53 protein-coding genes and 2 pseudogenes (1 of these 55 running past the window's edge) are annotated in these 57,671 nt (G+C 35.8%); 29 read left to right on the top strand and 26 right to left on the bottom strand.

What is annotated here, in order from left to right:
* The 5 genes from KQI21_RS06985 to nikC all read left to right on the top strand — a co-directional run.
* A protein-coding gene (locus KQI21_RS06985) for an ABC transporter ATP-binding protein (protein ID WP_216483492.1) crosses the window boundary here: on the top strand, positions 1-764 show its 3' portion. It extends 238 nt beyond the left edge of the window; 764 of the gene's 1,002 nt are visible here — the last part of the coding sequence; its start codon lies off the left edge, out of view; it ends in the stop codon at positions 762-764.
* Positions 761-1,795 (top strand): ABC transporter ATP-binding protein, encoded by a 1,035-nt coding sequence (locus tag KQI21_RS06980; protein ID WP_216483491.1) that lies wholly within the window; start codon positions 761-763, stop codon positions 1,793-1,795. The genes KQI21_RS06985 and KQI21_RS06980 overlap by 4 nt, the downstream gene beginning before the upstream one ends.
* A gap of 178 nt (positions 1,796-1,973) precedes the next feature.
* Positions 1,974-3,602 carry an ABC transporter substrate-binding protein gene (locus KQI21_RS06975; protein ID WP_216483489.1) on the top strand — a complete coding sequence of 543 codons (1,629 nt, stop codon included), beginning with the start codon at positions 1,974-1,976 and terminating at the stop codon, positions 3,600-3,602.
* A 117-nt stretch (positions 3,603-3,719) separates the two neighbouring features.
* On the top strand, positions 3,720-4,724 hold the full coding sequence (locus tag KQI21_RS06970) for an ABC transporter permease (RefSeq protein WP_216483487.1): 1,005 nt from the start codon (positions 3,720-3,722) through the stop codon (positions 4,722-4,724).
* A gap of 405 nt (positions 4,725-5,129) precedes the next feature.
* Positions 5,130-6,041 (top strand): nickel transporter permease, encoded by a 912-nt coding sequence (gene nikC, locus KQI21_RS06965; RefSeq protein WP_216483486.1) that lies wholly within the window; start codon positions 5,130-5,132, stop codon positions 6,039-6,041.
* A 418-nt stretch (positions 6,042-6,459) separates the two neighbouring features.
* On the opposite strand, the gene KQI21_RS06960 is transcribed toward nikC, so the two are convergent.
* The 8 genes from KQI21_RS06960 to KQI21_RS06925 are packed head-to-tail and all read right to left on the bottom strand — an operon-like array spanning position 6,460 to position 13,202.
* Positions 6,460-7,410, bottom strand: coding sequence for a sugar kinase (locus KQI21_RS06960; protein WP_216483484.1), 951 nt, complete (start codon positions 7,408-7,410; stop codon positions 6,460-6,462).
* 22 nt (positions 7,411-7,432) lie between these two features.
* Complete coding sequence (rpiA, locus tag KQI21_RS06955) at positions 7,433-8,122, bottom strand: ribose-5-phosphate isomerase RpiA (protein ID WP_216483482.1); 690 nt, start codon at positions 8,120-8,122, stop codon at positions 7,433-7,435.
* 19 nt (positions 8,123-8,141) lie between these two features.
* A complete protein-coding gene (locus tag KQI21_RS06950) occupies positions 8,142-9,416 on the bottom strand; it encodes a TRAP transporter large permease (protein ID WP_216483480.1) in 1,275 nt (424 codons plus the stop codon).
* Complete coding sequence (locus KQI21_RS06945) at positions 9,416-9,904, bottom strand: TRAP transporter small permease (protein WP_216483479.1); 489 nt, start codon at positions 9,902-9,904, stop codon at positions 9,416-9,418. The genes KQI21_RS06950 and KQI21_RS06945 overlap by 1 nt, the downstream gene beginning before the upstream one ends.
* A gap of 9 nt (positions 9,905-9,913) precedes the next feature.
* Positions 9,914-10,939, bottom strand: coding sequence for a TRAP transporter substrate-binding protein (locus tag KQI21_RS06940; protein WP_309245517.1), 1,026 nt, complete (start codon positions 10,937-10,939; stop codon positions 9,914-9,916).
* A 31-nt stretch (positions 10,940-10,970) separates the two neighbouring features.
* Positions 10,971-11,600 carry a bifunctional 4-hydroxy-2-oxoglutarate aldolase/2-dehydro-3-deoxy-phosphogluconate aldolase gene (locus tag KQI21_RS06935; protein ID WP_216483478.1) on the bottom strand — a complete coding sequence of 210 codons (630 nt, stop codon included), beginning with the start codon at positions 11,598-11,600 and terminating at the stop codon, positions 10,971-10,973.
* Between the two features lie 16 nt (positions 11,601-11,616).
* A complete protein-coding gene (gene hxlB, locus KQI21_RS06930) occupies positions 11,617-12,174 on the bottom strand; it encodes a 6-phospho-3-hexuloisomerase (protein ID WP_216483476.1) in 558 nt (185 codons plus the stop codon).
* Between the two features lie 23 nt (positions 12,175-12,197).
* Positions 12,198-13,202, bottom strand: coding sequence for a LacI family DNA-binding transcriptional regulator (locus tag KQI21_RS06925; protein ID WP_216483475.1), 1,005 nt, complete (start codon positions 13,200-13,202; stop codon positions 12,198-12,200).
* A gap of 242 nt (positions 13,203-13,444) precedes the next feature.
* Between KQI21_RS06925 and KQI21_RS06920 the strand changes: the two genes are divergently transcribed.
* The 4 genes from KQI21_RS06920 (at position 13,445) to KQI21_RS06905 (ending at position 17,948) form a co-directional block, all read left to right on the top strand.
* Positions 13,445-13,837, top strand: coding sequence for a hypothetical protein (locus KQI21_RS06920; protein ID WP_216483473.1), 393 nt, complete (start codon positions 13,445-13,447; stop codon positions 13,835-13,837).
* A gap of 560 nt (positions 13,838-14,397) precedes the next feature.
* Positions 14,398-15,051 carry a lysoplasmalogenase gene (locus KQI21_RS06915; RefSeq protein ID WP_216483471.1) on the top strand — a complete coding sequence of 218 codons (654 nt, stop codon included), beginning with the start codon at positions 14,398-14,400 and terminating at the stop codon, positions 15,049-15,051.
* 1,036 nt (positions 15,052-16,087) lie between these two features.
* Positions 16,088-17,002, top strand: a complete 915-nt coding sequence (locus KQI21_RS06910; RefSeq protein WP_216483470.1) for an ABC transporter ATP-binding protein — start codon at positions 16,088-16,090, stop codon at positions 17,000-17,002.
* 1 nt (position 17,003) lies between these two features.
* The gene (locus KQI21_RS06905; RefSeq protein ID WP_309245521.1) at positions 17,004-17,948 is read left to right on the top strand and encodes an ABC transporter permease; all 945 of its coding nucleotides are present in this window, start codon (positions 17,004-17,006) and stop codon (positions 17,946-17,948) included.
* A gap of 285 nt (positions 17,949-18,233) precedes the next feature.
* Here KQI21_RS06905 and KQI21_RS06900 read toward each other — a convergent pair whose 3' ends face one another.
* Positions 18,234-18,443 carry a hypothetical protein gene (locus tag KQI21_RS06900; RefSeq protein WP_216483467.1) on the bottom strand — a complete coding sequence of 70 codons (210 nt, stop codon included), beginning with the start codon at positions 18,441-18,443 and terminating at the stop codon, positions 18,234-18,236.
* A gap of 489 nt (positions 18,444-18,932) precedes the next feature.
* Here KQI21_RS06900 and KQI21_RS06895 point away from each other — a divergent pair, with 489 nt between their 5' ends.
* Both KQI21_RS06895 and KQI21_RS16395 read left to right on the top strand, forming a co-directional pair.
* Positions 18,933-19,199 carry a hypothetical protein gene (locus tag KQI21_RS06895; protein ID WP_216483466.1) on the top strand — a complete coding sequence of 89 codons (267 nt, stop codon included), beginning with the start codon at positions 18,933-18,935 and terminating at the stop codon, positions 19,197-19,199.
* A 491-nt stretch (positions 19,200-19,690) separates the two neighbouring features.
* The gene (locus KQI21_RS16395) at positions 19,691-19,816 is read left to right on the top strand and encodes an undecaprenyl-diphosphate phosphatase (protein ID WP_301281737.1); all 126 of its coding nucleotides are present in this window, start codon (positions 19,691-19,693) and stop codon (positions 19,814-19,816) included.
* 1,053 nt (positions 19,817-20,869) lie between these two features.
* Here KQI21_RS16395 and KQI21_RS06885 read toward each other — a convergent pair.
* The 6 genes from KQI21_RS06885 to KQI21_RS16090 form a co-directional block, all read right to left on the bottom strand.
* Positions 20,870-21,682, bottom strand: a complete 813-nt coding sequence (locus KQI21_RS06885; protein WP_216483464.1) for a hypothetical protein — start codon at positions 21,680-21,682, stop codon at positions 20,870-20,872.
* Positions 21,683-21,686: 4 nt separating this feature from the next.
* A complete protein-coding gene (locus tag KQI21_RS06880) occupies positions 21,687-22,535 on the bottom strand; it encodes an ABC transporter ATP-binding protein (RefSeq protein WP_216483462.1) in 849 nt (282 codons plus the stop codon).
* 22 nt (positions 22,536-22,557) lie between these two features.
* The gene (locus KQI21_RS06875; RefSeq protein ID WP_216483460.1) at positions 22,558-23,385 is read right to left on the bottom strand and encodes a hypothetical protein; all 828 of its coding nucleotides are present in this window, start codon (positions 23,383-23,385) and stop codon (positions 22,558-22,560) included.
* A 79-nt stretch (positions 23,386-23,464) separates the two neighbouring features.
* The gene (locus KQI21_RS06870; protein ID WP_216483458.1) at positions 23,465-23,839 is read right to left on the bottom strand and encodes a hypothetical protein; all 375 of its coding nucleotides are present in this window, start codon (positions 23,837-23,839) and stop codon (positions 23,465-23,467) included.
* A gap of 283 nt (positions 23,840-24,122) precedes the next feature.
* A complete protein-coding gene (locus tag KQI21_RS16095) occupies positions 24,123-24,665 on the bottom strand; it encodes an HTTM domain-containing protein (protein WP_253291349.1) in 543 nt (180 codons plus the stop codon).
* A gap of 265 nt (positions 24,666-24,930) precedes the next feature.
* Positions 24,931-25,182: a DNA cytosine methyltransferase gene (locus KQI21_RS16090; RefSeq protein ID WP_253291348.1), complete on the bottom strand. Its 252-nt coding sequence runs from the start codon at positions 25,180-25,182 to the stop codon at positions 24,931-24,933.
* Between the two features lie 634 nt (positions 25,183-25,816).
* On the opposite strand from KQI21_RS16090, the gene KQI21_RS06860 reads away from it, so the two are divergent.
* From KQI21_RS06860 to KQI21_RS06840, 5 genes are all read left to right on the top strand, one after another.
* On the top strand, positions 25,817-26,299 hold the full coding sequence (locus tag KQI21_RS06860) for a PTS sugar transporter subunit IIA (RefSeq protein WP_216483456.1): 483 nt from the start codon (positions 25,817-25,819) through the stop codon (positions 26,297-26,299).
* A gap of 879 nt (positions 26,300-27,178) precedes the next feature.
* Positions 27,179-28,000, top strand: a complete 822-nt coding sequence (locus tag KQI21_RS06855; protein WP_216483455.1) for a PRD domain-containing protein — start codon at positions 27,179-27,181, stop codon at positions 27,998-28,000.
* A 118-nt stretch (positions 28,001-28,118) separates the two neighbouring features.
* Positions 28,119-29,555, top strand: a complete 1,437-nt coding sequence (nagE, locus tag KQI21_RS06850) for an N-acetylglucosamine-specific PTS transporter subunit IIBC (RefSeq protein WP_216483453.1) — start codon at positions 28,119-28,121, stop codon at positions 29,553-29,555.
* Between the two features lie 254 nt (positions 29,556-29,809).
* On the top strand, positions 29,810-30,232 hold the full coding sequence (locus tag KQI21_RS06845; protein ID WP_216483452.1) for a sporulation protein: 423 nt from the start codon (positions 29,810-29,812) through the stop codon (positions 30,230-30,232).
* Positions 30,233-30,536: 304 nt separating this feature from the next.
* Positions 30,537-31,904: a sodium/glutamate symporter gene (locus tag KQI21_RS06840; RefSeq protein WP_216483450.1), complete on the top strand. Its 1,368-nt coding sequence runs from the start codon at positions 30,537-30,539 to the stop codon at positions 31,902-31,904.
* Between the two features lie 27 nt (positions 31,905-31,931).
* On the opposite strand, the gene KQI21_RS06835 is transcribed toward KQI21_RS06840, so the two are convergent.
* The 3 genes from KQI21_RS06835 to KQI21_RS06825 all read right to left on the bottom strand — a co-directional run bounded on the left by KQI21_RS06835 (position 31,932) and on the right by KQI21_RS06825 (position 34,236).
* Positions 31,932-32,300 (bottom strand): hypothetical protein, encoded by a 369-nt coding sequence (locus tag KQI21_RS06835; protein ID WP_216483448.1) that lies wholly within the window; start codon positions 32,298-32,300, stop codon positions 31,932-31,934.
* 20 nt (positions 32,301-32,320) lie between these two features.
* Complete coding sequence (locus KQI21_RS06830; RefSeq protein WP_216483447.1) at positions 32,321-32,839, bottom strand: acyl-CoA thioesterase; 519 nt, start codon at positions 32,837-32,839, stop codon at positions 32,321-32,323.
* 521 nt (positions 32,840-33,360) lie between these two features.
* The gene (locus KQI21_RS06825) at positions 33,361-34,236 is read right to left on the bottom strand and encodes a LysR family transcriptional regulator (protein WP_216483445.1); all 876 of its coding nucleotides are present in this window, start codon (positions 34,234-34,236) and stop codon (positions 33,361-33,363) included.
* Between the two features lie 1,729 nt (positions 34,237-35,965).
* On the opposite strand from KQI21_RS06825, the gene KQI21_RS06820 reads away from it, so the two are divergent.
* The 5 genes from KQI21_RS06820 (at position 35,966) to KQI21_RS06800 (ending at position 39,871) form a co-directional block, all read left to right on the top strand.
* Positions 35,966-36,613, top strand: a complete 648-nt coding sequence (locus KQI21_RS06820) for a hypothetical protein (RefSeq protein WP_216483443.1) — start codon at positions 35,966-35,968, stop codon at positions 36,611-36,613.
* Entirely contained in the window at positions 36,610-37,353 is a 744-nt protein-coding gene (locus KQI21_RS06815; RefSeq protein WP_216483441.1) for a cytochrome c biogenesis CcdA family protein, read from the top strand. The genes KQI21_RS06820 and KQI21_RS06815 overlap by 4 nt, the downstream gene beginning before the upstream one ends.
* A 12-nt stretch (positions 37,354-37,365) precedes the next feature.
* Positions 37,366-37,974: a redoxin domain-containing protein gene (locus tag KQI21_RS06810; protein ID WP_216483439.1), complete on the top strand. Its 609-nt coding sequence runs from the start codon at positions 37,366-37,368 to the stop codon at positions 37,972-37,974.
* 114 nt (positions 37,975-38,088) lie between these two features.
* On the top strand, positions 38,089-38,775 hold the full coding sequence (locus KQI21_RS06805; RefSeq protein ID WP_216483438.1) for a response regulator transcription factor: 687 nt from the start codon (positions 38,089-38,091) through the stop codon (positions 38,773-38,775).
* Positions 38,759-39,871 (top strand): sensor histidine kinase, encoded by a 1,113-nt coding sequence (locus tag KQI21_RS06800; protein ID WP_253291347.1) that lies wholly within the window; start codon positions 38,759-38,761, stop codon positions 39,869-39,871. Before KQI21_RS06805 ends, KQI21_RS06800 begins: the two co-directional genes overlap by 17 nt.
* 259 nt (positions 39,872-40,130) lie before the next feature.
* Here KQI21_RS06800 and KQI21_RS06795 read toward each other — a convergent pair whose 3' ends face one another.
* Positions 40,131-40,385, bottom strand: coding sequence for a hypothetical protein (locus KQI21_RS06795; RefSeq protein ID WP_216483437.1), 255 nt, complete (start codon positions 40,383-40,385; stop codon positions 40,131-40,133).
* 286 nt (positions 40,386-40,671) lie between these two features.
* A complete protein-coding gene (locus KQI21_RS06790) occupies positions 40,672-41,007 on the bottom strand; it encodes a L,D-transpeptidase (protein ID WP_216483435.1) in 336 nt (111 codons plus the stop codon).
* Positions 41,008-41,083: 76 nt separating this feature from the next.
* Here KQI21_RS06790 and KQI21_RS16085 point away from each other — a divergent pair, with 76 nt between their 5' ends.
* Both KQI21_RS16085 and KQI21_RS06780 read left to right on the top strand, forming a co-directional pair.
* A complete protein-coding gene (locus KQI21_RS16085) occupies positions 41,084-41,314 on the top strand; it encodes an HD domain-containing protein (protein WP_253291346.1) in 231 nt (76 codons plus the stop codon).
* A 538-nt stretch (positions 41,315-41,852) separates the two neighbouring features.
* On the top strand, positions 41,853-42,701 hold the full coding sequence (locus KQI21_RS06780; RefSeq protein WP_216483433.1) for a polysaccharide deacetylase family protein: 849 nt from the start codon (positions 41,853-41,855) through the stop codon (positions 42,699-42,701).
* 398 nt (positions 42,702-43,099) lie between these two features.
* Here the strand turns inward: KQI21_RS06780 and KQI21_RS16080 are convergent, their stop codons facing one another.
* The 4 genes from KQI21_RS16080 to KQI21_RS06765 all read right to left on the bottom strand — a co-directional run bounded on the left by KQI21_RS16080 (position 43,100) and on the right by KQI21_RS06765 (position 47,066).
* Positions 43,100-43,339 (bottom strand): transposase, encoded by a 240-nt coding sequence (locus KQI21_RS16080; RefSeq protein ID WP_253291345.1) that lies wholly within the window; start codon positions 43,337-43,339, stop codon positions 43,100-43,102.
* A 487-nt stretch (positions 43,340-43,826) separates the two neighbouring features.
* Entirely contained in the window at positions 43,827-44,075 is a 249-nt protein-coding gene (locus KQI21_RS16075; RefSeq protein ID WP_253291344.1) for a hypothetical protein, read from the bottom strand.
* A gap of 221 nt (positions 44,076-44,296) precedes the next feature.
* Positions 44,297-45,085, bottom strand: coding sequence for a PHP domain-containing protein (locus tag KQI21_RS06770; protein ID WP_216483431.1), 789 nt, complete (start codon positions 45,083-45,085; stop codon positions 44,297-44,299).
* A gap of 145 nt (positions 45,086-45,230) precedes the next feature.
* Positions 45,231-47,066, bottom strand: coding sequence for a beta-glucoside-specific PTS transporter subunit IIABC (locus tag KQI21_RS06765; RefSeq protein WP_216483428.1), 1,836 nt, complete (start codon positions 47,064-47,066; stop codon positions 45,231-45,233).
* Positions 47,067-47,451: 385 nt separating this feature from the next.
* Here KQI21_RS06765 and KQI21_RS06760 point away from each other — a divergent pair, with 385 nt between their 5' ends.
* The 6 genes from KQI21_RS06760 (at position 47,452) to KQI21_RS06735 (ending at position 56,444) form a co-directional block, all read left to right on the top strand.
* Positions 47,452-48,048 (top strand): hypothetical protein, encoded by a 597-nt coding sequence (locus tag KQI21_RS06760; protein ID WP_216483424.1) that lies wholly within the window; start codon positions 47,452-47,454, stop codon positions 48,046-48,048.
* 473 nt (positions 48,049-48,521) lie between these two features.
* Positions 48,522-49,223 (top strand): response regulator, encoded by a 702-nt coding sequence (locus tag KQI21_RS06755; RefSeq protein ID WP_216483422.1) that lies wholly within the window; start codon positions 48,522-48,524, stop codon positions 49,221-49,223.
* Between the two features lie 2 nt (positions 49,224-49,225).
* Entirely contained in the window at positions 49,226-50,692 is a 1,467-nt protein-coding gene (locus KQI21_RS06750; protein ID WP_216483420.1) for a sensor histidine kinase, read from the top strand.
* Positions 50,682-51,824 carry a WD40 repeat domain-containing protein gene (locus KQI21_RS06745; protein ID WP_216483418.1) on the top strand — a complete coding sequence of 381 codons (1,143 nt, stop codon included), beginning with the start codon at positions 50,682-50,684 and terminating at the stop codon, positions 51,822-51,824. Before KQI21_RS06750 ends, KQI21_RS06745 begins: the two co-directional genes overlap by 11 nt.
* Positions 51,825-53,258: 1,434 nt before the next feature.
* The gene (locus KQI21_RS06740; RefSeq protein WP_216483416.1) at positions 53,259-55,079 is read left to right on the top strand and encodes an acyltransferase family protein; all 1,821 of its coding nucleotides are present in this window, start codon (positions 53,259-53,261) and stop codon (positions 55,077-55,079) included.
* Between the two features lie 381 nt (positions 55,080-55,460).
* A complete protein-coding gene (locus KQI21_RS06735) occupies positions 55,461-56,444 on the top strand; it encodes an LCP family protein (protein ID WP_216483414.1) in 984 nt (327 codons plus the stop codon).
* Between the two features lie 597 nt (positions 56,445-57,041).
* Here KQI21_RS06735 and KQI21_RS16720 read toward each other — a convergent pair.
* Together KQI21_RS16720 and KQI21_RS06730 are read right to left on the bottom strand one after the other, a co-directional pair.
* Positions 57,042-57,247: pseudogene (locus KQI21_RS16720) on the bottom strand (GNAT family N-acetyltransferase); the annotation flags it as partial.
* A gap of 283 nt (positions 57,248-57,530) precedes the next feature.
* Positions 57,531-57,671, bottom strand: a pseudogene (locus KQI21_RS06730) (IS5/IS1182 family transposase); the annotation flags it as partial.

The raw sequence follows: 57,671 nt of genomic DNA, 5'->3' as shown, positions 1-57,671 counted from the left end.
GAACAAAAACGCGAAAGCAGATGCGGAACATTCGTGGTAAAGAAATCTCCATGGTTTTTCAAGATCCAATGACATCGTTAAATCCTGTTTTTACTATTGAGAAGCAAATGATAGAAACGATCAGAGCACACGAGAATGTTACGAAAATGCAAGCCCGAAAAAAGGCAGTTGATTTGCTTCATTTAGTAGGTATTCCTGATCCGGATAAACGATTGAGTAACTATCCGCATGAATTCAGCGGTGGCATGCGGCAACGAATTATGATAGCGATGGCACTTACCTGTAACCCAGCTGTCTTAATCGCTGATGAGCCAACTACTGCATTAGATGTGACGATCCAGGCGCAAATTTTAGAACTATTTAAGGACATGCAACGGAATTTAAATATGGCAATTATTATGATTACACATGATCTTGGAGTTGTTGCTGAAACCTGTGACCGAGTTATGGTGATGTATGCTGGAAAGCCAGTTGAATATACAAAAACTACCCAATTATTTGACGAGATGAAACACCCTTATACGACCGGTTTAATGAATTCCATTCCGACTATAAAGCCGGACAAAACAAAGCTGCAAACGATTATTGGCGGACCACCAGATTTAAAAGCATTACCTCAAGGATGTAGTTTTGCTCCCCGTTGTCAGTACGTAATGGACAGTTGCCGGAAAATAGATCCAATATTGCAGCCTGTCGGTCCTGATCATTTTGTACGTTGTCTTCTCTACAATCAATCGCAATCAGAAAAGGTGATTAATCCATGAGTACATTACTAGAAGTAAACAATTTAAAAAAATATTTCCCATTAAAAAACAGCCAACTACTATCCAGACATAAGTCCGTGTTAAAAGCAGTCGATGGAGTTTCTTTTTCTGTACAAGCCGGAAAAACGCTTGGTCTGGTCGGTGAAAGCGGTTGCGGAAAATCAACTGTAGGCAGATCCATTTTAAAATTGGTGAAGCCTACAGCTGGAAAGATTATCTTTAACGGAGAAAGTATTGAAAGCTATCGCGGTGAGAAACTTCGTAAACTAAGAAAAGATATGCAAATTATTTTTCAAGACCCCTATGCTTCCCTAAACCCACGGAGAACAATTGCCCAAATGATTAACGAACCGATGAAAATTTTTAACCTGCCCAAAGCAAATCGAGAAAAGAAGTTAAAACACTTGTTAGATGTAGTAGGATTACAACTTGAGCATAAGGACCGCTATCCTCATGAATTCAGCGGTGGACAACGCCAGCGGATCGGTATTGCCAGGGCACTTGCATTAGAACCAAAACTCGTTATTTGTGATGAACCCGTATCTGCGCTAGATGTATCCATTCAGGCACAAATTATTAATTTAATGGAAGATTTACAAGCTGAATTTGAACTAACTTATATTTTTATCGCCCATGATTTAAGTGTAGTACACCATATTAGTGATCAAGTTGCTGTCATGTACTTAGGTGAAATTGTGGAAATGGCAGAAGTTAATGAGTTGTATGAAAGCCCTAAGCATCCATATACCCAAGCTCTACTATCAGCAATTCCTGAAGTAAATCCACATCAAAAAAAACAGCGAATCATTTTAAAAGGAGACCTGCCTTCTCCTGCAAACCCGCCTAGCGGTTGTAAATTCCATACTAGATGTCCATTTAAAGAAGAAATTTGCATACGAGAAAAGCCGGTACTCAAGCAGGTTTCAACAGAGGGGCAGTTGGCAGCCTGCCATTTCGTTAAGGAGGTGATGAGAAGAGAAACCGAAACGAATCCAAAACCTGATAAGAAACAAAAGGAAACGCTCGGTTAACGACGTAAGGAGCCGATGTTCACTAATTGTAGGAAGAAGACCGATGTTGACTATAGCTTGAGTGCTTAAGCTAGGCGATGAAGCTATTTTCAAAAAAGATATCTGTCATGGAGAAACGGATATAAATTCCTAACTAGGAAAAACGCATTGTTATTAACAGATTCAAGGGGGAAAAAAGTTGAAAAACCGTTATTTTCTTTTGCTATTTAGTTTATTATTGACACTGTTGCTGTTTCTAAGCGCTTGTAATGGTGAATCAGAAACAAACGAGAATGGAAACACAGAAGGGAAAGAACAAACTGAAAAATCAACCGGTGAGAAAACATTGATTTTTGGTCGCGGCGCTGACTCTATTCAATTAGATCCATCTAAAGTAACTGATGGTGAATCTATCTATGTTACCAATCAAATCTACGATACACTCGTTCGCTACGAAGAGGATAGTACAGAAATAAAACCTGCTTTAGCCACAGAGTGGCAAGCAAGTGAAGATGGGCTGACATGGACATTCCAATTAAGAAATGATGTAAAATTCCATGACGATACGGATTTTAATGCTGAAGCAGTCGTTTACAATTTCGAGCGCTGGGCAACGTCAGCGGAATTTATTTACTATGGATACATGTTTGGGGCATCTGAAGAAGATTTAGGGGGAATTATTGAAAAAGTGGAAGCAACAGGTGACTATGAGGTAAAAGTGACCCTTTCCGAACCAAATGCTCCGTTTCTTCAGACATTAGCGATGCCGCCATTTGGTATTGCCAGTCCTGAAGCTGTCAAAAAACATGGTGAGGAGTATTTTAAAAACCCAGTAGGAACTGGACCGTTTGTGTTTGAAAAATGGCAGCCAGATGAAAGTATTGCCCTTTCCAAAAACCCAGATTACTTTGGAGAGGCAGCTAAGATCGATAAGGTCATATTCCGGACTATTCCTGATAACGGAGCAAGGTTTATGGAATTACAAGCGGGTTCTATTGATATGATGACAGGGTTAAACCCGCAAGATCTTAAGACAGCAGAAGCAGATGAAAATCTCCAAATCATTGAACGACCTTCCATGAATGTAAGCTACTTGGCTATGAATACAAGTAAAGAAGGACCTCTATCTGACAAACTTGTTCGACAAGCGATTAATCTAGCTATCGATAAAGATAGATTAATTGAGCTTTATGAGGGAATTGGTAAACCGGCAAAGAACCCTCTGCCGCCATCATTGTGGGGGCACAATGATGACATTGAAGATTATGGATATGATGTGGAAGCAGCTAAGAAACTACTTGCTGAAGCGGGCTATAAAGATGGCTTTAAGTTGACTCTCTACACATTTGCCAATCCAAGACCATACATGCCACAACCTAAAGTATCGGCGCAGGCAATTCAGGAAATGTTAGCTGAAGTTTCTATTGATGTCGAAATTATTGAAAACGATTGGGATACGCATCTTAATATTACAGAAAACGGGGAACATGACATGGCATTTTTAGGATGGACGGGAGACAATGGTGACCCTGATAATTTCCTGTATGTTCTATTAGATAAGGATAACGCTAAAAAAGGATCCGCCGGAAACATTGCCTTTTATCAAAATGAAGATGTCCATCATTTATTAAAAAAGGCACAAACTGAGATGGATCAAGAAAAACGGATAGCATTTTATTTAGAAGCACAGGAACTTATTCATGAAGATGCTCCTTGGGTTCCAATCGCCCATACCACTCCGCCAATAGCAGCAAATAAAAAGATTGTTGATTTCTTACCGCACTCGACAGGAAGTGAACCTTTTAATCTGTTAGATATAAAAGAGTGAGTTGCTCACGATGTAGTTTAAACAGCTTTCCTTTATAGGAAAAGCTGTTTAAACTGCAGAATAATCACCTGTGTATCAGAATTTATAAACAACCTCTTTAAATGGAGGAAGATGATAATGATAAAATACATGATTCAACGAATTTTTATGCTGATCCCAGTTTTAATTGGTGTATCTATTTTAACGTTTTCACTTATTCATCTAATCCCAGGAGACCCTGCTCGCAGCATGCTCGGAGAAAAAGCAACGGAAGCACAGCTGGAAAATCTACGAGAAGAGCTTGGTTTAAATGATTCCTATGCTGTACAATACGGACGTTTCATTGGCAATATTGTGCAAGGGGATTTAGGACAATCTATTCAATCGAAAGAAAATATTGCCGAACAACTGTTGCTTAAACTGCCTGCTACGATGGAACTTACCTTCTTTGCCATCTTTTTAGCTATTTTAATTGGTGTGTTCGCTGGAGTTATTGCTGCTGTAAAACAATATTCCTGGTTTGATAACCTCAGTATGACCGGAGCTTTATTTGGGGTTTCACTACCTATTTTCTGGCTTGGATTAATGTTGATTTGGCTATTTTCTGTTGTACTAAACATTTTGCCTCCATCCGGACGTTTAACCGCCGGTGTAGAACTAACATCCATTACAAATTTTTATTTACTGGACAGCTTATTAACAGCTAATTGGCCTGCTTTTAAAGATGCTTTCTTGCACCTTTTGATGCCTGGATTGGCGCTTGCTACTATTCCTATGGCTATAATCGCCAGGATGACACGCTCCAGCATGTTGGAAGTTATGAAGCAGGATTATATTCGTACCGCTAATGCCAAAGGTTTGAAAATGCGACTAATTATATTTCAGCATGCTTTAAAAAATGCCTTTTTACCTGTACTTACCGTAATTGGTCTGCAATTTGGCTTGCTGTTAGGTGGTGCCGTATTGACAGAAACAATCTTCTCTTGGCCCGGTATTGGAAGGTATGTATATTTAGCTATTCTTGGCAGGGACTACCCTGTAGTTCAAAGTACAATTTTAATAGTAGCGACCATCTTTGTTTTCGTAAATTTAATTACTGATCTACTTTATAAATATGTTGACCCGAGAATTCGCTTTGATTAGCTATGCAAATAATTGGTTTAACTATCCTTAAAGTACGTGTTTAAAAAAGTAGACCTGTGAAGTTCTAGGGTGACGTATTTTCGAGCAACGTATCTATACAGTTAAATATAGGCAGCTGCTTGAACCAAACTAAGAACAGAGCGCTCGGTTAAGTGACGTACAAACTGAAAAGCTGCTAACGAGATAAAGAAAACGTTCAAGTGGAGGGCTTTGGTGCTAGAGTCAACCAATTTGCACTGACACTTAGAGAACTTAGGAATTTTTCACTACATCGTCTTAACTTCATCGTAAAAATAGGCATCGAACATATGATGAATGCAGTGTACCATAATTTTGTTTTTTTAAAACATCTCTTTAAGGGAGTGAACAAAGCTAACTCTATTTTTTTAGAAAGGATGTGACAGTATGCGCTTTCACTTTAAACCAGCACCTGAACCAAATGATGTTTTCCCCCAACAAACTAGGCAAATGAAGAAAAGAAGTCTCTGGGGCGATGCTTTGTTACGTGTTTTAAAAAGTAAAACATCCTGTATTGGGTTATGTATCATTATCATTCTTACTTTAACAGCTATATTTGCTCCCCTCATAGCCACTCATAGCCCTACTGGACAGGATATTGTTAATCGCTACCAGTCCCCTTCTGCTGAGCATTGGCTTGGTACAGACGAGTTAGGGCGGGATATTTTTTCAAGAATTGTTTACGGAACAAGGATATCTATCCAAATCGGCGTCATTGCTGTTGGGATTGCGATGATCATAGGTGTACTGATCGGCAGTATTGCCGGTTATTTTGGACGGTGGATAGATCAAATTTTTATGAGGATTATTGATATTATGATGGCCTTTCCTAGTATCTTATTAGCCATTGCACTAGTAGCTGTATTAGGACCTAGTTTAACAAATGCGATGATAGCTGTTGGGATTGTAGGAATCCCTCAATTTGCCAGAATTGTTCGATCCGCTGTATTGTCGGTTAAGCAAACGGAATATATCGAAGCCTCAAAGGCAATCGGCGGCAAACATGGACGCATCTTATTTCTACATGTGCTGCCAAATTGTACCGCTCCTATGATTGTACAGGCTACGCTTAGTATCGGGACTGCTATTTTAGATGCTGCCGGATTAAGCTTTTTAGGATTAGGGGCACAACCGCCAACACCGGAATGGGGAGCGATGCTGACAGATGGTAGAGCAGCCATTCAAAATGCCCCTTGGGTAGTTGCCTTTCCTGGTTTAGCTATATTTTTCGTTGTACTTGGCTTTAATTTATTTGGTGATGGCCTTAGAGATGCGCTAGATCCTCGATTAAAGGCATAGAAAAACTATATTTGCCGTTAACATAGCTTGGATTGTTTTTGAAGTGCGAACTTGCTCCTGCACCCATAAAATTAGAAAAACTTGGCTTGTCGCCAAGTCTTTATGGCGAAAGCTATAGTTTTTCTTATACTATAAACCATAAAGTAGTGGAACAAAAGCCAGAAACGCTTGTCTAGCGACGAACCAAATTGGCGAGCTTCTGACAAGATAAAGTGAAACTTCATTCAGTAGGAGTTTTCTTCCATCTCCTACTGAATGTTAGTACCACAAGGGTATGACCTAAAGGCCTCCTGAACGAATCGGGCATTTAGGTACTGTTTATCCCACTTTGACTTTCTTCGTATTCTCCATAATTCTTGAAGCGAGGTCTACAGCACCTTACAGTGCTTAATGAACTTTCACATTTCTTGGTTCTCTTTTACCGGTCAATACGTTTGATTTTGTCAAGCTGTTGAAGCACTTCTTCATAATATGGGAGTCCCTCGTTATCTCCAACAACACGCACCACCATCGAACCTATCGTATTGGCAAAATGTAATATCTTGGTTAAATCCCAATTTTGTTGCAAGCCGTAGAGTACGCCTGCATTAAAGCCATCACCCGCTCCTACGGTATCAACAACTTTTATAGCTGGAACAGGAGCTGTCTCCACAATGTCTCCTTGATAATAACCGACTGATCCTTTATCAGCTTGCTTAACTGCTATAAAAGAAATTCCTAATTCCCTTGTTTTTTTAATAATCGATAACGGGTTTTTTTCACCAATAATTATTTCCATTTCTTCATCACCGGTGAGCAAAATATCGACCTTAGGTAAAAACTGTTCTAATACTTCTTTCGCTTTTTCCTTAGACCACATCCGCAAGCGAATATTTGGATCAAAAGAAACTTTTACATGATGCTTTTTAGCAAGATCAATGGCTTTTTCCATGACAGCAATATTTCGATCATCAATGGCTGGGTATATCCCAGTAAGATGCAGGATTTTTGCTCGTTTGATATAGCTTTCATCTAAATCATCCATCGTCATCGTTACCGTCGGTGATTTATCCCGATAATAAAACGTTCGAGTGCTGCCATCCTCCATTCTTTCTTTAAAATTCAGCGAGGTAGGATAACCATCAACTAAAGCTAATTGCGATATGTCAATACCTTCCCCGCGAATAAAATTACGGATATAGCAGCCAAACTCATCATTTCCAAGCCTGCTAATATATCCTGATTTCAGTCCTAATCGGGAGCAGCCAATAGCTACATTGAGTTCTGCACCACCAACTTGCTTTTCAAATGTATGAACAAACTTCAATGGTCCCGTAGATCCTGGATTAAATACGATCATTGCTTCGCCTATCGTTATAACATCCATCACATTTTGTTCCTCCGAATTTCTGCTAATCTATTGTATGATTTGTGATTACGTCGACAATCCCATTTCCTGCAACTAAAAGCCTATCGGTCATGTGGAGAAATAACCCTGTTTCCACTACACCAACTAATTGTTTCATTTGTTGATGTAATTGCTCCGGCTGAGCTATTGTTTGAAATAAGCAATCCAAAATATAATTACCATTATCAGAAATAAACGGATCACTTCCGTTTTTTCTTAATACAGGTGTACATCCATATGCAGCAATTCTTTCTGCTGTTTTTTCCCAGCCAAATGGTACGACTTCAACCGGTAATGGAAAAGCTCCTAGCTTAGACACTCTCTTTGCAGCATCAACAATAATAATAAGCTGATCAGCTGCTGCTGCTACAATTTTTTCACGTACAAGCGATCCACCGCCTCCTTTAATTAGCTGTAACTGTGAATCCACTTCATTGGCCCCGTCAATGGCAAGATCAATCTTCATCGTTTCGGAAAAATCAGTCAATGGAATACCTTTTTCTTTTGCTAGCTTTTCCGTTTTTATTGATGTAGGAATCCCTTCAATTTCTAACCCTTGACGAATTCGCTTTCCTAATTCATCTAACAGATAGTTCACCGTAGAACCTGTTCCTAACCCAATTGTCATCCCAGAATTAACATAGGCCACGGCAGCTTGTGCAGCTTCGCGTTTATCTCTATTTACATCATTCATTGTTCCACACTCCCACTCCTTAGTTCAACATTGTTGGGATAAAGAAAGCTACCTCAGGTAAAAAGGCTATAAATAATAAAACAAGTATAATAATAAACAAATATGGTAACACAGCAACAAAGGAGCGCTCTACTGATAAATCTCCAATCTTAGCCGATAATAACAGAACAAGACCATATGGCGGAGTTGCTAAACCAATAGCTAGTGTCATGACAACAATTAATCCTAAATGCACAGGGTCCATACCAAACTCAAGTGCTGTCGGCAAAATGATAGGTACAAATAAAATCATAGCAGGGATAGCATCCATAAATGTTCCAATAAATAAAAAGAAAACAATTACAATTAAAATAAACAGCCACTCTGTTCCAACATGATTTGTAAAAAACTCCTGAGCTATACTACCTAATTTATAATAACTCAGTAATTCTCCTAATGCACTTGCTGCAGCTAAAGCGAATAAAGATAGTGAGCTCAAAGCTAGTGTATCAAGTAATATTTTAGGTAAATCCTTTAATTTTAACGTCTTATAAATGAACATACTAATAAGGAATGTGTATAAAGAGGCAACAGCAGCAGCCTCTGTAGCTGTAAATAAACCAAAAACAATTCCTCCAATAATAATAATTGGGGTCAATAAAGCAGGTACAGAATCTAAAAACAATCTAATCAGTTGTTTCCATTCAGGTCGGTTTACTTTTGGAAAATCACGTCTTAGAGCCATAATATATACAAGGATCATCATCCCGATACCAATTAAAATTCCCGGAACAATCCCGCCAAGAAAGAGAGTTCCTATTGAAGCATTAGTAAGCCCGGCAAAAATAATCATAGGAATACTTGGTGGAATAATAACTCCTATAGTTGAAGAAGCGGCTGTTACCCCAACAGAAGTTTCTTTATCATAACCTTGTTTTTTCATACTGGGAATTAAAATTTTTCCAATTCCCGCTGCATCTGCTTGTGATGCTCCGGACACACCTGCAAACATCATCGAAACAAGTATGTTTGCATGAGCTAGTCCACCACGAATTGGGCCAACAATAGCTAACGCAAGTTCTATTAACTTTTCAGATATTTTACCCGTGTTCATTAAATTAGCTGCTAATATAAATAAAGGTACTGAGAGCAAAACAAATGAGTCTAGACCATTTACCATTTTCATAGGAAGGGTTGCCTCAGGAGTGTAAGGCATACCAAAAGCGCCTAAAAGTGCGACTATTCCGATTACAAAAGCTATAGGTACTCCTATTAGCATCAAAATAATAAATAGAGCGATTAATAGGAAGCCCATTATTGAAAAACCCCCTTATTCTTCCATGCATTAATATGACCTAAAAGATGCGACATTGAATAAATAATCATGGTACCTGCCATAATCGGAATAGCTAACCAAACATATCCCATTTTCATTTCTGGTATCGTTGCCCATGTATAATTCCAAAACACTGTTACCACTTGAATACCTAAAACGAACATAGCACTATTAAATAGTATTAGTATAAGATCATTCACAATGCTTATCATCAATCTATATTTACCTTTAAGTTTTCTGCTTAGTAGATCAAGCTTGAAATGTTCACGCCTATTGACCATTACAGATGCTCCCATAAAAATTGCCCAAATAAAAGAATAGTTCGCTACTTCTTCAGTCCATATTATGGAAACACCCATATATCTCGTTGTTATTTGCAGTATTATAATTAGAAAGAATATACTTAAAAATATAAGTCCAAGAATGATTTGCACTTTTTCTAGAAAATATATAAATTGTTTCACCATTATCCCCCTCTATTTAACTCCCTGTTCTCTTATGGCTTGCAGCATCTTTTCAGCATTTATTTCTTCTGCAAATGCATCTTGAATCGGCTCTGCTATTTTAATAAATTGCTCTCGATCAATCTGATTTACTATTGCCCCTTCCTCAATTGCTTGTTCTTTATAATCAATATCCTGTTTACTTGTCTCTGCTCTTTCAGCTTCAACAGAGGCTTTTGCTGCTTTTAGAATCAGTTCCTGTTGTTCATTCGAATAACTATCAAATTTTTCTCCATTGATTAATAGGAAACGTGTCGTAAAATCATGTGCTGTTTCTGTAATAAATTTTCCATTTGGTGTTTTATGATGTGAATGCTGTACAAAGAATGGATAAGCATTTTCAGAAGCATCGACAACACCTTGTTGTAATCCTTGATATAGTTCTCCCCATGAAATAGAGGATGGAATCGCTCCAGTAGCTTCCCAAAAATCTCCGATCACCCCTGAAGTCTGTGTACGGACAGACAAGCCTTGCAAATCATCCATAGAATTTAATGGTTTCTTTCCATAATAATGTCGAACTCCTGCTGACCAATAACCTAATAATCTAAACGAATTTTTAGACTTTTTGTTAATAACTTCGGCCATTTCTTTTCCAACACTTCCATCTACGACATTTAACCAATGATCATAATTTTTAAATAAGTATGGAGCAGAAAATAAATCAACTTCTCGAATACCTGTTTGAGTCATAAAACCTGGGGAAACAAGTATTACATCAGCTGCTCCTAATTGTAACTTTTCTACTAGTTCTGTCTCTTCTGTTCCTATTGTTCCTGCATGAATTTCAACTTCCACAGCTCCATTTGATTCTTGTTCTACAACTTCTTTAAACTTGAGCATACCGGTTTGAAATGGACTATCAGGTGTTGTTTGACTGTGAGCAGCAATAATCGTAATTTTAACATCGTCATCTGGATTACCATTATTAGAACAGGCCACCCCAAGGGAAAGCGCTATCATAATCAACAAATTAATTATATATTTAAAGTTTTTCACTAATCAATCTCCCCTCCCCCAAGCAGCAGAGTTATTCCGCTGCTCGTTTTATATATTCTCCTGCCGCTTTGCTTAACTGTTCATAGTCTGCTTCTGTTGTTAATGCCGGTACGTTAACAAGATTACTGCCAATTCCTACTGCTTTAGCACCTTGTTTTAAATAATCATTCATATTATTTAACGTTATGCCGCCAGTTACCATTGTTTCAATATGTGGAAGCGGACCTAAAATATTTTTAATATAGGAAGATCCTACTGTTTCAGCTGGAAAGATTTTCACCATGCTTGCACCATGTTCATATGCAGTCACAATCTCTGTTGGGGTTAACACTCCTGGTATCACAGGGATGCCATAACGATTCGCCAGCTTAAGTGTCGCTATATTTAATGTTGGCGAAACAATAAAATCCGCTCCTGCTAACATAACTAATCTTGCTGTTTCCGGATCAAGTACTGTTCCTGCTCCAATACAAATATCGTCTTTCATTTTTTCGTGTGCGACCGCAATAACGCTTGCTACATTGGGAGTTTCTGCAGTGATTTCTACTGCCTTTATCCCGCCAGCGGCTAAAGCTTGTAATATTGCAACAATATTTTTCTCATTTGCCTTTCTTATCACAGCAACTACTTTGGTTTCTTTAATAACTTTTACAGGTTCCATGTTACCTCTCTCCATTTCACTCTAAATTGGCATGTTCTTGCAATAATGCTTGTTCTGACGTTTGTTCGGGATACTGCCGTATTAAATAGGCAATGACAGCATCTAACACGATATGGGCAGCTTGATCAAATTGACTGCCCAACGGCTGAATAGTAATCGGCTCTGAGTTCAGCCGCTGTTTCGTAGCAGCCGGAACTTCTACAAGGCAATGCGTATACTTCGTAATTTTAGATCGCCGATTGGCAGTTACTAAAGCAACCTTCGCATGGATAGCCATTGCTTTTTCAGCAAAATACGTCAGTGTCCCTGTATTGCCAGAACCAGAAATAATTAATAATAAGTCATCAGACTCCATACTTGGGGTGATCGTCTCTCCAACAACATAAACAGAAAAACCACTATGCATCATTCGGATGGCAAACGCTTTTCCAATTAAACCTGATCTTCCTGTTCCTGCTACGAAGATAGATTTCGCCCGTTTTAGCTCTTCTGCTAATACCACTAGTTCATCTGAATTAACTGCTTGTAATACGTGAGTTACTTCTGATGCTATAGCATCTAGTGTTTTCCTCATTTTGCTTGTAAAATCCCCTTCCCTTAACAAGATTCTCTATTTATTAATTGTGGTGTAAAACGATAAACATTTGCTTTCAATCGTGCTTCTCTATTCTTTATTTGCCTAAATAGCAATTGAACAGCTTTTTTGCCCATTTCAAAAGTTGGTTGCGCAACTGTTGTTAATGCTGGGCGATAAAATGGAGCAAACACCACATCATCAATACCAATAATTGCCAATTCATCTGGAATGCGAACGTGATTATTCTTTATGTATTGCAGCAATTCAAACAGGACACGGTCATTTAAAGCAAGTATAGCTTCAGGTGGATCCGATAATGTCAATAGGTTTCTAATGATTTGCTGCATTTCAGAAAAATCGCCACTTGCTAAATATGCTTTGTTATAGGAAATACCATTGTTTGCTAATGCTGCTTTGTAACCTGCTATCCTCTCTAATCTCGGTGTTACTGGTTGCTGTAGTGGTGAGGAAATTATAGCTATTTTTTGATATCCGGAAGCAATAAATTGATCAACTGCTAATTGAGAAGCCTGATGATTATCCAGTAATACAGCATCCATGTCTATTTCTGGTACTAGTCTATCCATAAATACAAAAGGATATTTTTCATCAATTATTTCTTGATATAAATCTTTATTTTCGCTATTTGGAAAAGTAATAATTCCATCAACCTGCTTAGCACGTAACATGTCAATATAACCTTTTTCTTTTGCCGAATTGTCATCGGCATTGCAAACAATGACATGGAATTTTTCTTTATGACAATAATCTTCAATTGCCCGAATAATTTGCGTAGAAAAAACATGAAGAATATTTGCAACAATAACACCTATTGTCTTGGTAGATTTTTGCTTTAAACTTCTAGCGATGATGTTCGGCTGATAACCTAATTCCTTAATTGCTAATTCAATTCGTTTTTTGGTATCTTCCCCCATATAATCAAAACGTTTATTTAAGAATTGCGATACAGTACTTTTAGAAACATTTGCATATGCTGCTACATCAGCAATGGTGACTTTTTTCATTCGGTACTCCTTTTCCAATTACTAAATCGGTTTAGTAAATCGATTTATGGATAGTATAATTCATTTGTAAATGTTTTACAACTAAACACAGCTTGACCTTGAAAAGCGATTCGTTTGGTTTTCTTATAAGAATATGGAATCTTCCTTAGAAGCCCTTTTATCCCACTTCTAAAAATCCAGGCATGAACCCAATTTCATGGACATACATATAGATTAAGAAATTCTAATGGGGAGCTAATGAGATGGAAAATACAGTGACAATTAGTGAAGAAGAAGTGAAAAGATATTATATTTTACAGCAGGAGAAAAAAGAAATTGAGCATGAAATGAAACAATTAAAGAAAAAATTTCATCATTTTTTAGACGAATCAGCAGGTAAGAATAAAAGGGGGGAAATTCATCGCGGTGATTACTGTATCCAGCGGCAAATTCGCACTTCTATTTATTACACCCCTGAGATAACAGTAAGCAAATTAGAGGAAATGCAATTATCCGATTTTGTTATTACAGAAAAACGTCCAGACACCGAAAAACTGGAAGCAGCAATTAGGTTGGGGTTAGTAAATGAGGAGGACTTTGCTGACTGTAAAGACACAAAAATAACGCAGGCTATTGTTGCCAGAACCGCTAAATAAAATAGTAAAATTTAAGCGCTGATATGATGAAATTAGCACTTTTTTATAAACTATTTCTATGGAATATCATCATAGCAGATTTTCTTATTACTATAAGTGTATATTCAAAAAGAGAAGCATAATAGGAAGAAAGTTTTACTAAATGATATTTTTCCGAGCCAATTAGTTACGCCATAAATAATAGGGATTAAAAATAAACCGATGGCTAAATATGAAAGCTTAGTTTGCTACACTTCTTGTATTTCTCTTGAAGCCTAAAAACTTTACGACATCAAATAATCCCTCAGCTATCTTTAGGATGTTTTTTATTAAAAAGAGGAATTTTATATTTCTTTGGAAGTAATAATATAGTATGATACTTTAATAGATTTATAAAGTGATACATTCAGTAAGCCTTTTTACTTCGCCCCTGCTGAATGTTAGTAAATCGAACCGAGAATTTAGATGCCGTTATTCCTGTTTAGAATTCTCATATTCTCTATAACTCTGGAAGTGGGAACTTAGGCACCTTACGGTTGGAATAAAAGTATTGAACAAAAACAAAGGGAGAAGGGGATAATTTGCAAGTTAATCGTTTGCCAGCTCTTATTTTTACCATGAGTGTCTTATATATTTTTATTATTCCATTCGAACCTATCCAGTTAAAATTGTTTTTTAAATTAGTTCCAATGATCCTAATTATGATGTACGCCTTCTTGAAATTACCAAAGCAAAAAACAAAAACACATTGGCTGCTTTTGATTGGATTAGGCTTTTGCACCATTGGTGATGGGACGTTGCAGTGGTTTGTTGTCGGTCTTACAGCCTTTTTGATTGGTCATTTATTCTATCTTACCAGTTTTCTTTTCCAATGGAGATTTTCCAAATGGAGGATTGCATGTGTTCTCCCCATCATTATTTATTCCTGGCTGTTTGGAAGTAAACTTATCCAAGCACTTTCGAATTCTGGAGAACAAGCTCTCATTCTCCCTGTTAGCTTCTATATTATTGCCATAACTAGTATGGCTTGGTTTGCCATTATGACAGGAAATGGCTTTGTCATCCTAGGCGGTATCTTATTTGTTATTTCAGATTCTATTTTGGCATGGAATATGTTTGTTTCGCCTGTTAATTATGAACATGTACTCGTTATGTCTACGTATTATGCTGCTCAATTTTTCATTGCCCATAGCATCAGCAGTTTAGGTAAAAAGCAAACACGCATAGTTTGGTAAATAGAGAGATTGTAATTGTATTAGCACCTAATTCATTTAACTATCCTTACAAACGGCAACCACTATAAAGTGAATCTTCAATCAGTGGGGATGTTTCTTTTATCCCCCACGGATTGTTAGAATAATAAAATCGGACATTTGACTTGTAGTTGGATCCTCCACTTATCCTCCTAGGTTTCACCTCATTGCACGGAAGTGGAATTCTTACTGCCTACATGCGATGGTTATTCAAGAAGCTTTCCTTGTCCTTGAAAAAGAAGGACGCTTTTTCTGCGTGCGATGTATCGCTGGCGTAGCAACTCTGTCCTGTCAATCGAACGAATCGGGCACTTAAGCGCCGTTACCTCTTACTTAGACTTCTTCGTATTCTCTATCACTTTTGAAGTTAGAGTCTTACCGCAGCCATCTGGCTTTTTCCTAATTTTTTAAAAAGTATCTTGTGTTAATCAATAGCGATGTATATACTATTAACAGGTATTGCATAATATACAATAGTCAAATAAGGTGAATTTATTCTATGAAGACTTAAATTTAGGTTATTTATATCAAAATCATAAACGAATAAAAATCAATTAGGCTTTAGCTTTGTCATAATTATGAATGGATAGATGTATATCTTTCAATATTGAAAGGTAAATGTAAAGAAAAGCAAACGATCATTCTACTTTCTAGTGGTATGATTCATTTAGAAGTGATCCTATCGCAGCGCTACTTGGAAAAATACATCTTAAGTTGTACCTAGTTTTATTTCCTTTAGCCAATTAACAAAGGGATTTATAATTTATACAATAATTAAGTAGTTATAACATAATTGTAATTACCCAATTACACAAAATTGCTTTCTTGTTGTACTACTTACATTACTTTAACTAAAACTTTAGAAAGGAATTAAAATAATGAAAAAAATACTTGTAACGTCATTTTTATTTTTGGCTGGCTTAGCAGTTATGCTACTAGTTACGATCATTCAAAAATCTAGTATGTTAATTGCAAAAAAATGACCAAGCAATAACTTTAAATATACGGAGGTAACATAATGGCTAATGCAGCAATAGAATTAGTTAATTTGAAAAAAACGATCGGAAAAAAGGAAATCATCAAAGGGCTCTCCTTCTCTATTCAACCTGGGGAAGTATTCGGTTTTATTGGACCAAATGGTGCCGGGAAAACCACAACCATTCGCATGATGGTTGGATTAATCAGCATCACGGAAGGCGACGTTTTAATTCAAGGAAACAGCATTAAAACAGACTTTAAAAAAGCCATTCGTGAAGTCGGCGCGATTGTAGAAAATCCGGAAATGTACCCTTTTATGACTGGTTGGCAAAATTTAAAGCATTACGCTCGTATGATGCCGGGTGTTACAAAAGAACGAATGCAAGAAGTAGTCAAGCTAATGGGCCTTGAAAAGCCAATCCATGAAAGGGCTGGAAAATATTCATTAGGAATGCGGCAACGTTTAGGGATCGCTCAGGCATTGTTACATAAACCATCCGTATTAATACTTGACGAACCTACTAATGGGTTAGACCCGGCAGGAATTCGTGAAATGCGTGAGCATATTCGCAAGTTAGCCAAGGAGCAAAATGTAGCTATTATCATTTCGAGCCACTTGCTGTCTGAGATTGAACAAATGTGTGATCGTATCGGGATTATTAAAAATGGTAAGCTTATTAAGCTTCAACAAGTTGGAGAAGTAGAAAATGATAACCTGCTGCATCATCTGAAAGTAGCTCCTATGGATCAAGCAAAACAAATATTAAATGAACAACTCCAGTTAGAGGCAGTAGAATTAGATGGAAATCTATCATTCCGCTGTAAAAAAGAACAAATTCCTAAAATTATTACATGTATGGTTGAAAACAATTGCGCTATTTATCAAATAACAACAGCAAATGGTTCGTTAGAGGATCAATTCTTTGCACTGATTGGAGAGAATACAATTGAGTAGAATGATAAAGCTTATTCATAATGAACAAGTAAAAATATATACAAGAAAATCTACCTGGCTTATGTATCTCATCTTAGCCGGATTAATTTTCACTTTTGCCTTTACCATCAATTACTATGGTGTTCCGAATGAAAACTACCAAGGTGATAACTGGCGTCAAGAATTGAAAGAAGAAAATCAAAAATTAACAAAGGAAATGAAAAAAGACGAATTTGCAGCAAGCAATAATCCTTATCTTATCGAGAAAAACAATTATTATTTAGAACATGATATTCAACCAGCTACTTATGACGCCTGGCAGTTCGTTGGAGAAAACGCTGGGTTATTAATGGTTGTCAGTCTATTAGTGATTATTATTGCCGCGGGAATAGTTGCTAACGAATTCCGGTGGGGAACCATTAAGCTGCTACTCATTCGCCCAATTAAAAGAAGTGGCATCCTGCTTTCCAAATATATTGCAGTTTTATTATTCGCATTATATACGCTTATGTTTCTCTTTATCGCGGCATGGCTAATTGGAGCAATCTTCTTTGGGGTTAGCGAAATAGACGCTACCATTGTTAAAGATGCTAAAGATGGTTTTACATCTATTCCCTTAATAAAAGATATATTCACCAATTATAGTTTTCGACTAGTGGATCTTCTTATGATGACCACCTTAGCATTTATGATTTCAACCGTGTTCCGTAATAGCTCCTTAGCAATCGGTGTTTCACTGTTTTTATTGATGAGCGGATCTTCTATTGTTCAGATGCTTGCAGATAAAGAATGGGTAAAATACATTTTGTTCGCTAATACGGATTTAAGACAATACGTCGGAGGGAACTCGCCAATTATTGAAGGGATGACATTAGGCTTTTCCATTACCGTCTTGATTGTCTACTATGTTGTTTTTATATTGACTTCTTGGATCGTGTTTATAAAACGAGATGTTGCAGGACAATAATTATAGATTTCTAAGGAAGAGAGTTGCTTTCCTATCCCCTGCTCTCTTCTTTTTTTAATCGGCTATCTTAGTTTACAAAATAAAAATGGAACCTTTCTAAATCTGGAATTACTCATCTAATTATTCCAAGTCAACATACCTCATTTGTCTAGGAAATGATTCCCAGTACTACATGGTGAATATTTCATTTGAAAGTAGCTTCACGTCTAGTTGCAGCGCTCAAGCTATAGTAAACCTTCAATATTGGTTCCTCACATCCCCAATAGCATACGATATTGCCAAAAATCAAGGTGTTCGATCTTGATCTTGAATGTCGTGAACTTTACAACCTGAATTACCACAATAGGGGCATGAAAATTCAGCACCAGATCTATACTCTATATAGATGTGTAATGTCTTTTCTTCTTTAGCTAATTCATAGTGAAAAACATACCATGGTTCAGGTATTTCTAATGCAGACTGGAATACATGATACTTTTCTTGAAATTCTTTCATAAAGCTCTTAGCTCCTAGAATATTATAATAGTTTTTATCTAGTATAGACAGCTTTATGAAACATTAGACTAAACACTAAACAGCGAGGAAGCAATTATATGCTTTCAATGCATTCGCTCCAAGGAGGTTCGTAATTTACTAGTCTTTTTTCATATCTTTATCTAATTTTTCAGCAATAGCATACGCTATTGTTTGAACAAGAACCATTCCCATTAAAATCCAAAAAGCATTCCTGATACCAATAGTAACATTAAGAACTAATAAAATTAAGTATAAACAGAGAAAAAAATATTTAACTTTTTTAACATTCGTGTATATTGCATTATTCTGAATATTCTGTTATTGTAAAAATTAATTATAATAAGGGGGTTAGGAATTTATGAAGAAAAAGTTAAAGTTTAATGTAATCGCTTTACCGCTGGTTTTGCTTCTTTTATTTAGTAGTTTACCATTGTCAGAAGTATCTGCCCAGAAAAGTAGGGGATCCATTTGAAAAACAAGAACTTTGAAGATTTGCCAATAACACCTCATATTGAATTTGAACATTTTCTATTCTTATTGAAACAAGGAAGAGAATTTGAGTTCTTTTATAATAATAAAAAGTATTTTATTCCTAATTACAAAGAAAGAAGAGTTTTATTAGCCGAAGAAGGAGAAAATTTGACCCCATATATCAAAAATGAAGAGGAGTTTGTAGAAAAACCTAAAATAGATGGATTAACACTAACAAAACTTTTTCAAAATCAAAATGATTAAGTGGAAATAGGAACTGTTTTTTAAAAAGGATTTTATGACATCAACCTTTTAAAAAGAAAAAAAACAGAAGATTGGTAAAAAATTTAATGATTGTGGACACTTCTACTACTTACGATTTGGTAGAAGTCTTTTTTTGTAAAGGTAAGTCATGACTAAACCAGTAATAATTATAGTAAGTAAGTTTGTTATACCAGGGGCAAAAGAATGTCAGAATTATATTTAGTATAAGGACAAAAAAACGGTTCACCACCTTTGGCAATGCAAGATGTTATTCCCTTTATTATTTGAAAAAAATGAACTTTTTAGCAACTCCCCTTATATGTGACAAAATTGAAAGCTGATTGTAAGAAAAAACAAACTAATAATATCCTTCTCCCATGTTACTATTTGTGTGGATTGAATATTGTCGCCCAACTTCATCGCTTAAAACTCAGTTTTATGTAAACATAAATTTCATTAAGCCAATCATGCTTGTAGGGAGAATTACATACATGGAAGTAATTACGGATACGTGGACAACCATTCAGTATTTAATACTGGGGCTAGTACAAGGAATAACTGAGCCTCTCCCCATTTCTTCCAGTGAGCATATTGTTATTATTCGGGAATTGTTTTGAATTGAAACAAAAGGGATCTCCTTTGAAATATTTGCAAATTTACTTCCCTATTAACTATTATACTGATTTGCCGCCATGATATCATCGGTTAAATCGAGTAGAGAGGAAAGTTAAATAACTTTCCATCCCTCACGTATTAGCTGTCTATATTGTTTTTGCACTTAAAACAGCAGTTTCCAAATTGAATTTAATGATACACTGTAAAATTGGTATTATCCATTTGTTTTGTTTAATGAATATCAGAATATACATGTTCTCTAATTGTGTATCCAGAATAGCCATACTCATTTAAACTCGTTCTTCCGTAGAATGACGTAGTTAATCAAAATTATAATTAATAAAATATTCATTTGGAAAAATATAGTTTTAAACTCTGGAACAAAACAGTTTTTTTCAATACTAATTATATTCACAATAGGTCCTAAGCTGGTATCTATAAAATGAAAACTAGCAATATCGTAAATAATTATAAAAAAAACTGTCAAAATGTATGCTCGATTGAACTTATTAGTTAATAATTGAAGGGTTAGAATTGCTAAAAAAATCAATAATGCCCCCATTATAAATGAAAAGGAATGAGGTAATAATAGTTTAAGTATTGGAGAAAATCCAGTACCATTTTTCAACCTAATAAAGCTAAGAACCGAGTATATGGTTATAAGTAAGAGATAATGAAATAATAAAATAATTATAGTATTAATTAACTGTAATAAATACCAGTTTAATCTTGTCCCAGCTCTTAGAAGCACATAATGTTTAAAACTCTTTTGATGGAGTGGATTAATAATCAATGGATACAAAGTTATTGTTAATAGTATAATATTGTTTAAATAGCGAATTAAATTAAAATTATCTATTCTCGTAGTAATGTATTTAAAAAATTCAAATTGTGAAGTCGGAATATCGTTTATTTCGGAAAACTGAAAAAAGCTAAACAGTTGAAGGAGGGCTATTATTAAATAGCATAAGATAATAAGCAACAAATACTTCCAGCGAAAATAATGTTTAAGTGAGAGGGCGGACATCCACAAATAAGTTCCCTTCTTTCATACTCTAAAGTTCTAGCTTTTTAAAGCTATTTAAAGTAAAGATACCAATAACTATTATCATTATAATCATGTATGTTATAGAATATAGACTGTTAAAAAAATGAATTGGAATCCCGAAAGGAGAATACATATATTGAAGTCCATATATATATTGAGTAAATGGTAATGTTATTATGCCTAAACTAGTTGTCACATAAAATGCATTATGAAGATAACCAAGTATTACAATAAATCCTACAGCAACTATTCTATTAAATAAAATGGAAAAAAACACTGAAATAAATCCTATCATAATAAGACCTATTATAAACCTAAGAATAATATTGAAAGATATAATAAAGATAGATCTATCATTATATTCTGCCTCTAAAAATATATAATGATAAATTTCCCCTCTAACTGGAACACCAATTATAATCCAAGTAATGATAGATATACCAATTGTCATAAAAGTAAAAAGAATAGCTAAGAATACAATTAGTTTATATTTCGTTATTAAATAATCTTTTCTGTTACTATACCTAGGTAGTATATAACTTATAAAATTATTATTAATATCTGCTACGATTAAATCAGATGTTAATAGAGAAAATAACACTGGAAATATAAAAAACATGAAAAATTGAGGTGCATTAAGCATACCAAATAAATAATCAACTACTGTTAATATGGCCCCATCAGGAATTAATTCAGACAAATTCATGAACATATATACTTGATTTTTAGCAAATAAGGCAGCCAAAAATATTATAATAGAAACAATAGTTAGTTTTATCCAGTTTGCTCTTATCCATTGATAAAATTCAAAATTTATCATTTCATTACTCCTGAATTATTTCATATATAATGTTTTGTTTATTTAGCTTATTTAAAAATGCCTGACTGCTGTTTTTTGATATTGGTACTATCATAACTGTTTCATCATCTGAACTTGTATCCATATAACTTTCTGGTTTCAATTTAAGGATATTTATAATGTCTTCTGATTTATTTATTTTTATCTTTAAATTAATATAAGTTTCTTCCTCAAAGAGTAGATGATTTTCAATTTTAAATACTCTATCACAAAACTGTATTATTTCATTGTCATTATGTGAAACAAAAATAATTGATGAATCATTCTTTTTAGCATCCTCTACTAAAGCAGAGAATAACTGTACCCCTTCCTTATCTAAACCATTAGTAGGTTCATCAAGTAATATTAATGAAGGTTTTTCCATAAAAGCTTGTGCTAAACCCAACCTTTGTCTCATACCTAATGAATATGCACGAACCTTTTTTTTACTTTGTGGGTCTAGCCCTACTTTATTCATGGTGTTTTCAATATCTTTCTTGTTGATATAATTTTTTATTTTAGAAAGATGGAAAAGATTATTAAATCCTGACCAATAGGGTAAGAAATGAGGTGTCTCGATTAAGGCAGCAGTATCTTTAGCTAAATTACCAGTAAATCCTGGTATTAACTTTTCCCCGAATACATAAATTTCCCCTGTAGTTGCATAACTTAGACCAGCTGCTAATCTGAGAATAGTAGTTTTACCAGATCCATTGGTCCCGATAATACCCACCGTTTCTCCTTTATAAATGGAGAAATTTACATCTTTAAAGATTGTATTATTAGAGATTCTTTTTGTGACATTTTTAAATTCAATTGCGATGTTCGTATCCATTTAATTTAACCTCCAATCATTATTAGATGAGTTTTTCTCTCTTATATTTTTTATTGAATACTAAAATAGTTAATAAAGCTATTATAATAGTTAATATGATCCAATAAATTAGAACAACCCACCATGAATACTCTATAGTGATATAATCACCCGACATGACAAGTGGCGATAATGAATAAAGTGCATAACTTAAGTTTGAATCATAAATTAATGGTGCCGACATTAATGTTTCAGAGAGGCCAATAAATAGAATATAAGGCGCTAGTATAGCAGCATATAGATTATCTAAAATTACTGAAAGTAATATACTTAAAGTTCCCATAAAAAAAGCCATAGCGGAACTATTTAAGATAAGAATTAAACAATACAAAAGTGGTGAATTCAAGTAAATATTTTCGGCAAAATAAGGTACAGTACCGCTCGGGTCAGGTAAGTTTACAGGAAAGACAATTAATGTATAACTTAATAATAAAATTTGGGATAGAGCCATAATCAAAGCACTACAAATTCCTATAGATATTATTTTACTTCTAATATATGTAATTATATCTGTTCTCATTATGGAAAACATTAGGTAGCTAGAATTTCTTTCACGTATAAATAAATCTCCTGTTGCTATAGCTACCAATAGTGGTAAGAAGACAAATAAAAAACCAGATCCCCCGCCTTGAGCAGATACAAAATAATGAAATGCAGGGGATGGTATATAATAGGGATTTCCAATTGGCTCTTCACTTTTAAGGAATTCATAATTTAATAATGAAATAACAAAAAATAAGATTATTGCTATCCAAACGGATTTTTTGGTTATTAGTGAATGAAGATCCATTTTTATCATTCTACTTATCATTTCAAATTCCTCCTGCATTGATAGAGTTGATTACCGTATTAGATAATCAACTCTATTATGAATAAATACTTTTAAATTACTATGGTCGCCATGATAGAACAACTCTATTAGTTTTTTGATTAATAATAGATGATCTAAAAGCAGCTTTTATTGTAGTACCCTTCATATTACTCTTGTGTGTTCGAGTGTCTGTTTGATTTTTTTTGTGTGTTTGATTGCTTGTTACCCTTGACTTATCTGAATTGGCGATATGAGATACAACATCATATTTTGGCTTAGTGACTTTAGTCTTTTGTGAATTGGCTGTAGCTTTCCTTGATACACTATACCAAAAGCCATTTCGCGGCAAGGTAATAGTAGAAGTATACCAAGTTGCTGCAGCAACCATGTCATTTGCTAAAAGTAAAACGGAGAAACCTAGTAATAATGTTGCTATTAACTTTTTGAATTTCATAGTTTTTCACCTCCTTCCAAACATATAAAGAGGTCACTCAAACTACATTAATTTAGTTTTAATAACCTTACTACATTAATGTAGTTTAATCAAGGTTATTTTAAATAAATTAAATCTATTCAAAACAATTAAAAATATAGTTTAATAAAATTGTTTATTAATATAGAAACACTTTATATAATTAGGAAAATTCGCCACATTAATCACTACTACAATGGTATAGTCCTATTTTAGACTATGCCATTGTAGTGTTAATATGCAAATCGAAAATAATAAATCCCAATTAATTAAGATATGAATCTAAAGAATATCTATTACCCATATCCTTTAAAATAAAGTAGATCATACAAACTAATAATAAATTATCACCTCCGCCTCCTATAAAAAAGTTTCCTGAAGTTATAGAGTGAAAAGAGAAAATGTTTAAAAATGATACAAATCTAGTTTTAAAACCAATTAAAAAACATAGTGACAATAATAAACCAAAATGAAAGATGAATTTAAAGTAATAAATATTATCTGATAAAGTATATAAATTAAACAATTCACTGAAACTATCATTTGTAACAAGACCATTATCGAACCACAAAAAATGTCTTTGATGATAGTGAACTAAGTAATAACTTAACATCACAGAACCTAATCCAATCCTTGCTAAACTAGGACCTATCGTAAAACGTTCTTTAGATATATAGTTTACAATTTTAGTAATCGTAATATTCACTTGTGAGACACGTTTCCCTCCAGAATCTGCCACAAGGAGATACGTCTTCTTCTTTGAGCGAGTGTGGGGATTCCCAAATATCGGGCATCCAATAGTCGCCAACACACTTCAACATCCTTCCCTCGGACCATTCTTGCGTTTGCCCATTCTCCAGAAGCAGGCATTGGAATATCGGTTTTTGTGAACGACTCCAACACGGCTTTAAAATCCAGCCGGTTATTTGATGAAAAAGCTCCCATGACGTTTTCTCAAACAGTGATAACTGGATATAATCCATTGGTTGTATACCTCATTTCTTCAATAATTCGTATTGTATGGTAGAACAACTGGACTGACTTCATGCAAGACCTTCTCGCTTACCGATATTCTATAAGTTCTGACAAGGCGAACCAAAGGTAATGACATGAACAGGTGGTATTTCTCCACCATCTATTTTTGTAATATCTTCCAGATGGAGCATATGAGAGAAGTGACGTTTTGTAATAGATACAGGCGCTTTCTCTATTTCACTTACCCATGTTGGGATAATTCCGTAACGAGAACCAACTAGAGGAAATACTCCAATTCCATCAAATAAACTTCCTATTTTTAATCCTATATGATGTGTTTCTTCCATCATTTTTTCACCTCTTACTTTGAAACACTTAATAACACCATTTGTCGATAAAATACTGTTCAAATGACGTTTAAGGTGTAATTATAGATATGTTTAATTGTCTTTAAATTTTGTAAAACCTTGATTGGCAAGTCTTTTTTATTTTCAACTCATCTGCAGTATTGTGTACTTATTCGCTAAAATGTACTTTTATTATGCCTATAGATAGCTGTTAGTTAGGTACAACGATCATAGAAATTCCTGAGTTTATAAAAAGTCCAGAATTTAGTGCATTGTTAATTCCTATCTAGTTGCTTTCTTTGCTTCATTTATAGCTACTTAAATGGCTTAAAAACATGATTGCTAAAGGTAATTTAGGTTATTTGTTATACTTGTTATTCTATTTCTATAAAGCCTTGATCAACTGCAAAAGGAAACGGTTTCGTTTATGCATTGATTTTTCCTAATAATGGTGTTATGATAACAGTAATAATAAATATTCGATCACATGTTACTAATCCGATTAGGCATGGTGGTATAATAGAGTGGCTATTGTGACTCTGTATACTACCATGCCTTTTTTGCTAAAACTAAAAAAACATACTCCCTTAGTCACAAAATAGTAAAATTAAACTCAGAATAGCAAGGAGTGCAAGAAATGTTAAAGAACCTATTCAAAAAATCAAAAGAACAAGCTATCTATGCACCATTAAACGGAGAAATAGTTCCATTAGAAGAAGTACCTGATCCTGTTTTTAATCAGAAAATGATGGGGGAAGGAATTGCAATTATCCCAAGTGAAGGAAAACTACTTTCACCGATAGATGGAAAGGTTGTACAAATACCGGAAACAAAACATGCAATTGGCCTTACTACAAACGATGGTACGGAAGTCCTGATTCATGTAGGATTGGAAACGGTTAGTTTAAAAGGGGAAGGGTTTGAACTAAAAGTTGCTGCAGGCGATACGGTAACTAAAGGGCAACCACTGATGGAAATTGACTTAGATTATATTAAACAACATGCATCTAGTATCATTACGCCGATTATTATTACAAACAGCAATGAGCGAAAGCTTACATTTACAGAGGAAAAACTAAGTGTTGCAAGTGAAACCGTCATTATGAATGTAACTGCTTAAGCTTAATTATAAATTACTGTATGTATGGCAAATAATGTTTAGTTTGCGCTTTTTCAACAAATGCAAACACTTGATTAGCAACTGGTCGAACCGTCCTCTTATCGGGGCGGACGACGTTGCCTTCCTAAGAAAGTTGCTAATTTTGTCGATATTTATTTTGACTTTAGGAGATTCCGTTTGCTGTCTTTCCACACCGGTCTTGAAATCCCTGGCTTTCCTTAAAAACCGGCTAGTATCAAATTTCTGGTGTAGCAATTTAGGTGCATTTATACATAAAGTGAGCTTTCTTCAGTAGGGATTTTCTCTCATCCGACTATTGATAGAATATTAGAAAAACTTGGCTTATCGCCAAGTCTTTAGCGAAAGCTGTAGTTTTTCTTATACTATAAACCATAAAGTTTTATATTTTCCTATAAGTCCTTGAAAAAGAAGTACTCTTTTTCTGCGTGCGGTGTAGTGCTGTCTTAGCTTTCCTTGTCCTTGAAAAAGAAGAGCCCTTTTTCTGCGTGCGGTGTATTGCTGTCGTAGCTTTCCTTGTCCTTAAAAAAGAAGAACGCTTTTTCTGCGTGCGATGTCTATTAACGAATCGTGGTCCGTAATCTCCAACTTAGATCTTCGTATACTCTAAACTCTTAAACTGGGAGTCTTACGCACCTTAGATACGGGATAAAACTAACTGTTTTTTGGATAACGTATTATCTCACGTTAAAATTTTCTTTTGTATGCAAATTGAATACGGTAACATAGCTAATCAATAAAATTTCTCCTAGGTAAAGTTGAAGCATGTACTATCCGCAATTTATTCTGCGTAAAATTAAATATCATAGATCCCTGCAACTACAGACAAGAATACAGGCAATCTAAAGGAGGTGACCTCCGGTGAGAATTACAAAAATCTTAAATAATAACGCAGTAATCGTAACAGACGACAAGCAGGAAAAAATCGCAATTGGTGCTGGTGTCGCCTTTAATAAAAAGAGAAAAGATATTGTTAATCCAGCAAAAATTGAAAAATTATTTGTACTAAAAGAAAATGAAAAATTGCAGGAGTTGATTATGCGAATCCCGGAAGAACACTTGCTAATATCAGAAGAAATTATCGCTTATGCAGAAAAGCAATTAGGTACCAATTTGAATGAGCATATTCTTTTAGCACTGACTGATCATCTCTCATTTGCTATTGAACGAAGCAAAGAAGGAATTCACTTAAAAAATAAGCTTCTGCAAGAAATTAAAATTATGTACCGAGAAGAATTCAATATTGGACTTTGGGCGATTAATCACGTAAAAGACAAACTAAATATGGAACTGCCTACCGATGAAGCAGGCTTTATTGCCCTTCACATCCACACAATGAAAATCAAAGGAGGTGATTTACATGAAACGGTAAGACAAACAGCGATTGTAAAAGACATGATCGAAGCAATTCAGGATGATTTAAACATGACCTTTAATGAAGGTGCAATTGCTTATGAACGATTAATGACCCATTTAAGGTTTGCCTTGAATAGAGTAAATCACTGTGAAGCTCATTCCTTAGATGAAGAAATGCTAGCGATGATTAAAAAAAAGTTTAAACGATCTTACCGTTGTTCCGTTAACGTAGCAAAAGAAGTTGCTGCAAATCATGGAATTGAGCTGCCTCCTGAAGAATTAGGCTATATAACATTGCATATCGAACGCCTTAAAAAATACCAATAATACAAGCTGATTTTGTTCCTTTTTAAGTTGGTAGCGTTTTCATTTAAATTACTACTATTATGTCATTACTGTATCATTCAGGCCTTCGTTCATAACAATTATAAGGAGGAATTTTATAATGATGAATTATGTGCAACGACTCGGTCGGTCTCTTATGCTTCCGGTAGCTGTTTTACCAGCTGCTGCTATTTTAATGGGAATTGGTTATTGGATTGACAGCGACCAAGTAAACTCTTTAGCAGTATTTCTAAACAAAGCTGGGGCTTCCATCATTGATAATATGCCAATTTTATTTGCGCTTGGGGTTGCATTAGGATTAGCCAAAGATAGAGATGGTTCAGCTGCATTAAGTGGTCTTGTCGGCTACTTAGTTGCAATAACTTTGCTTTCTGTAGATACTGTTGCCTCGTTACAAGGGATAGAAAAAGAAAGTGTAAATGCAGCATTTGGAGCAATTGAAAATGTTTTTATTGGGATTATTTCTGGAATTGTTGCATCCATTATGTATAATCGCTTTAGTCATGTACAGCTGCCTGATGCATTGGCATTTTTCAGTGGTAAACGGCTTGTACCAATCATGACATCCGTAGCAATGCTATTTGTTTCCGGCCTTTTATTTTTCATTTGGCCTGTTGTCTATACCGCTTTAGTATCGTTTGGAACGGCAATTAGTGATTTAGGTGCTATCGGCGCAGGTCTCTACGGATTTTTTAACCGCTTATTAATTCCAACCGGCTTGCATCATGCGTTAAACTCCGTGTTCTGGTTTGATGTAGCAGGTATTGATGATATTGGTAAATTCCGTGATGGTACAGGTATCAAAGGTGTAACTGGTATGTATCAAGCAGGTTTCTTCCCAATTATGATGTTTGGTTTACCAGCTGCCGCGCTTGCTATGTACCATACAGCAAAAACAAGAAGAAAAAAGCATGCAGCTTCATTACTATTAGCAACAGCATTCGCAGCATTTTTTACAGGTGTTACAGAGCCGCTTGAATTCTCGTTTATGTTCTTGGCTCCTGCACTTTATGTTGTTCACGCATTGCTTACAGGACTTTCTTTAGCGATTGCTGCTTTCTTCCAATGGACATCTGGTTTTGGCTTTAGTGCCGGGTTTATCGATTATGTCTTAAGCTATCCATTACCTCTGGCTAATAAACCATATATGTTAATTGTCCAAGGCTTAGTATTTGCAGTCATTTATTACTTCCTCTTCCGCTTCCTAATTAAAAAGTTAGACTTAAAAACACCAGGAAGAGAAGATAATGAGTTATTAGAAGAAGAAAGTGTAGATGAAATCAAGTCTGATCAACGCTTTGCTAAAATGGCAGCACAAATTTATGACGGACTGGGCGGGGATACTAATGTGGCATCCATCGAGAACTGTGTCACCCGTTTACGTGTTGAGGTAAGAGATATGAGTAAAGTCGATGAAGCAAAAATCAAAGCTACTGGTGTACCTGGTATCAATAAAGTTGGCGCTAAGAGTATCCACGTTATCGTTGGTACAAATGTTCAATTTGTTGTAGATGAAATTGATAAAATTCGAAAATAACAACAAAAACAGAAGTTGCTAGACAAGTAGCTGCACACAACGCAAAGCCGATCTAGTTACTATTAATCAGCCTTTCTGCCAGATAGACAGAAAGGCTATTTAGATTGTTTTAAAAGTCTTTCAAGTGTAAAAGATCATTTCCGTGAGCTGAACAGTTCCAGTAAGATATTAGCTCTGATTTGGTTTTTATTGAAAAAGTATGATCAAGTTACCCTACGAAATTACGCTGAAGAAGCTATTTTCGTTTATGCTCTGTGACTTTTTCTGCCAAAAAACTATCCTATAATTATCCATATACTTCCTGTATACTAAAAGTAAAGGAGGAGAAACATATATGTTTAAAAAACTATTTAACTCCAATAAGTATTGAGTCAGCCAAGGTCGATGCGAAAATAAATAAAACAGACTTTATACCTGTAGAAACCGTAGAAGGTATATTGGAAGTAGAAGGCGGAAACTCTGAACAACAGATTGATAAAATCTATGCAAGTATCTTAACGAATTATACTGTGGAAAGTAACAATAAAGAATATACCAATAATCGACATATGAAGAACAAAGACTTCTTTACAGACCTGTTTGAATTAGATGAGAGTAAAGCGACTATTCACTACGGCCTTGATGATTTCGATGATTTATCAGATAAATTAGCAGCATTAATCAAAGAAAATATGTAATGGTTTTCACTTTGTTAATCAAAGGTGGTAAAGCTTATACAAATAAACTTTGCCACCTTTTTCTATGTCCAAAATTGTATCAAACACTCATCGCAATTATATAAATAGTCACATATATTCAATTAATGGTAAAATTATGTGTTTTTTTGAAACCGTTCACAATCACTTTTAACGGTGTTATAATAAACATTCCGCACTCTATCAAGCCCGATTTGATAGATAGTTAAACTACCAAAAAACCACGCGTATTAAACGCATGCCTTTCATTTATTATAAAGTTTCATACAAGGGGGAATCTAGCAATATGAATCAATTTACAATTTGGAATTTAATGATTGATTTTAGTATAATATCCGCTTTACTTTTAGTTGGTACGATACTTCGGGCAAAAGTTAAATGGATTCAATCTTTGTTTTTACCTGCTAGTATGATTGCCGGATTTATTGGACTTGCACTTGGCCCAAGCGGCTGGAACCTTCTACCTTTTTCGGATCAGCTCAACACCTATCCTAGTCTTTTAATTGCAGTGATATTTGCTGCCATCCCAATTGGTGCGGCAAAAGTCCATATATCAGAAGTGTTTCAACGCGTTCGTAATATGTTCTCCTATTCCATGATCCTCATCTTATCGATGTGGGGAGCAGGAGCATTATTCGGAATACTCTTTTTAAATCCATTATTTTCTAATTTGCCAAGTGGCTTTGGCCTGATATTAGGAGCGGGCTTCGTTGGCGGTCACGGGACAGCAGCAGCAGTTGGAGAAGGCTTTGCTCATGCCGGATGGAACGAGGCAACGGATCTTGCTATGACCTCAGCTACAGTTGGAATTTTAGTTGCAGTACTGGGAGGTTTGTTTCTCGTCAAGCGCAGTACAGAACAAGGAAAAACCAAATTGATTACTAGCTTTAAAGATCTACCAAATGAATTACAATCGGGACTAATCCCACATCATAAGCGTTCCTATATGGGGGTCGAAACTGTATCTCCCAATTCAATTGATCCATTCGTGTTACATGTAGCTGTTATAGCGTTTGTTATTGGAATAGCTTATTGGATTACGAACATACTATCTGATTTAATGCCAGCAGTATCTGTTCCATTATTCAGTATCGCTTTTGTCGTCGGACTTTTATTTCAATCCCTTAGCCGTAAAGTAAAAGCAGATGATTATATTGATCAACGAGTCATGGAGCGAATCGGCGGAACAGCAACTGATTTCCTTGTAGCTATTGGTATAGCATCCATTAATCTTACGGTAGTTATGGATTATGCTCTGCCACTTATTATTCTGTTTGCTTTCGGGATCTTATGGGCATATATTTTATTCCGTTTTGTGGGTCCCAATATATTTCAGGACTTCTGGTTGGAAAAATCCCTGTTTGGTTGGGGCTGGAGTACGGGTACAGTAGCAATGGGACTTGCTCTTTTACGCATTGTTGATCCTGAGCTAAAAAGTAAAACTCCGGAAGATTATGCACTGGCTTATATCGGTGTTGCACCGACTGAAATCGCCGTTATCACCTTTACACCAATCCTGTTTGCCGCCGGGCTCACGTGGGTCATTCCGCTTGTTCTTTTACTCGGTACCGCAATTATCATCGGAATTTACAAATATGCAGGTTGGTGGGGAGCTGGAGAAAACAACATTGATGAATATGAAATGCCGAGCTAGTAGTTAGCTCGGCACTGGTAATTTCGTTTATACAACAGCTGGACCTACTAAGGAAAGCGGCTGTTTACCTAAAATGAGACCTGTTAATTTTCCATATCCTATTTGCTTATACGCATCTAATAGTTGTTTTAGATCATTAACTTTTTGATCTCTTTTTAACTTGTCTATTTCTTCATAATACACTTTTAAAATGTACTCGTCATGCACTTTTGGGCGAAACTTGCTTGGGTCTTCATCCATAATGATACAACCCATATATTGGAAGTTAAACTGTAATTGTCTTGTTAAGTGAATAATACGTAAAAATTGCTGGTATACTTCTGGTTTAGTTGCTTTAAATGTTGCAATTGCCCGTTTTGCTTGAACTAGCTCTTCATAGCTTGACGTAATGATCAATTCTTATCTCCCCTTCTTTCTTATTCATCCCAAGGCTTTTTTACTGATAATTTAGCAACTAAATCCTTATTTTGCTGACGCTTCAGCTTACGGATTTTTGCCCTTTCTTCTCCAGTCTCATAGAGAAATTTTTCCTCTTCTGACTCTGGAATGATTCCTGGTACCTCTGTTGGTTTTTTGGTTTCATCTAATGCAACAAAAGTTAAGAATGCCGTAGCTGCAATTCGACGCTCAGCTGTTATCATATCTTCTGCAATCACTTTACAGAAGATTTCCATAGAGCTTCTACCTGTATAACATACAAAGGATTCAATACATACCGAATCACTTTGTCGAATTGGCGAATTAAAGTTCACTGAGTCTGTAGAAGCGGTCACGCACTCCCTTACTCGTGCATGTCTCCTTGCTGACAAGGTGGCACATGCATCTAACTTCTTCATTAAAACTCCACCGAACAAAGTGTGGTAATTATTTAAATCATTAATCAAAACTTGATCGTTTTGAACGATTCGCGTATCTTTACACTTTTTCGTGCGCATTGTATCACCTTATCTATTCATTTTTACTCTTTCCTACTCCATCTATTATATTCCCCAATGATGGTTTTCGTAAAATGCCGATATTAGATGCAATGTATAACAAAATGTTATGTAAACGATTTCTTGATATTCACTGCCTTTGGAGGATGGATAAAGTGAAACTTCATTCAGTAGGAGTTTTCTTCCATTTCCTACTGAATGTTAGTACCTAGAAGGGTATGACCTAAAGGCCCTTGAACGAATCGGGCATTTAGGTGCCATTTTCTTCCACTTAGACCCTTTTGTATCATCTTAGGTCTTGAAGTGAGAGTCTTACGGCACCTTACATGCGGGATAAAAGGTGAAAATAAAAAAGACGGTGTTTAACTTGATTCGTATGTGCAAAAAAATCGTATTAGAAAAACTTGGCTTGTCGCCAATTCTTTAGCGAAAGCTGTAGTTTTTCTTATACTATAAACCCTAAAATTTTATACTTTCCTATAGTGTAAAAAAAGACCTCCCCTATAAGAGAAGATCAAAAATCAGATTAATGTTTCCTTAGCAAATCGAATAAATTCCTGCATGACAGAGGAAAGATGTCCATCTTTTTTCCAAATTAATGCTAATTCCCATTTGATCGTTGGATTAGCAACAGAAATAGACGTAACATCATCTGTTAGCTCTCTACAAGTACTATCTGGTAAGAAGGTAATCCCAACATTGGATGCTACCATTTCTTCAATGAAATCCAACTGTGATGTCTCCAAAATGATTTTAGGCTCAAATCCTGTATCCTTACAAGCAGCAACGATACTTTCACGTAAGGAAAAATCATTATTAAACATAATAAAGGATTCTTCTTTCAACTCGTTTAATGTAATATCCTTTTTATGCGCGAAACGATGGGTAGCTGGAACAATCAATTTTAATCCTTCTTGAATAAATGTATAAGAGGCAAAATCATCCTGTGTAGGTAAAACGACGACTCCAAAATCCAACTCGCTTTCGTTCACCTTTTCTTCAATGCGTTTCGATCCATCTTCTTCCAATTGAAACGTAATATCTGGATATTTTCGATGGAAGGAGGCAATTAATTGCGAAAAGAAAAATGCATTTGTAATAGATGGCAATCCAATACGCATATGGCCTTTTTTCAGTTGTTGAAATTGCTCTAAATCAAATAACATCGCCTGATATTGTTTATCTATTTTTTTAGCATGTTCATGTAATTCTCTACCGGCTTCTGTTAACACTAATTTTCTTCGTGAACGGATAAATAATGGAAATCCAAGTTCTTCTTCAAGTGATTTAATAATTCGACTAATCGCTGGCTGTGTGATGTACAATCGATTCGCAGCTTGTGTAAAACTCCCTGTTTTCGTAACTTCCATAAAATACTGTAAATGCTTGATTTCCACTTTCCTTCTCTGCTCCCCCTAAATGATTATTGCCTTTTATAAAAAATTGACTAGCCAAGCCTTTAACACAGACCCTTGTCTAGTTACGTACCTTATACGTTAATTTTTTCACTGTCGAGCCTACTTCTACGCTAGATTTCAGATTTTATTCATGTCTAAAATTACGTTTCACCTCTTGTAACAAAGCGCTTTCTTTTTTTAGCGGTACACAACAAACTTTTTAGATTAGCATGTAAAAACAAATTATCTTTACATCGCTAATTTCAGAGTAATAATTTAAAAAAAGCTATCCATCATGTAGAAACCGGTATAATTTCCAACGCAATAAAACATACTAGCGGCAAACCTTTGACACTGACCACCACCTGCTAGTTTTTAAACTGAAAAATGTTTGCATCAGTGAGTTAACTTCTACACTATTATTTTAAATTCTCATATAATGTTAATTTACTCGTTTAATAAGAAATAGTTACTTAAAATATGCCCTAAATGTCTCAATAAAAAAATTTGGATGAAGCTTTTACTGTATACGTGTAACACCTTTTAACGTATGGAAGTATAAATTCCCCCTTACTTTAGCAGTTTTTCGATAAGAAAAATCCATCACATCTGCCATATCAAATTCACGATTTGTGTAACTACTTTATCTTCATAGAACAAAAGCTAGAAGCGCTTGGAGTACAAACGGCAGAGCTTCTGAAGCGATAAAGTGAAACTTCAATCCAGGAGTGCTTTTCTCCTTGAAAAAGAAAAGCACTTTTTCTGCGTGCGGTGTATTGCTGTCGTAGTTTATCTGTCCTTGAAAAAGGAAAGCACTTTTTCTGCGTGCGGTGTATTGCTGTCGTAGCTTATCTGTCCTTGAAAAAGAAAAGCACTTTTTCTACGTGCGGTGTATTGCTGTCGTAGCTTATCTGTCCTTGAAAAAGAAAAGCACTTTTTCTACGTGCGGTGTATTGCTGTCGTAGCTTATCTGTCCTTGAAAAAGAAAAGCACTTTTTCTGCGTGCGGTGTGTTGCTGTCGTAGCTTATCTGTCCTTGAAAAAGAAAAGCACTTTTTTCTACGTGCGGTGTATTGCTCCTGTACTGTTACCCGAACAGATTAGAGATTTATAAATTTCTTATCATGTTCGACCATCATAAGCGCATTTTTGAAATGAGAATAATACCGCTTCTTTCATCCGGGATAAAAGAAACATGCCTCTAAAACAGGGGTATGCTATGTTGGGAGGCAAGCCCGCTTTTAGCTGGCCTTCCTTTAGATTCGGGCTGATGTTAACTTATCGTAAAAAGAAGGTCGGAGTTTGCTCAACTTGTGCGCTTAGGCTAGACGACGAGGCTACTTTTAATAACAATGATAAAGTTTTATAATTTCCTAAGCAATAAATACAACATCCGCTCATGTTCGATATCTATTTGTTCTAGACTAGTCACCCTTATACCTTGATATAAGCCTGTTTCGCTATAAAGCTCATAAAACCCTCCTCGTACTAAGAATAGTCTGGCGTTAATATAATAGTAACACAATTCTTTTATTTACATATTTATGAAGGTTTATAATTATTATTATTATTGCTAAACTATTTATCAAACTCTCTTTGTTTTTTACTTTAATTTACGTCGACAGTGCAGCCAGCTACAGCTTTTTTATATTTTATCTTTACTTTCATCAAATTTTCACATTCCTATTTTATACTAGGTGAAGATTTGGTATGAATTTGGAGGACAGCGTATGCCATCAACTACCGTGCTAATGACGATTGCGATTAATACAATAAGTATTGCTGCTGGCTTAGCTATTTATTATATAAGCAGCAAACTGGGAGTTTCCGAAAGAAAAAAAGTAATTGAGCAATTAACTTCTTATATCATTAATTTTGTCCTATTTATATGGCTGGCAAAAATTATATGGCAACTCCCCTTGTTTATCTCAGATCCTGTTGCTGTATTAGCTTATCCAAGTAATGCCCAAGCCTTTTATTTGGCGATTTTCCTGTTACTCATCCAAATAGGCTATCATCGTAAAAAGCGTGGTCTGAATATCCAATTATTGTTGCTTCATCTCATTCCAGTATTACTTTCAGCATCTTTCACCTATCAATTTATTGATATCGTTTGGCTTAATAACCAATTTGCTTGGGGAAATTTTCTATTAATGATGTTCTTGCTTCTGTTATTTTTACGTTTACGAGAACGGCTGCAACAGCGTACACTGATCATCACCATCACGTTATGTTGGGTAATGGGAAAGCTGATTCTGAGCAATCTATTGCCATATACAACCATGTTCGGATATATGATCCATCCACTACTTTATATCATTGTTGGTATGATTTGCATGATTTTATTTGTAATTAGAAGAAAGAGGGTGTCTTTATGACAGCAACAGCTGATCTAACAATCTGGTTAGCATTAGGGGCAGGAATGCTTTCATTTCTTTCCCCCTGTACATTACCAATTTTTCCAGCGTATTTATCATACATAACCGGAATGAGCGTTAAAGAACTAGAAACAAATCATCATGTAAAGATAAGAAGCAAACTGCTTATTCATGCTATTTTCTTCTTGCTGGGTGTATCACTCATCTTTATCAGCCTGGGAATAGGGGTTTCATTCTTAGGTCAATGGATACAAGGACTATTAGCTGGGGAATCCGGCGAATTTATCCAACGAATTGCTGGGATTTTTATTATTATCATGGGATTATTTGTTGGTGGCTGGTTAAAAATTACTTCGTTTATGAAAGAGAAGCGATTTCAATTTACGAAAAAACCAGTCGGCTATTTAGGTACTATTTTTGTTGGAATGGGCTTTGCTGCAGGTTGGACACCTTGTATTGGACCAATTTTCGCGTCCATTTTAGTCGTTGCAGCTGCTAACCCGACACAAGGGGCATGGTATACGCTCTTTTATGTTATTGGTTTTGCGTTGCCATTTCTCATGCTAACTTTTTTCCTTGGTTCAACACGGTGGATTGTTAAATATAGTGGCATTATCATGAAGATTGGTGCAGTTATTATGATTCTTATGGGAATACTATTATTTGCCGGATTAATGCCAAGAATTTCCGCATTTTTATTAAATCTTGTAAAAGATACATGGCTGGTAAACTTAGGTTAGGAGGAAGTTTTTATGAAAAAAGCGATACTCATTATTATTATTGTAGGAATGTTTGGTTGGGCGCTTTATGATTTTGTTTTTTCCTCAAATGATACGGTTCGAGAGACAAACGGCTCAGACAGTTCCGTTTCAAGTAATAAAATAACATCTGAAGTCAATCAAAGCAATGAGACCGAGAAAACAGGCGATGCCAGTAAGGAGGGGCTGGAGGTCGGTAATACTGCTCCTGACTTTAAGCTTCCTACTCTGGAAGGTGTAACGATTCAATTATCCGATTTGCGTGGTGAACGAGTAATGATTAACTTCTGGGCTACATGGTGTCCGCCATGCCGTGCTGAAATGCCTGATATGCAAAAATTTTACGAGAACAAAGATGTCAACATACTAGCCGTAAATTTAACGGAAACGGAAGGAAGCTTAATCAATATCCAAAATTTTGTGAATGATTATGATCTTACATTCCCTATTTTAAAAGATGAAAACACCGAAGTAGCCAACACATATCAAATTCAGCCAATACCTACTACCTTTATGGTCGATAGCAAAGGAGTTATCCAATTTAAAGCATTTGGCGCAATGAACTATGATTTGATGGTACAAGAATTTGAAAAAATGGAATAGCAGTTACCGTATGAAAAAACGCTTTACAAATGTAGCATCACTATTTGAAACAAGCAATTGCATTATAGTATTATTTCCTCCTCTAACTCGTTAAACTAATGTTGAGGTGAGATCATGAAACAAACAATTATGGTCGTTGAAGATGATAAAATGATACGAAACCTGATACGTATTTATTTAGAAAAAAACGGCTACGAGGTTGTAGAAGCGGCTGATGGCGAAGAAGCAAAGACTGTATTTTTAAAGTATTATCCCTGTCTTATTATTCTTGATTTAATGCTTCCTAAATTAAGTGGTGAAGCTTTCTGTAAATGGGTGAAGGAGCAAGAAAATGGGGAAGTCTCTATCATCATGCTGTCAGCAAAAACAAGCATTGAAGATAAAATAACCGGCTTAAGAATCGGAGCGGACGATTATATGACAAAACCTTTTGATCCAAATGAGCTCATCGCACATATAGAGGCAGTATTACGCCGTACTGGTCAGTATTGCCAAAAAATTGTAAGTAACGGCCTTTGCATCAAACCAAGAAAAGGTGAAGTGCTACTTCATAATAAGCCAATTCAGCTAACAAAATTTGAATTTAACTTGCTTTATGTTTTTATGCAGCATCCTAATATTGTTCTTTCTCGAGAACAGCTTGTCAATGAACTCTACCCTCATTCAGAAAATAACGTGATGGATCGAACCATTGATGCACATATTAAAAAATTAAGAGAAAAAATTGAGGAAGAGCCTGCCAAGCCAAAACGAATCCAAACTGTACGCGGAATGGGGTATAAATTTGTCCAAGCTAATTGAAAAAATAACCAACTTCCTACCAGTTAGTTTTTTTTGGCGATTGGCATTTTTGTATTTCTTAGTTATTGGTGTTGCTTTGTTTATTAGCGGCTGGGCGCTTTATAACACTGCCTGCTTTTTAGCTGCAGGTGTTGGAAACCTTGATGAACTCAGGCAGCAGCAATTTAATCAAACATTGTTAAGCTATGTATGGTTATTTGTCGCGATCTCTATTTTCATCGCATCTGCTCTGTACTTTTATTTAACGAAACGCTTATTAAAGCCTATTCGTAGCCTTTTAGAAGCGACTCAACTATTAAAAAAAGGGAAATATCCTAATCCGATCCCCATCGTAAGAACTGATGAAATTGGTCAGTTAGTCCAACAATATAATGAACTAATCGCACAGTTAAATCGAAATGAAGCAGATCGGAAAAAACTTGTTTCAGATATCTCCCACGAATTTCGTACACCTCTATCCAATCTCAGCGGTTATTTAATGGCTTTGGAATCTGGGGATATCGTCGGAGATCAGAAATTATATGCAGCACTCTACCAAGAATCACAGCGTCTTACTTCCTTATTGGATCAATTTGACCAATTAAAACAATGGGATCAAACTACCGCAAAAACATATACTGGAAAAGAGATAACTTCGATAAAACCACTCTTAGAGCAATGCGCTTCTATGTTTCGGTGGACATTAAAACAAGCAAATATGCAATTAAAACTTCATGTGGAGGCTGCAGATTTATTCATTCACTCAGAAGGAATACAGCAGGTAGTTAGTAATCTATTAGACAATGCAATCCAATATTATAAGGGCTCAGGCGTAATTCGTATTCATGGAAGCAAAGAGGAAACATGGTACAGTATTGCTGTCTCTGGTCCAGGTGTGCCAATACCGGAAACGGAAAAGGATAAGATTTTTGAACGTTTTTATCGCCTTGAATCATCACGTAGCAGGGACACAGGAGGTGCTGGATTAGGACTCGCAATCGCCAAGGAGATTGTTGATAAGCATCATGGAAAGATTTGCGTTGAATCTTCCTCTCATGGGAAGAATACATTTTATGTAAAGCTGCCGATAAAGAGGGAAATAGGAGGATCTACGTAAAAAATTATCTCCAAGTAGTTGAACGTGTTCAAACCCTAAAAATACTAGCCTCCATTTTCCCCTAACTCCTAATGTACGGATAAACTGCCAATTATTATTAGAAAAACTTGGCTTGTCGCCAAGTCTTTAGCGAAAGCTGTAGTTTTTCTTATACTATAAACGATAAAATATTATACTTTCCTATAGTAGAACAAAATGCACATGCTCGGTTAGCAACATACAAACGCCGAGCTTCTGACGAAAAAAAGAGAAACTTCATTCAAGAAGTGCCTCTCTCCTTGAAAAAGAGGAACGCTTTTTCTGCGTACGATGCGTCGCTGACGTAGCTTCCCTCGTCCTTGAAAAACTGTGATGCGTCGCTGACTGTCCCTGAAAAGAAAAAACGCTTCTTCTGTGTAGATATGTTGACGTTAGTCCTTCTTGTCCTTGAAAATTCGCGATGCTTATTCAAGAAGCTTTCCTTATCTTGTCGACTAAGAACCAATCGGACATTTGACTCTCCGTTATCCCCCATCTAGACTTCTTCAAAAAATTTAAAAGATCTCCGTACAGTCGAAGAAAAAGAAAAAAATACATTCAGATTTCTTTATCATGATGTAGCCGGAAAAGGCAGCCACAATGAATACGGAACCTACACTCGGAATGGCAAAAAAAAAATATATCTTTACTCTCTTATCAAGATATCTATGACTTTGAAAAAGTAACAGCATTTGTCGGAACAATTGAAACATTTCCAGAAGAAGTGATGATGCTCGAAAAAAAGCGTGAATCATCACTTAATGATCTTCCATGAATAATATTTATGGATGAATATGCACTGGTGTCCCAATTGGTACAAGTTTAGAGAGTTCTAAAACATCCTTGTTATACATCCGTATACATCCACGGGAAACGTCTTTTCCAATTGATGAAGGACGATTTGTTCCGTGGATTCCATAATGTGGTTTAGAAAGTCCCATCCACATGACACCAAATGGTCCTCCAGGATTAGGCGCCTTATTTACTATTGTATAGGTTCCAACTGGAGTCGGGGTTAGCATTTTTCCAACACCAATTGGATATCGCTTTACTACACGCCCATCTTGCAAAAGCGTCAACATATGCTTTAAGACAGAAACATCAATTGAGTATGCCAAACAAACCACCTCCCTAGCGTATTTTATGTAGAATATGTGATGAAGTGAAACTTGAATTTCGACAGCAAGGAAAGGATTGATTAATCCGCAAAAAGAAGATGTCATCTTAAAAACGAAACAGTTTGTTTTTCAAGAATTAAATGGGGACGCAAGCGATCACGATTGGTGGCATATCGTCCGAGTGGCGAAAATGGCAAAAACTATTGCCCTTAAAGAAGGAGCAGATCTTTTTATCTGTGAAATAGCAGCATTGCTTCACGATATTGCAGATGAAAAATTGAATAAAAGTGCAGAGAAAGGCTTGTAAAAGGCTTGTAAAGGGTAGAAAAATGGTTGGAACCTTGTCAGCTGGAAGCAGCTGTTAAAGCACAAATCATGACAATTATTGCTACCCTTTAAGGGCGGTGAAGATCCTCCAGTTGAATCGGTGGAAGCAAAAGTCGTTCAAATGCCGATCGTCTCGATGCAATCGACGCCATCGGCATTGCTCGAACAGTTGCCTTGCTGGTGCAAATAAACAACTTATCTATGGCCCTCAAATTGAGCTGAAAACAACAATCACAAAAGAAGTATACCGTAAAATAAATTCAACATCCATTCATTACTTTTATGAAAAACTGTTAAAGCTAAAAGACTTGATAAATACAGATTATGCAAAAAAATCGTAGCCGCAAGATATCAAAGGATGGAAGGTCCTCTTACTCCCCAAGGTGGGGGGCAAGACTTGCCAATTAGATGTGGGATAAATTTTTTTCACATTTCATCGATTTAATTGCTCAAGATATACATGAAATTGCAAACTTCGGAAAATACTAGAGAAAATGAGATCCAAAAGGAGAATTAAAATGAACATAACAAGATACTGCCGATTGGTCCTATTTTTTTCTTGCTTATTTCTTTTCTTATCTGGATGCAACAATAACGACGCGACAGAGCCTTCGAAACAGGACAGCAACCTGATGACCCATGATGCTGAAAATCAGCAACATGTAGAAGAACTTGAAGGGGGATCAGAATTAGCAAGCAGAGAGCAAAGACCGGTATCATTTTGGACACTGCAGCGCGAATATCCTAATAGAATTGCAATTCGAGCAAACAATCCAAAAAAGATGGCCATTACCTTTGATGACGGCCCGAGTCAAAAGTACACACCTCTCATATTAGATACTTTAAAAAAACATAACGCAAAAGCGACTTTTTTCATGATGGGATCAAGAGCTGCAGCTTATCCTGATATTGTAAAACGTATTCATGAAGAGGGGCATGCAATTGGAAATCATTCTTATTGGCACCCAAATTTAAGTGAAGTAAATATTGATCGAATGAAAAAAGAAATTTCAGATACGGAAAATACGATATCACAAATAGCGAATATAAGACCAAGGTTATTTCGGCCGCCATATGGCAATTTAACCCGTGAACAAGTAAAAGTATTGGAACAAATGAATTTATCTGCAATCATGTGGTCAGTTGATTCCTCAGACTGGCAACAGCTTTCGGCCGAACAAATTCAAAAAAATGTCCTAAGCAATATTCATCCCGGTGCCGTTATTTTATTTCATGATGGCGGTCATTGGACACAAGACTTATCTGGTACAGTAGAAGCATTGGATATTATTATTCCGAAACTACAAAATGATGGCATAGAACTAGTAACCATTCCGGAACTTTTTCAGATAGAAGGACAAAAATAATATTCGCTTTCCTCCCGTAGAACAATCCTATAGCGAAGCATTAGTGAAGAAATAGCAGTTTGTAAAAAGCTCCCTTTTATAAAGTAACATTATAAAGTTAGACAGGTTATTTGATTATACCACTTCTAAGGTCTGAATTCGGTATTGCACCGAGTTCAGACCTTTTCCTATATTAAAGCAAATCATTCATATGCACCCATTATATCCCTAGTTGGTGGTCATCTGGATTAGTAGGTGCTTTATTATAATTATTTCATTTACTAGGTTGCACACAAAATAATATTCGTTTAATAGTGTTTTTCAAAAACGATTCTATATGGGTTGATACTGTTCCATACATATTCTAATTATATGGTTGACCATCCCGTTAGAAAATTATAAGAAAAGCACCTTCAATTTTAAAGATGGTACTTTCGAAGTTTATTATTGCCTCGTTTATTAATCTTGTTTTTATAAAACGTAATACCAGATTGATAACGCATGACATCAATGCCGACATACGCATTTAATTGTTTATGATTCTTGAAACGTCGAATATCACGTATTTCGCTAGTGAGGCGAACTGCTATTGCTTTACCGATACCAGGAAAAGAAATCAACACTTGATATCCAATTCGTTCTTTCGATAGCTCTTCCATTTGTTTTACAATTATTTGTTCTTTTTTCTTATTTAAGTTCCCGATTCGTTTGGCATAATCACGTACCTGTTCACAACGTACATCCTCTTTCGAAATCGCCCGATACGAATCTTTCGCAGCTTCTAGTAAGGCTTTTCCTTTCGCTTCAGCACATGCAAAAGATAGGTTTTTTTTTACGTGTGTTTACTTTTAAACGATTGCGAATAATTGTTTTTGAACACGCAAGTTCTTCATCTGGATGTGGATAGAGTTGGATAATATTTAAAAAGAGTGCAAAGCGTTTAGAGAGTAGTTTCTCTAACTCAGGAAAGCTTAATTGTAAAATGGTATGCATTCAACTAAAAAGATGAGTAATTTCACTATCTAATTCATCATAATAACGCGTAAGTGCACGCATTTGTTGGTAATAATCATCTTCCTGATAAGTCACTTTACGTTTAACTCGGAAGTGGCGGGTTCTTGGGCATCACTTTTATCCGTCTTTTGTCTACGCATACTTGTCATTTGTAAATTGGCTTCCAGTGGATTCATACGACAATAAGCGTAGCTTGCCTGTTGAAAAAAACGTTCTAACTAACCTTGAATAAACATCGGTTGATTCGAAAACAATTTCAGGTGCTGGTTTATCTTGTACTGTTAACGATTGAAGTGTTTTGTTTAATGAATCAAATGCTGATTTCGTATGTAAGATTTCTCCTTCAAATTCACATTGACCATTATGATTGTAAATTACCATCGTACTACTTTAAATAATAGTAGCACAAACCATGGCCTTGGTTTGTGCTACTAATGTTAGTATGTTTTGCTTAATATAATTGCAACACCTAGTTCCTACCATTGAGTCTTTAGTTGATTACCAACTAGGTATATATTTCTATAATTAAATGTTAAATTGAATACATTACTATAAAACTATCATTTTTCAGTTTGCATTGCAAAACTTTTTAATTCCTCAAATTATTTTTGTGTTAAGCCATTATTGCCAAATTGGATGAGTTCAGGATCATGAAAATCACTGCCACCACTTTTATATAAGTTATACTTGTATGCGTATTCGTTAGTTAATTCGTAATCAATAGATTTCATTTTAGAATGATTAATTTCAATGCCTTGTAGTCCATATTTTACATATTTTCCGATTTCACTATAATTATCATAAACGCATGGATGAGCGAGTATAGCAATACCACCATCTTTTTGGATTGCTTTTATACCTTCCTTTACATCTATATAGCCCATTTTCATATCCGTTTCTTTTGATGTTTTAGAAGCAAAAAGCTCTTTATATTTCTCTGGAGTCATTTCATCAGGATACTTTTCTTTCAGTGCTTGGTATATATTCATTTTAAAGACGATATTATATTTTGAATACTTTTTACAATCATCATATGTTATAAAGTAACCTTTTTGTTTCAGTTCATTAATTAATTCTCTATGATAATGATCACGTGAAATTAAAGTCTTTGTACACAATCTTTCAACATTCTCTACTTGATCAAGCCATAAACCAACAATATGAACCTTTTTATAAACATCAAAATCATAACAACTCATTTCTACACCACGAATAGTTTCTAAACCGAGTTGATCTGCAATTGTTTTTACTTCTGACCAGTGATTCACCGTATCGTGATCAGTAATAGCTATTGCCTTAATATTTCGATCTTTGGCTTTTTTTAATACATCTTCTATTTCACATATACCATCACTATGATTTGTATGAACATGTAAATCTGCGTAAATCATTGTCGTACCCCTTCCATTTTAAGTATTGGCAGTGATCAGATGTCCCAACCAACATTATCATTCAAATGCTAAATATAAATAGTTTTCTCAATTTGTTTTATTAGGTGCTATCATTATTTATATAATCGCCAATATGTCCTCTGATTTATTTATTTATTTTTTCTTTATTTACTGGTATTACATCAAGATAATCATCACTATTTGTAATAATTAAGATTGTTGTTGTATCAAAGCCAGCTTCTTGTATTTTTTCTAAATCAAACTCAATAAGTAAATCACCTTGCTTTATGTGTTGCTCTTTTTCTACAAATGAATGAAAATATTTACCTTCTAAAGATACGGTATCAATTCCAACATGAATTAGAATATCAACGTTATTCTTTGTGGTTAACCCAATTGCATGACCTGACTTGAAGGTCGCACTAACAATTCCGTCGCAAGGTGCATATACTTTCCCTTCTTCTGGTTTTATAGCAATACCCTTTCCCATTATTCCACTAGCAAATGTTTCATCTTGAACATTTTCTAACTTTACTAATTCTCCTTTTAAGGGACTAACAAGTTTAACATGATTTTCAGAAGTATTTATCGACTTACTAGCTTTAACATGATTATTTTCTTTATCAGTAATAGGATCCTCAAACCCAATCACCCACGTTGCAATAAATGTTACAACTGTAGAAATTATCAATGTGATAATTGCTAAAATAATGAAATTCTCATCTTCTGAAATCCACATTGCAAGACTTAATAATCCAGGAGTAACATAAATAAAAGCTTTTAATTTAACAATTTCAGCAAATAACCCGGCCGCAGCACCACCAATCATACTAGCGTACATTGGTTTCTTTAATTTAAGGTTAACGCCATACATTGCAGGTTCTGTTATGCCGCCCAAAAATGCTGTCATACTAGAGGAAAATGCTAATGCTTTTAATTCTTTATTTTTTGTTTTAAACGAAACCGCTAGAGATGCGGCAGCTTGAGCCATGTTTGAACATAAGGCAACGACGCGGATGATAGGATCGAATCCACGTTCAGCAACAAGTGAGATACTTACAGGACTTAACGCTTTGTGAATACCAATGGAAACTAACCATGGATAGACCATTGCTAAAAGAGGAATTGCAATAAAACCTCCATTGTTATAAATGAACATACTACCATCAGCTACTAAGTTAGAAATAAAATCGCCAATTGGTCCTATCACGATTAAAGCTAAGGGAACACTTACAATAGCAATCAATAAAGGTTCAGCAAATACTTTGATCATAGCTGGAACAATTTTTTTAACAAAGCGTTCAATATAAGACATTATCCAAACAGATAGAAGTGCTGGCACTAAAGTTCCTGAGTATTTCACTAAGGAGACTCCAACACCTAAAAATTTAACAGGTTCGCCTGCGGAAACCAATGCCACCCACTCTGGATGAACAGTTACTAATGCTAAAAATGCTCCAAGGTATTGATTTGCACCAAAAATCTTTGCTGCTGAAAAACCAATAAAAGCAGGCATAAAATAAAAACCTGTATCAAAGATAAAATTTAATATAATATAAGTCTGAGATTCTTTCGTTAAGATACCTAATAAAGTTAATACAAGTAATAAAACTTTCCCCATTCCACATCCAGCTAGTAATGGAACGACAGGAGCAATAGAACCAGTGATAGAACCAATTATTTTATCAAAGATTGACCTTTCGTCTTTTTTTTCACTTTTTTCCTGGTTTGGTTGAATATTTGCAATCTTAACCACGTTTTCATAAACTAAATCGACATTATTACCAAGAACTAATTGATATTGTCCCCCACTTTTAACTAACGACAGAACATCTTTTATTGCTTTAACTTCATCATCATTTGCTTTGTTTTCATCTTTTAATGTAAATCTTAACCTCGTTGCACAATGCACAACAGAACTGATATTATTTTTTCCGCCCACTGCTCGAATGATTTGCTTTGACAAATTTTCATATTTCATTTTTTAATACCCTCCATTTATTAAACTTTAAAATAATGAAGGTTTAGCCAACTTAATGTTACTATCCATCAAATAAAGTGAAACTTCCATGAATGGGGGTTTTCTCTCATCCCCCACTCATGGTTAGTTGAACCAATCGGACATTTGACTTTCAGTTATCCCCCACCTAGACTTCTTCGATTCTCCTCTTACTCTTGAGGTGGGGGTATTACTGCCAGTTAGATGTGGGACAAAATGTATAAAAAAGAAATTCAATCGTTTCCAGTTTTCAAGACCTCTTTATCTAAATGTTAATATAATAGTTGTACAATCAATATTAAATACTATTATTTAACTCCGATATATATATTGAGGAATATAAAAATATAAAGTTATGGAGGTAAAAATGAACATTCTAAATGCTAAGAATGCTTTGAGGAGTTACGCATTAAGTTCTGCTAATAGTGTAAATAAGGAGACAAGTACAACAAACTCATACAAGAATCCTAAAAGAGATATTGTAGAAATATCTAATACAGCCGTTGCGATGTCGGGATCGTTGGATAAAGGAACTGCGGCCCATACAACACTCTATGTTGATTATTCTACTTTTCAACAAATAGCAAACTACACTACAAATAATCCTGAATGTCACTGGAGTGAAATGGGGGTTGATGGAGAAAAGAGATGGATAGTTGTTAACGGACAAAGGTTTGAATCACCATTAAGTGAAGAAGAAAAAGAAAGAATGAAAAGGTCTTCTACTTCTAAGACCCTTTTAGACTATTTAATAGAATACGAGGATAAAAAAGCAGTATGGAAAAAAAGGGCCAATGATTTAGATAAGATAGAAATTGATTTTAATGGAAGTTCACCAAGTATAAATAAGCAAATTGTAAATAGTAAACTGACTAATTTATTTGAAAATGAAAAAGTAATGAAGATGCTTAATGATATTTCCAAAATAAGAGGTGGAAAAATATCTTTGTCCACGTCTTTATAGGGGTTCTCAATTATTAAAGCACAAAACAAACGTTCTCTTAACCCTAAAATCCTGATTTCTATGTAAAATAGTCAAGTCAAACATAAATGTAAACCAGTACGAGTGAAAATTGGAGTATCCATCCAATTTTTCTTGTATTATACCTTTTCCTTAGTGATGAATTCGTCAAAACTCTAACCATACCTAGTCCCAACACTATATCAAAAAAAAGTTCCTTTATTTAAGTAAAATCTGAAAAGATCGTTTTAAGCTATCTTTTCATTCAATGAGATTTTACATAAATTATTTTTGTTAAACACTCAATAAAGGAAAGTAAGGTTTGTCGAGTATTAGTATATTAATAATATATAACAGATATTGGAATTCAGAAACAATTTCTGTTTTGTTCTGGGTGTGTTATAATTTAAAAGATTATTTGGAAGGCGTTTAACTTTACTCCTTACATGATAAAGATTAAGGAATGTGAGATATTCATGAATAGAATAAAAATACTTATTATTGAAGATGATGAAGCAATTGCCGATTTACTTTCATACGGGCTTAAAATGGAAGGCTTTGAAACGCTTACGACGACAAGTGGGGCAGTAGGAATGAGTGAGCTGGAGCATTTTAAACCTGATCTTCTTCTACTTGACTGGATGCTTCCGGATTATAGTGGACTAGATATTTGCAAAAAAGTAAACGCAAACTACAATATTCCTATTATTATGATCACCGCAAAATCTGACATCACCGATAAAGTGCTGGGGCTAGAATTCGGCGCGGATGATTATATCACGAAACCGTTTGATTTACGTGAAGTTGTTGCTAGGACTCGAACAATTCTCCGGCGGCTGGATCAAGCCAATAATCTGAGCGACAGGGAATCGGCAGGAGAGGATGAGATCCGTTTTAAAAATATCAAGATTGTTCCTCAGGAAAGACTGGTAATGAAAGATGGGATAATTGTCGACCTGACTCCCAAGGAATTTGATCTGCTCATGACTTTATTTGGCCACCAGGCCAAAATATTTACACGTTCTGAGCTGCTTGACATCGTCTGGGGATACGGTTTTGCCGGGGATACACGCACCGTAGACACTCATATTCAAAGACTCCGCAAAAAACTAGATGCCGGCGATATGATCACAACAGTGTTCGGCATAGGATATAAATTCGAGAAACAGGTGGAATAAGAATGCTACGAACCATCAGGGCCAAATTTATCCTCGGTTTTTTACTAATCTTCTTCCTCTCTTTCCTTGTGCTCAATCAGACGGTGAAGGAAGTCATCAGAACAAGTAATCTAAAGATTGTTACTTCAGATTTAGTCGATCTCAAAAACAACAGCAGTGTGTATGTACGCCAAGCATTTCTAATTAACCGTTTTACGAATGACAAACTTTATTTTAACCAAATGGGTGAGGAAATAGTGAGTGATTTAAATCACTCCACTGGAAGTAATGTTAGTGTTTATTCGGTGGAAGGCGATTTGCTGTATTCGTCCAACCATAAGTTATTCACCGGAACAATCAATGATGATCTTAAACAGGCGATTAAGGGCAAGACTGCATATAACATCACCTATGACCAGAAAAAAGCTACGGTTCTTTTCTCTTATCCGGTTGTAATGGAAGGAACTAAGGTAGGAATTTTACGTTTTTCAAAAGATTTTACTCTGCTATATGAACAAAGCGGGCGTATTTTGGATATCATCTTCTACATCACCCTTGCAATATTTGCGGTGGCGTTCCTATTCTCCTATATTCTCTCTAGGCATATCACGATTCCACTCGTTAAACTAACACAGGCTTCAACTGAGGTTAAAAACGGCAATTTGGATGTACGTATACATTTTATCCGCAAGGATGAGATCGGTCGGCTGGCAGTTAATTTTAACGATATGATTAATCAGATTAGCAGCCAAATTTCAACTATCGAGAGAGATCGGGATAGACTTAAGCACCTCAACGAACAGGAAAAACGTTTTTTCGACAATATCACACATGAGCTCAAGACACCGCTGACTTCCATTTTAGGTTATGCCGAAATAATTAGGGAAAAAGGGGAAACCGACAAGAAGTTTTTCGATAAAGGAATGAATCACATTATAGAAGAGAGTCAACGTCTGCACAGTATGGTGGTAAAGCTACTTGAGTTATCTCGTGGAACTTCTAGGGATCATACATTTGAAAGTGTAGACACAGGTAAAATTCTAGAAGACGTTTGCGAATCAATGTCGTTTCGGGCAAAGCGTTATAATAAATTTATCATCTGTAAGACAGAAGAAAATTTGCTTGTGTACGGACAATCGGATAGGCTGCGCCAGCTCTTTATCAATCTTCTAGACAATGCAATTAAATATAGCTTATCGCATTCAGAGATATCAGTCGAGGCCAGGCTCGTTACCGGGAAGGTTCGCTTTATATTTAAGAATCCAAGTAATCCTATTCCCCTTAATCAGCATGAAGGCCTGTTTCAGCCCTTTTATTCGGCGAATCAAAAAAACGATACGGAAGAAGGAAGTGTTGGTTTAGGACTAAGTATTGCAAAGTCAATTGTTGACGAACACGGAGGAACCATTAGGATCATTAGCGAAAATTATCATACGATCGTTATTGTGGAAATTAATTACGTTAGGCGGATAAATTATCATGATGAATAAACGGCTTATGTTATGGTTAGGGGCACTGTTGTTTCTCACTTTCCTTATTTCCGGATGCAAGTCAGAGCCGAGGTCTGAAACGATTATTATACCAAGCAAAGATGAAAATTTTATAGATGATCAGGGTAGTCGTCCATTCCATGTAAAGACGATATACCGTCTTCCTGATAATTTGACTGATCAGCTACTCGGTTGGTCTGCCCCTGACTCTGTAATTGGTGTATTTAGTAACGCAAGTGCAGATAATCGGGTAACGCTGGGCTTTCAGCGTCTTACTCCTCCTTATGAAGACCCAGAATTTCTTCGTGGATTAGACAATATGAATAATTTGGTAATGTCTCCTGACGGCAAGAGAATTACCGGAGTTATTTTTTCAACAAAAGGTACATCATTGAAACTATTCTTACTACCTGATGGAAAGGAAACAGAAGTGGCAACGAACACCAATCCAGATCTGTTTCTACAAGACGTTACGTGGTCAAATAATAGTAGATACTTATGTTTTCTATTTATAGATGCAGTTAAAGGACAATCCAGCATTGGTGTATACGATACAGATTCAGGGACTCTCAAAACATATGGACTGAAGGATATTGATACGAAAAAGTCGCTTACAGGGGTAAATATTTCTGATGACGGACGTAGTTTCCTAATTACCACACTTCAGTTTAATCGGTCTGGCAAGTATAATAGTATTATCATGGGAACAATCAACGGCAGTGATATCAAAGTTCAATACGAGCAACAAGTAGGCCAAATCCAGAACGCTTGGCTTAACAATGATCAGTTTGTGTACCTTGGAGTGGATGGTACGTTGTATGAATACGACCGTCGAAACGGTGAACTTTCCGTCTTGCTTGAGAAAGTAGGCAGCTTCGAATTCTCCCAAGACCGTAAGTATATTGCTTACTCGCAGCATGATAATGACACCATCTATGCGGCTAAGTTTCAAGGGAAAAATGTCCTACATAAAGAACCTATATACCATGGCATCGTACCATCACAAATGTTCTGGAGTCCAAATAATAATAATCTACTTATTTATGGCCATAAATTTTATGCTTCTTTACAAAGTCCCCCGGGGACCAGGAATCCCTTGGATGAGAAAGCTTATATAATCTCATTTAAATAGAATGAATCATATAAAATTGCTTTATATTAAGAAAAACTAACTTAACTCCATCTAATAGCTTTTGTTAATGAAGTATTTAGGCAGCCTTATTTCGGTAATCAACCGAGGTAGGGTTGCTTCATTTGGCTTGAAAATGATGTCTATGGTAAAAGTGAATGTATTGCTTCACAGAAAATGCTACCTCTATCTAATCGGAGAAAGACTGATTTTACATTGGTTTAGATTTCTATCTCTGAATTAGCTTTCCATACTGATATTTTTCAAACAATTATCCCTCCTTAGTTAGCCTAACTCACTAAAGTTGTAACCACACCTTTACACAAAAATACTAACGTTTACGTCCGATAGACGGATCCCATGCTCCCCGTGAGGCGATATTCACGCTTTTCGATTACCTCCTATTGATGTTTTAATGGCCGTTTTATATATTAAATTGTTTATTGCAAAATAAAAGTGGCTCTTACGTAATGTTGGGGAAAGTCAATTTTTTGTGGCTGGATAGAAACAATTTCGCATTTTATCCCATTTTTTGAGCAGAGGAATTCCGTAAAAATCGAATGATTTACATTTATTTATTTTGATTATAAGTTCTTTCACCAAAAGAACGTAAGAGCCATAAAAGTGGAGACTTATGCAGCATATCTGTACGAAGTCCAGCACTTTTAAAAAAGACTTGCCAGCCACCCCAAGTCACTTTCCTTGAATTTGAATTTCACTTATGAATCACTTCTCCGTACAAAAGCGTTTTATAGTTTATGACTAGCCAACTCTGAAATGACTGCATCCGTTGTATGTTCACGTTTTTCTGCTCCCCCACAGTGTCTGAATTTTAGAAAAGCAACCGTACTTCACTTCCTTAATCTTTTTTTGATTCCTAACCACTAGCGAGTCATGGCCTTACTGGGTGATTTCAATTAACAGTAATTATGCCAAACCATGCTCTTAATAAAGCTTTATCAACAATTTATTTAATTTAGAATTCTGTGTTTTAACTTACTCTTCCTATAAAAATATTTCCCTTAGGAAGACATACAATCTCTCTTCGTTTTTGTCATGAAAAGAGATCGCATCATAATATATGGCTTCGTTTTTTTCTTTTTTTGGAGACAATTTGTTTACAAGTAGAACAAACTTTTGCAACATCAGCCCTTTATACTGATACTTGAACAATCTAATTATCATGATTGATACAGGAGAGGCAGTTATATGAAGAAAATCACATTCATCACTTCAGGAGGCTAGCTTACCGAAGCTGTAGTTCAAATGTGGGTAGTGAAGCTACCCCATGTATAAGGAAAGGCAAGACGTTGATGGAATGAGAAAATAACAAAATGATGTTTAAAGAAATCCAAACGACTTACACTACTGCAGAAACTTTAGTATTCTCACATAAAATTACAACAATAACAGTAAACAAGTTAAGGAGTGAGCGCTATGAATGATAACAAAATGTTTAGAAATCAAATGGGTAAACGCTATATGCCAGGTTTAGATGGCCTAAGGGCATTATCCGTTCTTGCTGTAATCGCCTATCATCTGAACTTAAAATGGGCCCAAGGAGGCTTCCTTGGCGTTGGAATTTTTTTCGTCTTATCTGGCTATCTCATTACGGACCAAATCATGAAGGAGTGGGAGGATTCTCAAAAACTACATCTTCTGAACTTCTGGAGCCGAAGAGTGCGAAGACTATTACCCGCAATGGCATTTATGCTTTTTTTCGTAGCATTGTGGTTCATATGTGTAGATCCATCTAGATTGCCCGCGTTAAAGGGGGACTTTATATCCTCGTTATTTTATGTGAATAACTGGTGGCTAATATATCATAAGGTTTCTTACTTTGAGAGTTTCGGACCTGCTTCCCCGCTTGGTCATCTCTGGTCCCTTTCTATCGAAATGCAATTTTATTTAATATGGCCGTTAGTTCTTCTGATTAGTTTAAAGAAAGTACCCTACCGTATTAAATTTATGCGTTGGATCCTTGCCTGTGCTGCCCTATCGGCTCTGGCCATGGCCCTAATCTACGTACCAGGAACCGATCCAAGTAGGGTTTATTATGGTACTGACACGCGCGCTTTTGCCCTCTTGGTGGGGGCTGGTTTAGCTGTGATATGGCCAAGCTGGAAGATGATTGACAAGGTTTCCATTAGAGGTCGTGGTATTTTGGACATAGTGGGTGCGCTAGGACTATTCGTATTAATCACGATGATCTATCGTACCGGAGAGTTTGATGATTCACTCTACCGTGGCGGTTTTTTCCTTTTATCTTTTATCAGTGCGGTAGTAATCGCCGTATTAGCACATCCGGCTAGCCGGTTAGGAAAAGTCATGGGATGTAAACCATTACGCTGGTTAGGGACACGATCTTACAGCTTATATATTTGGCATTTCCCAGTCATTATATTATCGAGCCCAGCCGTGAATACGGAGGGACCTAGTGTTCTACGTATCTTGCTGCAGTTGGTTATTAGCTTTATACTTGCAGATTTATCTTACAAATATGTAGAGGAACCATTCAGGCGGGGTAAATATAGAGCAAAGCACCTACAAAGAAGACAGCGTACTGCCCACCGGCGTTTCATTTGGCCAGTTTTTCTGATGGCCTTACTTCCTGTGTTTTTAATGATCTCTTGCGGTATACTCTCCGAACCTAAATCCGAAACACCTATAATCGAGGATGTACAAAAGGCGCAAGAGGATACAGATAAAACATCATTGAAAGAAGCAGCAGATAACCAAACAGAAACGGTAAACGAACAAACGCAAACTTCCAGAGATTTGGGTACTCAATCAGGAGAAGATATTACAGTGATTGGAGATTCCGTCATACTAGGTGCAGCTCCTTATCTAGAGGATATGCTCCCGGGGATAGTCATAGATGCAGATGTCAGCCGCCAGATGAGACATGCTCAGGAAGTTATCGACGAACTGAAAGCAAAAGGGAAACTGGGTGACCGGATCATTATAGAGTTGGGAACCAACGGGCCATTCAATACGGAACATTTATCCAATTTGCTGGGTTCTCTTAGTCGAGCAAAGCAAATAATTTTAGTGAATACACGCGTTCCGAGAGAATGGCAGGATACCGTAAATGAGAATATTTCGGAGGTTGCAAAAAAATTTAGTAATACGACAGTAGTAGATTGGTATTCAGCTAGTAAAGGAAAGGATCATTACTTTTATGATGATGGCGTACATTTGAAGCCGAAGGGTGCCAAATATTATGCCTCGATTATTGTTAAGGCTTTGAAAGAGTAAATCAAGTGAAGAATGGCTTTTATATAATGAACATAAGAAAAATCAACCGTGAAAGATAAGTTATTTCCGATTAGCGAACAAGCTTTCCTGACAGCTTTTCACAGGAAAAGCTGTCATCTAATTTCAATAATAATTTAGCGGATAAAAGGGCTGAGAGTAACAATAATCGGGTACTTATCTAACAAAGAAGGCAATACGATACGTTGAGTAGAGAACGAAAACTACTGGGGTATCCGGGTGTCTTCAAAGACAACTTTTTTGATGAAATGATGGAGATTATCTGTCGAAAATAGTATAAATGAATCCATATACCAAATATCCAAAAATGTAAAAAAAAGAAATAGTTCTTATCTGTAGAATAAGGAGAAAGGAAGAAAAGTAATGACTCCAAGAAAAAAAACGATGTTATTGATTATAACCATCATGGTACTTATAATCGGCTATGCGATTTATTATTTGACATCGGTTTATAATGGATTACAGAGCCTAAATAAAACAACATCAGACTCATCTTTTAAAGCGGAAACCGTCGTTGATCCTCCAAAATGGGAAGGCAGCGAGCCGGTTAATATTCTTCTTATGGGCGTGGATTCCCGTGGTTATGATAAAGGTGAAGTTCCTAGATCTGATACTATGATGGTCGTCTCACTGGATCCTGTTAAAAGACGTATCAATCTCTTCTCCATACTCCGCGATACGTATACGGATATTCCTAGTCAAGGTAAGGGACGTATCAATACGGCGATTATCCATGGACCCAACACGGCGATGAAAGCCGTTGAAGACCTGATGGGTATCCCTATTCAGTATTACGTATATACTGACTTTCAGGGCTTTATCAAATTGGTGGATGCTGTTGGGGGGGTCGATTTTTATGTAGAAAAAGACATGTATTATCCAAGTACTGCAGATAATCACGAATACGATATTGACCTGAAAAAAGGTGAGCAACATCTGAACGGCAAAACGGCACTGCAATATGTCCGCTTCCGTCATGATGCCACATCTGACTTTACGCGTACCGAGCGGCAGCGGGCATTTCTTAAGGCGGTGGCTGAGAAATTGCAGTCCACCACTTCCATCATAAAGCTACCCTCCATTCTAGAGGATGTCAGTCCATACATCGATACCAATCTATCAGTAGACGACATGTGGAAGCTTGCTTCCGTTGCATATCAGAGCAAAATGGTGGAGAGCGAGCAGATCCCTCCAATGGAACTGTTGGAAGGAACCAAAATCGGTGGAGCCTCTGTTCTCACTATTTCCGACGAAGGCGCCCTAAAAAACCATATTAAAGATATCTTTAACAAGCCTGTTTCTGTCTCAAAGGATGATAAAGAAGGATCAGGAACAAAAAAACAGTAACAAGCAGTCAGACATATTGTCCATCACCCTAAAAAATAGTACGGGCAGCATTAACTAGACTGCCCGCCTGTTTTAAAAGGGTAAAATCCTACGTTAGTTTTACATAGTTCAACCGTAATTTTAAAAAGGGAGACAGTGTGATTAATACTATTTCTACGAATGGATTTTGCACTTTTTAGCATTTCTATAGGATTTTTGCACAATAATTCTAAAGAACGATTCTTTTGAAATCGTCATTAAATGTTCTAATGTCGTTTAACTTTTATTTCTCGTTTGGACACATCTCTTTTTATTCAATTTAGTCAAATGTAGAAAATTTAACTAAGATGTGTCCATGAAATTATACTAACATCATGGGAGATACCCAATTATCTTACTGCTTGGGTATCTTTCTTTTGTCTTGCATTATCTCCCATAAAGTCCGTGTCGAAGTGTTATAGCTGGTCAGGAGGCACTTGATCATTTCTGTAAACTTAGCGAAAAACCTATCCGAAAGTCGTAAAATCTCTTTCGAACAATCCGTACTTATTTAACTTTTTATATCTTTCCAAAGTCCACGTTTCTTAATCTTGTAAGAAATATTGTTTATTAATTTTCTTCATTAACAAAAAGTCCTTCTAAGTAGCCAACAGGACTCGTATCTGTTCCTTCTACATAATCCATTCGAAGTTGGCATTGAGCGAATCCTATCGCTTGATTGTTGTTGTATACGAAAAAAACTGCTGCATTTTCAGCGCGATTAATTGTTTCATCTCTTCTGTAAATTCTGCTACTGTATGATTAGGCCAAAGTAACAACGCCAGCTCAGCTGCAGTTCATGCATCTTCTAATAAAGCTTTTTTAATCATCATAAGACTCCTTCATCAACTAAAATGTGAGACTCCAAATATTTCATCGTTTCATTAATAATAATACTAGTGTTGCATAAATAAATCCTCCGTTCGCAAACTTTATCACCTAAAATCATCCTCTTCCATAAATCCCCTAAAGTTTGATCACTGTTTCACTTGAGTCAATTTCATAATTGCTCTTTTTAAAAATACAAAGACATACAGAATTTTAAAATTGTATTTTAAAAAACAGAAATCATGCTACTTGTTGCTGATTTAATTGTGCATTTATACGATCTGCAGCTAGTTTTGAAGCATTGTACACAAGTGTTACCATGTCAAAATGGACTTTTGCACGCTCTCCAGTACGATAACGAACATTGTTAAGCTGAAAGAA

Source organism: Virgibacillus proomii (assembly GCF_018916875.1).
Taxonomy (GTDB): Bacteria; Bacillota; Bacilli; order Bacillales; family Amphibacillaceae; genus Virgibacillus; species Virgibacillus proomii_B.
The sequence above is the reverse complement of the archived record's forward strand: the minus strand, read 5'-3'. Positions and strand labels throughout refer to the sequence as shown.

Excerpts from the sequence above, each read along its gene's own strand:
- KQI21_RS06980 (WP_216483491.1), top strand. The coding sequence starts at position 761 with ATGAGTACATTACTAGAAGTAAACAATTTAAAAAAATATTTCCCATTA.
- KQI21_RS06970 (WP_216483487.1), top strand. The coding sequence starts at position 3,720 with ATGATAAAATACATGATTCAACGAATTTTTATGCTGATCCCAGTTTTA.
- nikC (WP_216483486.1), top strand. The coding sequence starts at position 5,130 with ATGCGCTTTCACTTTAAACCAGCACCTGAACCAAATGATGTTTTCCCC.
- rpiA (WP_216483482.1), bottom strand. The coding sequence starts at position 8,122 with ATGAATGATGTAAATAGAGATAAACGCGAAGCTGCACAAGCTGCCGTG.
- KQI21_RS06950 (WP_216483480.1), bottom strand. The coding sequence starts at position 9,416 with ATGGGCTTCCTATTAATCGCTCTATTTATTATTTTGATGCTAATAGGA.
- KQI21_RS06945 (WP_216483479.1), bottom strand. The coding sequence starts at position 9,904 with ATGGTGAAACAATTTATATATTTTCTAGAAAAAGTGCAAATCATTCTT.
- KQI21_RS06935 (WP_216483478.1), bottom strand. The coding sequence starts at position 11,600 with ATGGAACCTGTAAAAGTTATTAAAGAAACCAAAGTAGTTGCTGTGATA.
- hxlB (WP_216483476.1), bottom strand. The coding sequence starts at position 12,174 with ATGAGGAAAACACTAGATGCTATAGCATCAGAAGTAACTCACGTATTA.
- KQI21_RS06925 (WP_216483475.1), bottom strand. The coding sequence starts at position 13,202 with ATGAAAAAAGTCACCATTGCTGATGTAGCAGCATATGCAAATGTTTCT.
- KQI21_RS06920 (WP_216483473.1), top strand. The coding sequence starts at position 13,445 with ATGGAAAATACAGTGACAATTAGTGAAGAAGAAGTGAAAAGATATTAT.
- KQI21_RS06910 (WP_216483470.1), top strand. The coding sequence starts at position 16,088 with ATGGCTAATGCAGCAATAGAATTAGTTAATTTGAAAAAAACGATCGGA.
- KQI21_RS06905 (WP_309245521.1), top strand. The coding sequence starts at position 17,004 with ATGATAAAGCTTATTCATAATGAACAAGTAAAAATATATACAAGAAAA.
- KQI21_RS06900 (WP_216483467.1), bottom strand. The coding sequence starts at position 18,443 with ATGAAAGAATTTCAAGAAAAGTATCATGTATTCCAGTCTGCATTAGAA.
- KQI21_RS16395 (WP_301281737.1), top strand. The coding sequence starts at position 19,691 with ATGGAAGTAATTACGGATACGTGGACAACCATTCAGTATTTAATACTG.
- KQI21_RS06885 (WP_216483464.1), bottom strand. The coding sequence starts at position 21,682 with ATGATAAATTTTGAATTTTATCAATGGATAAGAGCAAACTGGATAAAA.
- KQI21_RS06880 (WP_216483462.1), bottom strand. The coding sequence starts at position 22,535 with ATGGATACGAACATCGCAATTGAATTTAAAAATGTCACAAAAAGAATC.
- KQI21_RS06875 (WP_216483460.1), bottom strand. The coding sequence starts at position 23,385 with ATGATAAGTAGAATGATAAAAATGGATCTTCATTCACTAATAACCAAA.
- KQI21_RS06870 (WP_216483458.1), bottom strand. The coding sequence starts at position 23,839 with ATGAAATTCAAAAAGTTAATAGCAACATTATTACTAGGTTTCTCCGTT.
- KQI21_RS16090 (WP_253291348.1), bottom strand. The coding sequence starts at position 25,182 with ATGATGGAAGAAACACATCATATAGGATTAAAAATAGGAAGTTTATTT.
- KQI21_RS06860 (WP_216483456.1), top strand. The coding sequence starts at position 25,817 with ATGTTAAAGAACCTATTCAAAAAATCAAAAGAACAAGCTATCTATGCA.
- nagE (WP_216483453.1), top strand. The coding sequence starts at position 28,119 with ATGATGAATTATGTGCAACGACTCGGTCGGTCTCTTATGCTTCCGGTA.
- KQI21_RS06840 (WP_216483450.1), top strand. The coding sequence starts at position 30,537 with ATGAATCAATTTACAATTTGGAATTTAATGATTGATTTTAGTATAATA.
- KQI21_RS06830 (WP_216483447.1), bottom strand. The coding sequence starts at position 32,839 with ATGCGCACGAAAAAGTGTAAAGATACGCGAATCGTTCAAAACGATCAA.
- KQI21_RS06820 (WP_216483443.1), top strand. The coding sequence starts at position 35,966 with ATGCCATCAACTACCGTGCTAATGACGATTGCGATTAATACAATAAGT.
- KQI21_RS06815 (WP_216483441.1), top strand. The coding sequence starts at position 36,610 with ATGACAGCAACAGCTGATCTAACAATCTGGTTAGCATTAGGGGCAGGA.
- KQI21_RS06810 (WP_216483439.1), top strand. The coding sequence starts at position 37,366 with ATGAAAAAAGCGATACTCATTATTATTATTGTAGGAATGTTTGGTTGG.
- KQI21_RS06805 (WP_216483438.1), top strand. The coding sequence starts at position 38,089 with ATGAAACAAACAATTATGGTCGTTGAAGATGATAAAATGATACGAAAC.
- KQI21_RS06795 (WP_216483437.1), bottom strand. The coding sequence starts at position 40,385 with ATGGGGGATAACGGAGAGTCAAATGTCCGATTGGTTCTTAGTCGACAA.
- KQI21_RS06780 (WP_216483433.1), top strand. The coding sequence starts at position 41,853 with ATGAACATAACAAGATACTGCCGATTGGTCCTATTTTTTTCTTGCTTA.
- KQI21_RS16080 (WP_253291345.1), bottom strand. The coding sequence starts at position 43,339 with ATGGAAGAGCTATCGAAAGAACGAATTGGATATCAAGTGTTGATTTCT.
- KQI21_RS16075 (WP_253291344.1), bottom strand. The coding sequence starts at position 44,075 with ATGGTAATTTACAATCATAATGGTCAATGTGAATTTGAAGGAGAAATC.
- KQI21_RS06770 (WP_216483431.1), bottom strand. The coding sequence starts at position 45,085 with ATGATTTACGCAGATTTACATGTTCATACAAATCATAGTGATGGTATA.
- KQI21_RS06765 (WP_216483428.1), bottom strand. The coding sequence starts at position 47,066 with ATGAAATATGAAAATTTGTCAAAGCAAATCATTCGAGCAGTGGGCGGA.
- KQI21_RS06760 (WP_216483424.1), top strand. The coding sequence starts at position 47,452 with ATGAACATTCTAAATGCTAAGAATGCTTTGAGGAGTTACGCATTAAGT.
- KQI21_RS06755 (WP_216483422.1), top strand. The coding sequence starts at position 48,522 with ATGAATAGAATAAAAATACTTATTATTGAAGATGATGAAGCAATTGCC.
- KQI21_RS06750 (WP_216483420.1), top strand. The coding sequence starts at position 49,226 with ATGCTACGAACCATCAGGGCCAAATTTATCCTCGGTTTTTTACTAATC.
- KQI21_RS06745 (WP_216483418.1), top strand. The coding sequence starts at position 50,682 with ATGATGAATAAACGGCTTATGTTATGGTTAGGGGCACTGTTGTTTCTC.
- KQI21_RS06740 (WP_216483416.1), top strand. The coding sequence starts at position 53,259 with ATGAATGATAACAAAATGTTTAGAAATCAAATGGGTAAACGCTATATG.
- KQI21_RS06735 (WP_216483414.1), top strand. The coding sequence starts at position 55,461 with ATGACTCCAAGAAAAAAAACGATGTTATTGATTATAACCATCATGGTA.